This window comes from Gammaproteobacteria bacterium (assembly GCA_029880545.1).
Lineage (GTDB): Bacteria > Pseudomonadota > Gammaproteobacteria > Acidiferrobacterales > SZUA-150 > JAOUOD01.
Genome location: JAOUOD010000001.1, coordinates 230,686 through 288,356 on the forward strand (window position 1 = coordinate 230,686; position 57,671 = coordinate 288,356).

The following is a 57,671-nucleotide window of genomic DNA, read 5'->3' on the forward strand; positions in this document are numbered from 1 at the left end:
AGTGTATGCGAAGTTGTTTGATGAAAGCGCAACGGCACGACGCGAGTTTGATCGTGAGTGTGCCGGTGCCGCGTTGTTGAAACAGCATCTAATCGCGGCACCGGAACTGCTTTATACCGGCATGATCAGCGAGCGTTACCCGGTCATGATTTATGCCTCGCTGGATCCCTGCCAGACTGCGCGCGAAGCGCTTTCTGTTGATGCGCCGGAAACGCCGGAAGCGGGGGTGCAACGACTCAAACAACTGCTGACCCTGCTGGCACAACATCACGCGGCCGGCCTGTACCAGCAGGACATGCATTTGCGCAACTTCCTGTTCAAGGCAGGGATTGTCTATACCATGGATGCCGGCGACATTGTCTCAACTGATGCGCCGCTAGCCTTTTCGTTGGCGTTGACAAACCTGGTTGAGTTCCTGTCATTGATACCGGCTGTGTATGAGCCCGGGCTGGATGAGTTGATAACCTGTTATTTCGGTCAGCGCGCACTGCCGGTGCCCGACCTGGCAGCATTACGGCACCGTGTCAGGCAGGAGCAATACCGCCGTAACCGTCGTTACCTGGACAAGTTGTTTCGAACCAGCAGCGCCCATGTGGCCAGTCGCTCATTCAACCGTTTCGAGGTGGTCGCCCGGGACCTGCCCGAAGCTCAGCAACGTGCACTTGCCGGTATCCAGGAGATGTTTTCTGGCCCGGCGTCATTCCTGAAGCGGGGTAACAGCGCGACCGTGATTCGGGCATCACTTGCCGACAGGCAGGTGGTGATCAAACGCTACAACATGAAAAGTCTGTGGCACCGGTTGCGCCGGTGCCTGCGCCCAAGCCGGGCAGCGCAGTCCTGGCGCAATGCACACCAGTTACTGAGCGTTGGCATTGATACAGCGCAGCCCCTGGCTATGGTCGAATCGCGATTCGGACCGTTGCGTGGACGAGCCTGGCTGGTGATGGATTGGCTGGATGCGCCACACGCACTGGACTATTTTGCCGACGCTGACGTCAGCGAGGAGGACAAGCAGCAATTGGCGCAACGCCTGGTGGCCCTGCTGGAACGGCTGGCGCAGCAGGAAATCGTGCACGGCGACCTGAAAGCCACCAATTTCCTGGTGGTGCGGGGTCGGCCGGTGTTGATCGACCTTGATCCAATGCAGTGGTTGCCCGGCAGCCCGGAGTTCGGGCGGCGGTTTTCACGTGACCTGACCCGGTTTCGGCAAAATTGGCAAAACCGGCCGGAGTCATCGTTGTTTAACCGGCTGCTGGAGGCAAGCCCGGTACTGCATCCGTTCCTGTAAGCCCGGCCGCAGCCGCTTCCCGGGATTTCGGTTATCATAACCCCGTTTTTTCGTCGACGAGCTTCAAAAATGATCACTCTTGGTCTATCCGGTTTGCGCAATCATGATCCCTCTGCAGCGACAGTTGCTGACGGCGAACCTGTCGTAGCCGCTGAAGAAGCACGTTTCGTTCGCGACAAGCATGCCAAGGGGTGGTTCCCGGTGGCGCCAGCCCGGTTCAGCCTGGACGTAGCCCGGGTCAAGCCGGCCGCAGGTTATGTCGGCACCGTCCTGGGCGCCGTATCCTGTGTAGCAACGCAGGAAGGCGACACTGTCAGCAAGATGGAACACGTGTACCTGGGCCCGAGCTGTACTGCCGGACAGTGTCGTGCTGCCTGCGAAGCTCGCCAATCAGGGCCCAGGTGGCAGGGTAGTGAAAACGCTGCTGTCAAAAGCGCGGAGCTGCTGGCTGCAGCAACCCGCTGGCCTGGTTCCGGGGGCGTATGGAGCCTGGTTCGCACGCGCCGGGAAATCGCAGCATCCTGGCTAACCCGAACCATCGAGGTATGGCGGATCGCGTTAACGCGCAAATCAAGCACCGTGAACACTGGCATCGGTTTTGCCCGGGTGTGCCGAACCGTGTTGCTGCTGATATCATCCGGACGGATCACCCGGTGTCTTGCATGACCCTTGCTCTTGATGTGAGCCCGGCGTGGAAAGATCGTATTGTCGAGGTCGTGCACGAAGATGGCGCGGTGCGAGTGAAATTCGTCACCCGCGATACCAAAGCACGGTATTACGAGCTGATCGAAGAGCGGCTAAAACATACCGGAAATGGTGTCATGGTCAATACCTCGTTGAACCATCGTGGTACACCAATGGTGTGCAGCCCGACTGCTGGCCTGAGCATGTTTTTCGGATCAGGCCTGCAATACCTGATTATCGAAGACGTGCCGGTTACAAAGGAATTATGAACATCCTGGTGATTCACAGTCGCGATCTCGAGAAAGGCAGTACCCGGTTTCGGGTAGTGCAGTACCAGCCATGGTTGCAGTCGCAAGGCGTGCACGTTGACTACGTTAATCGGAAGTTGCTGGGCAAAATGCTCAACCGCATCAGCGATTACGATGTCATCATTAACCAGAAGTGCCTGTTGCGCATGGGGCTGCAAAAACAGCTTCGCGCACATGCGAGGCGCCTGGTGTTTGATTACGACGACGCCATTTATACGCGACCTGGCAAGCCCTATGGACTGATTACCGGTTTTCGTGTTCGTCGGCGCATGGCTTACTGGATGCGCCATGCCGATATTGTTACTACGTCCAGTGAATACCTTGCCAATTATGCGCGAAGGTACCAGGACGACAGTCGTGCCAGGGTGCAGGTATTGCCCATGGGTGTCGACCTGTCATTGTGGAGCCCCGATACATCGCGCCGGTCAGAAAAAATCGTACTGGGCTGGGCCGGGGCGCCGGTCAACCTGAAGCACATTGAGCGACTGGAACCGGTGTTGAAGGCGGTACTGGATCGACATAGCAATGTCGAAGTAGCGGTGTTTTCCGGTGACAAGCCGAAATTGTCGATACCGCATCGCTACGTTCCCTACCGCGATGGCGGTGAGCCGGAATTCATCCGTGGTCTTGATGTTGGTCTGTTGCCACTGGTAGATGATGAGCATGCACGCGGCAAGTCACCCATCAAGGCTATTCAGTACCTGGCCTGCGGCGTACCGGTCGCAGGTAATGTCTACGGCGCCACTGCCGAAATAGTGAACAGCGATAACGGCATTGCTGTAGAATCCGAATCTCAATGGCTGGATGCGCTGGAACGACTGATAACAGATGCCGGCCTGCGAAAAAGGCTGGGTGAATCCGGTCGACAACATATTGAACAACATAACGATCGCTCGGTCTTGCAGCAGCAACTGCTAAAAGCTGTCAGCGGTCGAGAGTACGGAGAGTAACCCGGTTGGCAAATATCATCACCCGTTTGTTGAACAGCGCGATGCTGGGTCGAGGCGGAAACCTGCAATCGTTTGAAGATCCGTATCAGGCGGTGGCCCGACTGCTGCGTCACGAAAACGTGACCGGCATACTCGATGCCGGCGCCAGTCATGGCAGGGTAACGGACCGATTCATGCGCCTGTTTCCCGAAGCCCAGGCCTACGCCTTTGAGCCCAATCCCATGTACCGGGATCGCCTGGAAGCGCGAGCAGCGCAGGACAAAAACTTCCATCCGCAGTATTACGCGTTGTCGGACAAGCCCGGATCGCTGGAGTTGCATGTAGCCGAGTCACCGGGTATTACCTCGCTGTTCAGGCCATCAGCCAAGTTGCATGACATGTATCCGGACAAGGCCAGGGAAAAACAGGCGATTATTGTTGATGTCACTACTATTGATGAATGGGCCAGGAACCTTGGCAACCCGGAAATCCAGTTCATGAAGTTCGATATCCAGGGCGGCGAAGTCAATGCGCTGAAGGGTGCGGCAGATACTATCGCACGCGGCACAAAGCTCATTTATACGGAAATCCTTTTTAACTCGCTTTATGATGAAGGTGGCCTGTACACGGATATCGACCGGGTGCTGCGCGACTACGGGTTCCAGATATACAATATCTACAAGCCACGGACTGACGACCAGGGCCGCATTATGTGGGCCAACGCGATCTTTACCAGGCAGATTGATTAACGACCGGTACACTATCAGGATGTAATCATGTTGAAAAAGCTGAAACAGTATTCCCACAGGTTGATGGCGCCACTGCATCGAAAGGAAGCCATTCGCCAGATTCGACAAATGGAAAAGAAGCTGATTTCGCCCAAGACCCGTTTTGCCATTCCATTTGTGTTTCGTGGCAAGGGGTTGTTTCGCCGTATCGAGCCAAGGCAAAACCCGTTTGAAATCGAATCATTGTATGACCGGGTCGCCGAACTGAAACCGCAACGGGTGCTGGAAATCGGTACCGCCCGCGGCGGCACCTTGTACCTGTGGATGCAGGCGGCCAGCGCTGATGCAGAACTGGCCAGTGTCGATCTTCCCGATGGCGATTTTGGCGGCGCTTACCCCCTGGCACGCGTGCCGTTTTACCAGGCGTTTCCTCGTCCTAACCAGAAACTGACCCTGCTGCGCACAGATTCGCACCTGCCGGAGACACTGGACAAGGTGAAGGCATGTTTCAGTGCGCCGGTTATTGACTTTGCGTTTATTGATGGCGATCACACGTATGAAGGCGTAAAGCAGGACTTTGAAACTTACGCGCCACTGGTAAGAAAGGGCGGCCTGGTAGCGTTTCATGATATCCTGCCGCGCCCGGCTGAATCCGGCATCAAGGTGGATCAGTTCTGGAATGAAATCAAGAATAACTATGAATACGAAGAGTTTATCGGTTCACCGGAAACCGGTCGTGCCATTGGCATAGGCCTGCTTCGTATCAAGTAATCTGTCCACGGTGTTACCGGCGCAAGGTCCTGTATAAAAGCACCTGGCCGGATTTGCCGGCAAACTCCCTGACCAGTTCGCCGGCGCTTTCCGCATTGATCTTGCCTGTATCCGTCTTGCGACCAGCCTTGCCGACAATGGCGAAGTAATCTGATTGCCGAATTTTTTTCCAGCTGTTGTAGCCGGGTCCAATGGCAATGTTCCGGCTGTCTTTTGCCATATGACTGTGCCCGGCATGGTACAGCAGGGTTGTGCTGTTGCTGGCAATAACGGCACTGTGATCAATGTTGCCGGCAATCCAGTCAGCAGCTTCACGAATATGCGGTTTGGACTCACCGTGGGACAGTTGTTGCAACGCCGATACAGTAATGAACAGTACGACAATAACTGAAATGGTTTTCATGCCTTTGCCGGCAAGCCGGAAGTTGTCGGCAAGGTAATTCAGCGAATACACCGCCGGGAATAACAGCATTACCACCACTGACAACGTATAGCGACCAACCACAAGATGCGTGGTTAACATGCTGCCAAACAGGATTAACAGGTTGAGGCCGACGATCATTACGAACAGGCGTCGTACATCGGGTTGATTGAACGGCGGCAACTTCAATAATCCGTGGATCGACAGTGCGCCGTAAATAATGGTTACCCGGTTGATAACAGTCTTGACCAGGATGGCAAGGAAGCCGGACAGGATAAACAGCCAGGCATCGTCCGCGTTGTACTTTACCAGTACACCGGTGCTGACCATGTCCGCCTTTTGGCGCAACGCGGAAAGAAAATAAGTGCTGCTTTGCATGAAAAATTTGAGGCCGCTGGTGTTTTCCGGGACAACGCGGGTATACCAGAAATACATGGCAACCAGGCCGCCGGCTGCAAACACCAGGCCCAGTGTCAGTAACAGCTTCCAGTGACGGGATAACGGTCCGGTGGCTGCCAGCAGCAGTATCGGCAGGGCTGCGACATAGACCATGCCCTCAAAACGAAACAGTCCGGAAACAAACAGTCCGGCAATGGCAAAATACAGCCACCGCCGTTCGCGGCGCAGTGCATACACCAGCAGGTTGCCCATGCCCAGCGTGAAAAACGCGACAAAACCGTGGTCACGAATAATCATGCTGCTGTATTTCAGCAATGCCGGGTGCAGCAACAACACCACGGCGGCGATAGTCATGATCTGCCGGTCTGCGCCCAGGCGGTAAATGGTGACCAGGAATGCCCAGGCAAAGACAGCAAACAACAGGCCGTTGACGATGTAGGCGGAGGCGACAATGCCCGGTGCCAGCAGCGCCTGCACTAGGGCGATAAGCATTGAATAAAGCATCATCGAATACAGGCTGAAGGCATATTGCCAGTCGCCGTTGATGATGGCGTCGGCCATTTCCAGGTAGCGAATGGCGTCATTGTTCACCACCGTGTCACGCACTGATTGCCAGGCCAGCAGCACAAGGCCGATGATCAGCGTCAGTATCAGGATGCGGCGGAAGTCGCCAGGGGTAACCGGGTTTGCCTGCATGGGGTTTTAGGTCGCGGCTTCAGATTAAGGTGGCGGCAGTATATCATTGGCCGCCGATTTCGCTCAAAATCCGCTTATGCAACGCTTACTGTACAGCATCGTGTTTTACCTGGTTTCGCCCCTGTTTATTGTGCACCTGCTTGTGCGTGGCCTGGGTAACCCGGCTTATTGGCGGCGATGGCCGGAGCGTTTTGGTCTTGGGTCTGCCGTGAACACACCCGGCTCCCTGATCTGGATTCACGCCGTATCCGTGGGCGAAACCCGTGCCACCCAGCCCCTGGTCGCGGCGTTGCGACAGCACTATCCCGACCACCGTATCCTGTTGACTACGACAACACCGACCGGGTCGGACCAGGTACGGCTGCTCTATGGTGACACGGTCGATCATTGTTACATGCCCTACGACCTGCCCGGCGCGATTCGTCGTTTCCTGCGACGTTGGCAGCCATCGCTGGCCATCATCATGGAAACGGAAATCTGGCCCAACCTGTTCCAGCAATGTCGTGCGCGTAATATCGCGCTGTGCATGATGAATGTGCGTATATCGGACAAATCATTCGGGGGCTATCAGCGTTTCGCGCCCCTGGTGAGGTTGGCACTTTCCGATGCGGCACTGATCATGGCGCAAACCGCAACAGACCGGAAACGCTTGCAGGCCCTGGGCGCCAGGAGTGACAGCCTGCATGTTACCGGCAGCATCAAGTACGATCTCAGTGTCAGTGACGAGGTGCGAATCAAGAGCCGTGATATCCATGAGCAATGGGGTACACGCCGTGCCATCCTGCTGGCCGCCAGTACCCATGATGGTGAAGAACAACAACTGTTGACGGTATACCGTCGGCTGAAACAGCAATATGGCAACTTGTTGCTGGTATTGGTGCCACGACATCCCGAGCGTTTTGACGCCGTAACCCGGCTGGCGCAGTCGGAGAAATACAAGGTCATGCGCAGAACCCGGCAGCAGGGACAACCGCTGTCCGCTGACGTCGATATACTTGTCGGCGATACCATGGGTGAACTGCAGGCGTTTTACGGTGCCTGCACGCTGGCATTTGTTGGCGGCAGCCTGGCGGAAATTGGCGGACACAATATTCTCGAAGCCGCTGCCCTGGGCGTGCCCACGTTGGTCGGTCCGCATGTAAGCAACTTTCGCGATATCACCCGCGACGCGGTTGCCGAAGGCGCCACCGTGCAGGTGGACAATGCCGACCAGCTATTTGATGTTATTGATGGACTGCTGGCTGATCCGGCAGCATGCAATGCCATGGCCAATGCCGCGCGTGATCTTGTTGAAAACAACCGTGGCGCACTGGCCAGCAGCCTGCGATTGATTGAATCGGTTTATCCCGGTGCAAAAACCGGGATCAGTGAATAACCACCGGTCGTGGTTCGCTCTGGCTGACGCGTCGATCTACTGCCGAGCCATGATGGCTGATCATGTGCCAGCTGCCGTTGGCATAATGATAGATGTTGGTAGCAATTACCGGCGGGTGTTCGCGATCATCTTCAGGTATGGTCAGGTACTCATGCACCACTGACACAACAATGTCACCATACTCAAGCCGGTTGCGGATCTCGATTTCAATTTCGATTTCCGGCGCATTGTCAAAAATCTCTTCCCAGCTGATCAGGATACTGTTGAGGTCACCGAGTTCAGGTGTCATCGGGTGCACGCAGTTGATTTCACCGTGACGAAACCAGACTTCTGACATGGCTTCCATATCGCCTTCCTGAAACGCCTGGTAAAACGCGTCTTCAACATCGTCAACAGTTTTGAATATTCGGCTCATCGGATGGCGTCCCCGATTTCGTACAGGTCGTTATCGTTCAGCGAGCCTGCCAGTTGCTTGAGCTTGAGCAGTGCCTGTATCACATCATAGCGTGCATTGGCGTAATCGCGGCGTGCGGCAAACAGGTCCCGTTGTGCATCAAGCACATGCTGGTTGGTATTGATACCGGCGCGAAAACCGGCAAGCTTGGCGTCGATGACACTGTTATGCGCCTTGACCGACTGCGCCAGTGCATCGAGCTTGCGTTTGCCACTGGCCACGCTTTGAAACGCTTCGCGGGTGTCGCGCACCAGTTCTCGCTTCAGCTGTTCCTGTTGTTGCTGCTCGGCTTCGTAGCGTAACCGGGCTTCGCGTGTCTGGATCAAGGTGCTGCCACCCTGGAACAGGGGCAGCTTCAGTTCCAGGTTGTACTCGGTGGCTTCGTAATCGGTTTCGGTATCCGGCAGCGCCAGGCTGCCATCAGCCTTGCGCCGGTAACGCTCACCACTGACACTGAGTCGCGGGTAGTGACCGGCACGCTGGCGACTGATTTCCTGCCGGGCGGCATCGGTCCCGGCTTCGCCTGCCAGTAGCGCGGCATTGTGCTGCATTGCCTGCTCAATCCAGTTGTTCATGTTGTCCGGCTCGGGATTCGGGATCACAAAATCATCGCGCAACGGAATTACGTCGTCGATGGTTTCGCCACTGAGAATATGCAGGTCATCACGGGCTCGATCCAGCGCTACCTGCCGTTCAATCACGCGCGCATCCACCAGCGCCAGCCGGGCCTCGGCTTCATAGGTTTCGGTCACCGCGGCCATACCTACCTCAAGCCGCGCCCGTGCCAGTGCTGCCTGTTCCTTCAGTGCCGCCTGCTCGGCCTGGGTCAGCGCCAGTTCCTCGCGCGAGCGCAGAAAGTCAAAGTAAATACGGGTAACCCGAAGAATAAGGCCCTGCCGGGCGGCGAGCAGTTGTGCATCGGCCCGGCGCCGAATAGCGCCGGCCTGCGACAAGCCGGCAAAGGCACGGGCATCAAACAGTGTTTGGTCAACGGTAAGCGAGTACGAATCCGCCTGCGATTCGTTGGTGGCGACAGTTTCGGTTGTGCCGCCCGGGTTGGTGGTCAGGCTTTCTTCCAGGTGTTGCCGGTTGGCGCTGGCATTGACTTGCGGCAACAGCGCACTGCGCGCCAGCGGCAATGCCTGGCCATCAGCCTCGGCTCGCTGACTGGCGGCGAGGTAGGCCGGGTCACGGGTGATGGCGGTGCGGTACAGTGTGCGCAGGTCCCAGGCGGTGCCGGGAACGGGTTCGGCGGCCACTGCGGCCAGGTTGAGCACCAGGCCGGCGGCCAGCATGGCGCCGGCCAGCATTGACCTAGTAGGTTTCCATGTACGGATCAAGTTGCCGTGCCCAGGCGTCAATGCCACCACGCAGGTTGTGCAGGTGTTCAAACCCGGCGCGTTGCAGCATGACCGCAATATGTTGGCTCCTGATTCCATGGTGACATATCACCACGGTTTCGCGTTGCGGGTCCAGCTCGGTGAGGCGGTTCATGACTGAACCCATAGGCATGTGTACCGAGTCGGGTAATCGACAGATGTCACATTCCCAGGGTTCACGGACATCCAGAATCAGAGGTTTATCGTCGCGGTCCAGGCGTTGTTTCAACTCCTGGACCGTCAGCTGGTTGATCATGCGCCGCTGTCGGGCCAGGTCCTAGAACTGAAACTGCCTGGAAGGGATGGCGTTTTTCAGTGGCGGCAGCGAGGTTTCAAACAATACCAGGCTGCCCCAATGTTCGTCATTAATGCGTGTTACCAGGCGCGCTTCCATCACCGGCGCATCACCGATTACGGCAAACAGGCGACCACCCTTGGTGAGCGTTTCCTTGAAGCTTTCCGGCAAAACCGGCAATGACCCGGTCAGCACAATCACGTCATAAGGCTGGTGTGAATCCCAGCCGCGGGCGCCGTCACCCTGTTCAATAGTGACGTTGGTAATGTCGTGCGCTTTCAGGCGGGCTTCGGCGGCTGCTGCCAGGTCAGCATCCAGTTCAACGCTGTATACGTGTTTGCCCAGTTGCGCCAGCAGTGAGGTCAAATGACCGGAACCGGTACCAATTTCGAGGATCGTGTCTGTCGCCTTGATATCCAGCGCCTGCAGCATCTTGCCTTCCATTTGCGGAGTAAGCACATACTCGCCATTGCCCATGGGGATGGCAGTATCGGAATAGGCGCAATTTTTGAAGGCTTCGGGCACGTAGTCTTCGCGCGGCGATCCGGCGAACACTTTGAGCACCTTGTGATCCAGCACGTTCCAGGTGCGAATTTGCTGTGAAACCATGTTATGGCGTGCGATGGCGGTATTGGACTGGGTCATGCTGCTCTCCTGGTTCATTATTATGGCAGGGGTCGCCATTAGACTGCTCGCAGGCTGGATAGACTACGATCTTTGGCCGGCATCGGCAAGAAACCGCGGCGGGATCATCCCAAAATCTGAATTCGCGTGGATAAGGCCTGTTTATGGTGTGGCGACTGGCGTTGCAGGGTCGGTCCGAACCGGAATGACCGGGTCAGGCATGGGCTTGTTGCAGCGCGTCGGCAGGCTGCTTGGGCAGTCGAACCCAAAAATTGGAACCGACATCCTTCTTGCTTTCAAAATCGATGGAACCACCAAGCAGTGATACCAGTTGCGCCGTCAGCGCCATGCCGATACCGGTACCTTCGACGCCATCGCGGTCGTTGAGTCGCTCGAACGGGCTGAAAACCTTTTCACGATCCTCGTCGGTGATCCCGGTTCCGGTGTCCTTGACCGAGAACACCACGTGTTCGCCGTCCGAGCGCACATCAATATCGACGTGGCCGTAGGCCTTGTTGTACTTGATGGCATTGGAAATCAGGTTGATCAGTACCTGCTTGATGCGCAAGCGATCGGAAACAAGTGCCGGCTTGTCATTAAGGTGCATATGCAGTTCGATAACAGCCTTGTTGGCCAGCGGTTGCATCAGCGTCAGGCATTCGGCCAGAATTTCTTCCGAGTGAATGGTGTTTAAATTGAGCTCAAGCCGGCCTGATTCGATGCGCGCCATATCCAGCACTTCGTTGATCAGGTTGAGCAGGTGCGTGCTGGCAACGTTGATTTCCTTGACGTAATCTTCGTGCACATCACTCAGTTGGTCGGCATCAACAGCCAGCAACTGGGCAAAACCCATAATCGCATTGAGTGGCGTACGCAGTTCATGGCTCATGCGCGACAAAAAGTCAGACTTGGCGTTGCTGGCCGTTTCAACTTCTTCCTTGGCTATCTTCAGCGCATCGAGCGTGGACTTGTGGTCCAGGATTTCCTGCTCAAGGTTGCGCATGTTGGTTTCATTGGCCCGGGTAAGCGCCAGGTTCTTGCTGAAATTGTCGAGAATGGGTGTCAGCAGTTCCCGGTAGGGCATTTTTGCAAACGTGTGGTCGCTGGTACTGAGCAAAAGAAACACACCATCGTTCTTGACCGGCAGGATTAACAGTGCCGTGGCCTTGACCCGGTCACCAATGATTGCGCGAATCTGGTCGGCATCCTCAAACAGTTGCGAGCCCCTGGCAATAACCGACTCTGTCAGCTCAATATCTTCGTAGTCGATGCGGGTTTCACGGGCGCCGCAAATGGCGTGTTCGATTTCGTGGAACCTGTCGCCAGGTATGTTGTAGAAATTCAGGCGTACGTAGTAACCGCAGGGAAAACCGGTGTGATACAGCAGTCTTTGGAGTGCCTTGGTAAGCAATGGCGAGGTGCGGGTTTCGCCGCTGGTTGCCAATGCCATGTCATAGAGGAGGGCATAGTACTGGTTCGGATCCATATGCCCTACCAGGGGGCGGCCACCAGCGCTGCGTTATGAAACAGCGGGTAGTTGCCTGATGCGGAACTTCCGATCTCACCCAGCGACAGCGCGCCGTATACGGCAGCGGGCCTGGATTTTTCGATCAGCGAGTGCAGTTCGTCCTTGGCGCCGTCACCCAGGTGCATACGGCGGCCGGCGCAATAAAAGTTGAGCAGTGTTTCCGGTTTCAGTTTTTGCGCATAGTCACCTACCTTGTCGGAGGTTTCCTGAGAACCCAGCTCTACCGCGTTGAGAATGGTCAGTAGCGTATTCGGTGGAACTTCGCCAACGCAGAACAATGAGCCGTCATCCTGCAACGCTACCGGTATACGTACCAGCGGGTCGCCGTCCAGCCGGCTGATGCCAAACGGGAAGTGCACACCGTACTGGTAAAAATTCTCCGGCGTAATATCGACGCCGTACTCTTCCTTGACCAGCTCCTGGTATACCTCGAACGCAGGTCGCCAGTTGATGCTGGTGATGCGGTTGCCTTCGGCCGCGGTGGCGGTCATCTGCATATCGGGAACATGATAGTCATGTGACAGCATGGCGCCCGGATGACCGGGTAACAGGCAAGCCATCAGGCCGTTACCAATATACTGGTCGTTATCGAACAGGCAGGGCATGGGCTGAAAGGTTTCGCTGCCGGCATTGACGCCGAAGTAATGCACCTGGTTGGCAACATTGAGGTACAGCTTGTCCAGCACGGTGGCGATGTTGGGCAACATGCCATCAAAAATCAGGAACAATGACGGGTCAGCTTCGTCCGATTGCTTGATGACACTTACGAGTTCAGTCAGGCGCTTGTCCAGTTCATCAGGATTCAGTGGCAGGTCGGGCAATACCCAGTGATGTGCGCATTCATAGAAGGGCATCAGGATGACGCCGTGATCATGAAAGCCTTCGGGCGTAATCAGTTCCGGGAACATGGCGCCAACCAGGCCGTAGCCCATATCATTAAAGGTGGCCTGCAAGGTGGGGATGCTGTCCCGGTCTTTTTCTGCCACCATCGCCAGAAAACCGCCACTGGATGACTTGGCTTTGCGCGCCGAAATGGCATCCCGTATACCCTGTGCGTCCAGGGCGTCAAAATATGCCGCATCATTCATCAGAGTGAGTCCAGTTTTTGGTTATAAATTTTCATCGCGTATTTTCATTGTAGCCTTCCAAACCACCAGAGTTAAACCGGAAATTTGGAAAAAATTGTCAATTTCATGACGTTTGTGTAACTCATATCACACAAGACAAATTCGCATACAGTCCGCGCTTGCGCCCCGGCGGGCGATCGGCTACCTTGGGTCGCTGAGCTGCTAGGGGTGCCCGCAATGAGTTATCGACGGGCTGAGAGAAACCCTTAGAACCTGATCCGAATCACGGCGTAGGGAAGTAGCTGGCACTCGATATGGCCTGCATTCCCCGCCCCAATTGCCTAATCCGAGAACTGCCATGAGCGCCATCCCACCTTTATACAAACAGAATTTCCTGACCAAGACCGCCAGGCTGTCCGAAGAAGTGACCCAGCCATTTTCCGGTTCAAAGAAGATCTATATCGAGGGGTCAAGACCTGACATCCGCGTGCCCATGCGTGAAATTCAGCAGGCCGATACCCACACCAGTGGTGAGCCTGAAAACAACCCACCCATTACCGTGTACGACACATCCGGCCCCTACACCGACCCGGAGGCCCGCATCGACCTGTTGCAGGGCCTGCCCGCCCTGCGTGAAGCCTGGATCGACGCGCGCGGCGATACCGTATTATTAGATGGGCCGTCATCCGAGTTTGGTCGCAAGCGTCAAAGTGATCCGGAACTGGCGCACCTGCGCTTCGAGCACATTCGCACGCCACGCAAGGCCAAGACCGGCGGGAATGCCACCGGTAATGTGACCCAGATGCACTACGCGAAAAAAGGCATCATCACGCCGGAGATGGAATACATCGCCATTCGTGAGAACAATCGCGTCCAGGAACTGCGTAATGACCCGCGTTACGAAAAGTTGTTAAGGCAACATCCCGGCAACCCGATGGGCGCCAACATCCCGGACCTGATCACGCCCGAATTCGTCAGGGATGAAGTGGCCTCGGGCCGCGCCATTATCCCGGCCAACATCAACCACCCGGAACTGGAGCCCATGATTATCGGCCGCAACTTCCGGGTGAAGATCAACACCAACATCGGTAACAGCGCCGTCACCTCCTCCATCGAAGAAGAAGTGGAGAAAATGGTCTGGAGCGCACGCTGGGGTGGCGACACGCTGATGGATTTGTCCACCGGCAAGAACATACACGAAACCCGCGAATGGATACTGCGCAACAGTCCCATGCCCATCGGCACCGTGCCCATTTACCAGGCGCTGGAAAAAGTCGACGGCGCGCCGGAAGAACTCACCTGGGAACTGTTCCGCGATACGCTCATCGAGCAGGCCGAGCAGGGCGTGGATTACTTCACCATTCACGCCGGTGTACTGCTGCGCTACGTGCCGCTCACCGCCGAGCGTGTCACCGGCATTGTCTCCCGCGGCGGTTCGATCATGGCCAAGTGGTGCCTGGCGCACCACCAGGAGAACTTCCTCTACACCCATTTCGACGATATCTGCGAAATCATGAAAGCCTACGACGTATCATTCTCGTTAGGCGATGGCCTGCGCCCCGGCAGCCTCATGGATGCCAACGACGCCGCCCAGTTCGGCGAGCTGGAAACCCTGGGCGAACTCACCAAGGTCGCCTGGCAGCATGACGTGCAAACCATGATCGAAGGCCCCGGCCACGTGCCGCTGCACATGATCAAGGAAAACGTCGATAAGGAACTGGAAGACTGTTACGAAGCGCCGTTTTATACACTCGGCCCGCTGATCACCGACATCTCCCCGGGCTATGACCATTTATCCTCGGCCATCGGCGCCGCCAACATCGGCTGGTACGGCACCGCCATGCTGTGTTACGTCACGCCCAAGGAACACCTGGGACTACCGAATAAAGAAGACGTACGCGAAGGCATCATCGCCTACAAGGTCGCCGCCCATGCCGCCGACCTCGCCAAGGGATTCCCAGGCGTCCAGGTGCGTGACAACGCACTGTCAAAAGCCCGCTTTGAATTCCGCTGGCAAGACCAGTTCAATCTCAGCCTCGACCCGGAAAAAGCCCGCTCCTTCCACGACGAAACCCTGCCCAAGGACGCCCACAAAGTGGCGCATTTCTGTTCCATGTGCGGGCCGAAGTTTTGCTCGATGCGGATAACGCAGGAAGTCCGAGAATTTGCGAAAAAGGGATTGGAAGAAAAATCCAAGGAATTTGCTGAATCCGGGGGCGAGATATATAAAAAGGCGTAAGAAGGGATGCGACCGGAGCGCGACCCGAACCAGCACAGCTGGTTCAGGAAGTACTTAATGAGTCTCGTAGAGATTCTAAAGTGCTAGCGTAGGAAGTGCCCAATAAACCGCTGAAAGCGGTTTTAGGGTGCCGAAAAGACTGAAGAATTTAAAGAAAAAGGCAAGGAAATCTATCAAAAGGCCTGATGGATGAGCTAGACTCTATAACAAGGAGTTAAACATGGCTCGACCCATCGAAGAAATCGAAAAAGAGCTATTCGAGCTGCCTCGAGAAGATCGGGCGCGCGTCGCGCGTGACCTGATCGTCAGCCTTGACCAGGAAGAGCAACACGTCAGCCCCGAAGAATGGGATCGCGCCTGGAAAGCCGAAATTGCACAGCGACTGGAAGACCTGGAAACCGGTAAAACCAGATTCATCCCCGGCGAAGAAGTTATGCGCCGTGCCCGGGAGCAGCTTAAACAGCAATAATTACAACTCTGCTCAAGGACGAGTATGAAATATCGACTGACTTCCGCCGCAGAGCGGGAGTTGAATAGAGTTATGAACTATTATGAGAGCCAGTTACCGGGGCTGGGAGGCGAGTTCCTGACCGAGGTAGAACGCACGGTCAGCCTTGTTACCCGCAACCCCCGCGTCGGCACCGTTTATATGGGCGATGTTCGCCGCTGCCTCACCCGGCGATTTCCTTTTTCATTGTTTTGTCGCATCGCCCCGGATTGCATCGATGTGATTGCGATTGCGGGTAATCGAAGAGAGCCGGGGTATTGGAACGGCTAGAGCAGGAGTTTTTGGCTCTGATCTTCCTCACCATTTCGGACACGGTTATTGGGCAACAGCCTGCATTCTTTCATACTCCAGCGGGGCCTGGTAGCCCAGGGCGGAATGCAGGCGTTGTCGGTTGTAATACAGTTGTATGTAACTAAATAACTTCTGTTTGGCTTCCCGTAATGAGGTAAAACGTTCATCTCTCACCAGTTCTTCCTTTAGTGTATGGAAGAAGCTCTCTGCTACCGCATTGTCGTGGCAATTGCCTTTACGGCTCATGGAGCACTGCATCTTGTGGTGTTTCAGTTTCTCTCGGTAGGCCTGTGCCGTGTACTGGCTGCCCTGGTCGGAGTGCACCAACACACCTCAAACAATCGGGGACGGACCACGGTTTTCTAAATAATAGGGGATAGGCCACGGTTTTGCTTGATCCCTGTCTCCGATCACTGCCCGATTACTGAGACTCATTTGATTCCGTGACTCCATTGGTTTATGAGGGAGGTTCAGTCTGGCCGAAGTTTTCTGCTTCTCCACGGAATCCCGTCGGGACGCGGCTCCTACAACAACAATAATTGCAGTTTTATTACCGGTCGTTGATATGAAATAGTCTGGGCATGACTACAGAATAGAGGATCACCCCCATGCTGGAGAAAAATCAGGTTGCGCCGGGATTTTCCGTGCCTAACCAGGCCAACAAGACTGTCAATCTTGCAGATTACAAGGGCAACAATACCGTGGTGTTGTATTTTTATCCCAAGGATGACACTCCAGGTTGCACGATCGAGGCTAACCAGTTCACCGAGCGGGCGATCCTGTTTGCCAATGCGGATGCCGTGGTGCTGGGGGTGAGTAAGGATAACTGCATCAGTCACCAGGCATTTATTGATAAATACGGTCTCAAGGTGGAGCTTCTGGCCGACACCACGGGCGAGTTATGCGAGGCTTATGGAGTATGGCAGGAGAAGGAAAAAAACGGCGTCAAGACCATGGGTATAGTGCGATCAACCTTTATTATTGATAAACACGGCCTGTTGGTACAAGCCCATTACGGCGTAACGCCCGATGGTCACGCAGAAGACGTGCTGAAGGTCGTGCAGGCACTTCAGGCCGCAGAGGCGGATTAAATAAAAAGTTAGAAGCGATGCCAAAGCCTCCGTTAAAGTGGGGTCGGTTCACTCCGACCCGGTTTTACTCCGTAAATAGTTTGCGATAATGAAGATAATAGATTGACTTGCCACCAGAACCCTATATAGTGGCAACAGCTGCAAAGAAAGCCTCTTGTTTATACTCTACACTTCGTTGCTTTACTCGTAAGTCATCGTCCTGCGGTTTCTAAGTATCAGTCCAAAATCTTTGCTACATACGCCTCTTGTAGGCAACCTTATATTATTTATTACAGGATATTATTATGTCTAATACAGTAAACGGCACCGTTAAGTGGTTCAATGACGCCAAAGGCTTCGGATTTATCGAGCAACAAGCGGGTCCCGATGTGTTTGCACACTTTAGTGCGATCGCCAGTACCGGGTTCAAAACCCTGGCGGAGGGCCAGCAAGTTCAGTTCACCGTCACTAACGGTGCCAAGGGTCCCCAGGCCGAGAATATTGTCTCCATCTGATTATTGTTTAGCGCTATGCTATTGTAGCGACTAACACGATTCGTAATTAAACAGGGCAAGCCATTACCGGCTTGCCCTTTTGTCTTAAAAGATATTCCCGGGCAATCAATACAGAACGCCGTTATAAAAACCGCCTATCAATATAACTGATTGGCTATTACCTGATAAAGGGAGTAGGGTATCAATCAGTTCATCGCCACATCCTCTTCATTTTCATTAAACACGACTTTCTAAAGGATGGAGTTCCGTTAAATGCGGCACACTTTGTGTCGCACAGCATACGGCAGGCGATTTGGCAGGAGAATCCCATGCTTATTCGAAACAATATCCCGGCACCATCCATTCCGACTCCGATTTATACCGAGTACAACTTCTTAAAAGCGGCATCCCAGGAATGCATGCCGCGCGACCAGGGCCAAAGTCGGCGCATACATGAACCGACATTTCGCAAGCCACTTTATGACCCCATGACTGGCGATGCCATTAACGTGGCCAGTGATCAACCGCAGATTGTCGACGGTAACCTGACGCTCTATTTCACATCAGACAACACGCGAAAGGCTTACATGGATATGCCGTTTAACCACCCCAATCCCAGATTGCCGTTCCCGGCCAGCCATGATGATGATCGTGGCGGATAAACGCGGCATGCATACAGTAACAGAGATGGCGATTGAGACAGTTGACCATCTGCGTCAACCCGGATCGGCTGCACGTATTAACAGGAATACACAATGAAACAATATTTAATCAATGCATATTCAATCGAGTCAACCAGCAAGTTATCCGATAATCGACAAGTCGAACTGAAAAAGCAAAAGTGGAACCGCGCGAAATCTCAGTTAATGGCAGATAGCGAAGACATCACGCTAAGTGATGAACACTGGAAAGTATTGAGCTGTCTGCGCAAACGATATCGGTATGACGGTTTGCCACGGCATGCCCGCTACCTTGCTAAATCGCTCATTCGGGAATTCGCCACCCAGGGCGGAAACAAATACCTGCGTAAATTGTTTCCGGGCGGTCCAGTTACACAAGGCAGTCGTTTTGCAAACGTTTCAGTGCCACCTGATGCCGCGGATGTATCACATGGATCTTGCTACTGAACGAATAGTGATCTTCTTCACCATTTCGGACACGGTTTTGCTTGATCCCCTTTGCCAGCATAGAAAATTATAAGGGCTCGAATTGATTAATGTAAAATCACTTCGAGCCCTTTTCTCTTTTTACTATCTTACTGGATTGTCACGCCGTCCCCTGGTTTTAACGCCTGTTGGTCTTACATATCTTTGTTGGTCCATTTGGCATAGTAATTCATATACTTGTTCATAATGCTTGGCATGTGGCCTTGTGCCCACCGATCCGTGGCGGGGGTGGTATCAACCCATTGTGAGGCACGAAGGTAGCTCCTGGTAATAAAAGAGTCGAGCTTGGCTGGCGGAATCGCTTCCATGGATAAGCGTTGGCGCAAAACGCCGGCCCGCATATAAACATAAACATAATAAGTTTTGTTCGCAACAACGTTGGCAGACATGAAATCTGCAGCCTCACCAACAATCATAAACAAGTGTTTACCTGGGTCTACCTCGTAGTCAAACTTTTTCTGTCCGGCCAGGATCGCAATAATTGACGGCTGATTGTCTTCGATCTTAAAAATGCTGCCCTGGATTGTTGTACCGTGAGGGCGCACGAATATAATCTTTGCCTTGCCCGGCGATGGTTTGGATAATGCCGGACTGTCCGGAACCAGGCGCATGTGTTTGACTTTTGCAGGGCCTATGCAGCCAGAAACAGCCAGGGTTATAACTATAGCTAAAGTGGTCAGGTAATGTATTTTAAATAATTTCGTAGTCCATCATTATAGTTATATAATAATTATAGTCCTGAAGTAACAGGTCTTGAAATTATAGATAAGGATTGCGTTTTGTTAAATAAAATGGGTCAGCACCCTTTTCCGAAGGTGCGATGCACTAAAAGCCTCCTCCTAAATGAAGGAGGCTCATTCCAGCGTCTCGCGCCAGAAAAAGGCTTGTGGTTCAATCAGACAGAGTTTTGTCATCGCTGCGAAGACGTTCTCGGTATTTCTTTTTGGCCAGCTGTTGCATGTCTTCGATCGTATCACTTTCATCAAGAATTTCCCGGCCGAGCAGGGTTTCGATGGCGTCTTCCAGTGTAACGATGCCAGCGGTCTGGCCGAACTCATCCTCGACCAGGAACAAGTGACCGCGGTGCTTGATGAACAAGTCTAGTAACTGCTGCACGGGAAGTTTTTCCGATACCCGGTATATCGGGATTGTATATGCACTGATTTGCGCTGACCCTTCGCCGTTGCGCTCGGCCTTGAACAGATCATGCTTGATAACCTTGCCGACGATGTTGTCGGGAGTATCCTGATACACGGGTATACGGGTAAATTCGGATGTCCTTGGATCGTTCAGGGCGGCAGTCACGCTTGTGGACTGGTCAAACATGTGAACCACGGTGCGCGGCGTCAGAATCTGCTCTGTTCGAATTTCCCGCAACCGCAGGACGTTTGACAAGTAAGTGTTCTCCTGCTCATAGAGACTGCCCACCTTATGGCCTAGTGACGCGAGCGCAATGATTTCCTCCCGTGTGATTTCGTTATCCTTGTGTTTTCTGAACAGCCTGGTCAGGCGGGTGGAGAGCCAGACCAGGGGATACACAAGCTTCACCAGCCAACTTATTATATATGCCACCGGAACAGCCAGTCTTTGCCAGTACACGGCACCCAGCGTTTTGGGAATAATCTCGGAAAAATACAAAATGGCCAAGGTAAGAAGTATGGCAATCAAGGTTTCCCACTTCTCACCGTATATCACCACTGCCTGCGAGCCGACGCCAACGGCGCCCATCGTATGGGCAAAGGTATTCAGGATTAAAATTGCAGATAGCGATTTATCCAGATGATCTTTTGCGGATGTGAGCAGCTTGCCGGCCCGCTGACCGTTTGTAAGCATTTTTTCCACGTAGCCGGGCGTGATCGACAATAGCACTGCTTCAAGAATTGAGCAGAGAAACGAAACCCCGATGGCGATAGCGAGGTAAATCAATAGGAGTGTCACGATAAAAATCAGCCTGGATCAAAACGAGATTTGAATTTAGCAAGGATGAGGAAAAAAGGGTACTGATACCGCACCGCACTGGAGTCATAACAGGCCCGGAAATTGCCATGCCTTGTATGTGAAAACGGGTCAGCCTGAAGACAGCCAATTCTGTGGATGTTCATGGTCGAGACAGAATTCACCCCGGGCATGACCACGACCCGACAAGGCAAGTGCACAGCGGAAATCGTCCGTCGGCTGATTTGGTTCTCGGGAAACCGGGAACAGATCGCATTCGTGGCCTTTGCGAGGTTCAATCAAGGACGTCCTGGGCCGCGCCCGTTTCGTGATTCTACCTAATGTTAAGTAAATACAATGGTTTGATGCTTGTCTTGTTGCGTAACTGCAGCCTCTGGTGAATGACTTGGCGCGTGGAGGCAAGGCATAACCTGGGTTTGTTTTTTCAGAATAGTCCGGCAGGAAACCCAGGATCGCCTGCGGCCCGGCTCAAATTTATGACTATCTTCGAGTCAAGTGGATTCGCCATAGTAGTCAGCACCCGTTACTGGATTCTCGCGCCAGGATTTTGTGCGGCGGTTATTGCGAAAGATAGTCGCGTATACCGGAGTCCTGTAATGCATGAATCAATGCTTTGGTGATCGCACTTTCCGCCGTTGCTTCAACAGCCTTTGGTGATATCGCATAGCCTGAGTTGGACTTGCCGGAAAATATGCGTGTCTTGCCATCACCAGTCTGGACCGAGATATCGACAACCTGGCTCGTGCCGAATTTGGGAATAATCATCTCCGCTCTTATGACCTTAAGCGTAAGGACTTTTTTGTTGCTGTTTGTCGAAACGCGAAAACCCATTCGACTTAGTTCGCTGGAAAGAACAGACTGCGCGATTTCGGTCCACTTGCGAAAATCACCGTAGTATTGCCAGTCGGTATTGAAACGGGGCTTTTGATCATAAACCAGTGTTTTTGTGCCGGCCGTGTAACCGTTTACCAGCTTGACTGTGCTGCTGGCCCCGGTATCAACTGGATGAACATGACCGGGTTTGATCGGGTACTCCCGGGGAACTATATCGAACGTCCTGTGGCCCGCACACCCGGCGGACACGATGAGAATCAAGGCTGCAATAATAATCATTCTGACTTCGTGTTTCATGATTGTACCCATGACTGTTTTTGTTTGCGCGATCATATACGGCGTTTAAGAAAAATCCAATAACGAACTGTTGAATCAATCCTGGTATGCGTAAAACCATGACTATCCACGAATTGAAGGGTGCAGCACCCTTTAATGGATGCTTATCCTCATTTATGGATGCTATAGTTGTCCAAGGAGCCTGGTCCGACAACAAGCCTGTTTGGACCCGTTATACAATGAACATAAACCGGCTAAAATATTTCGCATTCCAGATCCTGCCGCCCTTGCTGCTTTTGTTGATCGTGAACTCCTATGGGCCTACGTTTTCATTTTTGATGGGCATTGCCCTGCTGGCTTCAGCCATCAGTATTTTGAGTCTCATTATCATGCTGTTCAGGCTGAAAGAAAAAAAGCCATACATGCTACGCCCGGCATTGACGATTTTGATTACCGCAGTTCTTCTTCCGATTCTGACCGGTGCCATGAATGAGGCCAGGGAGCAGGCATTGTTGCTCGCCGGGAAAATACAGGATGAATGCAAGATAAATCAAAAGTGCCCTGCCAACCTGTCGAAATGGGAACGGGACAGTGCGGATCGCCCGTATCGGCACATGGTGGGAAACAGGATTGTGTTTCCGGTCTACTATACGACCGACGAAAATCGCAAGACATTCACGCTGGTTATGATAAAAGTGTCCGGTATCGGAATCGCGCTCAAAGGCGGCGTTGAAGTGCAACTGAAAGAAGAGTATTTCGTCGATTGAACGACCTGCAGCAACATGGGCTTGGTGAAGAGCTTCCTCTTGTATTCGAACCTGTTGCTTTTTTAACGGGTTTCATGACAATGGGCGTTAAACAAAATTTCGTGGGAGATACAGACTGAAATGGCCAGGCTTTTTTCTATTTTACTGACCCTGACGATTGTTGCAGGTTACCTGCCCGGAAGTTTCGGCCAGGCCCATGCCGGCGAACTGGGTAGCGGGACCTTGGTGGTGTTGAACAAATCGGGCCATACTGCCGAACTGATCGATCTTGGGACCGGAAAGAAGAGGGCCGTGCTGCCGACAGGCAACTACCCGCACGAAGTTGCCGTGTCGCCGGACGGAAAGCTTGCCGTCATTACCTGTTATGGTGACCGCGACAATCCCGGTAGCAGTCTTACGCTAATCAACATTCCCCAAAAGACGGTAATCAAGACCATTGAGTTGACGGATTACTCGCGACCCCATGGCATTCAGTGGCTTGCGGACGGGCGCAGTGTCGTGGTGACCGCCGAGTCCCGGAAGGCGCTGTTGCGGGTCAGTATTCCGGAAGGCCGTATCCTCGCGGCGATGGATACTGGCCAGGAGATATCCCATATGGTCGCGGTTTCGCCGGACGGTAGCCATGCTTATGTCAGCAGCATTGGCTCCGGTTCCGTGACCGTGTTTGCTTTATCGTCGGGAAAGCGGGTCAAGGTGCTTGCCACTGGCAAGGGCGCGGAAGGTATCGCGGTCACGCCCGATGGCCGCGAGTTGTGGGTAAGCAATCGTGGCGAGGATTCCATCTCTGTTATTGACACCGGTACGCTGGATATCAAGCACACCATAGCCAGTCCGACCTTTCCAATACGCCTGGCGATATCCGCAAATGGCCACTACGCGCTTGCCAGCAATGCGCGTTCGGGTGATGTGGCGGTATTTAATGCCAGGACGCACACGGAACTGGCGCGTATCGACCTGGGGCTGGAAGCCTCGACCACCGAAGGCAGGTTGTTTGGTAACCGCTTTGGCAAGAGCCCGGTGCCGATTGGTGTGCTGGTTCACCCCGATGGAGGCCGGGCTTTTGTCGCCAACGCCAACGCGGACCTGGTCTCGGTTATCGATATGAAGAAACTGAAGGTGATCCGGCATATTGCTGTTGGCAAGGAGCCGGATGGGCTGGGCTATTCCCCGCGGGTTATCGATCAGAATGGCTGAGGTCGTCTTGCCCGGTTAGTGCTGCGCTGAGCCAGCTGTAACCCCCGGTGTTCAGACCCGTTTGTCTTGTTAGGAAAGAAATGGTGAACTGCCGAACATGTCCCGGACAACAGAACAGCAGGGGCGGAATTGACCGGGCTGTTGGCAAACGCCAGCTCGGCCTGACCGGAAGACCCAATCAGGCAACCCGACGTATGCCATCGGCGCGCGTGGATCGATTTCGCCCGTTGAGCTTACTGTTCATTAGCGCCATCTCGGCACCCTGCTGGATAACTTCAAAGGTGTTGCCGTTTTCCGGGTAGCTGGCAACGCCAATGCTAACGTGAATACGCAAGGTCATACCGTGAAGCTTAAGTGCATTCCTCGCGGTATTCAGCCTGACGCGTTCGGCGGTGACCATTGCCTTGGTACTGTCGGTTTCCGGAAGAATAACAGCGAATCGATTCCCGCCGATTCGGGCGATGGTGTCGGTTTGCCGGAAAACATGAATAATATGTTTTGCGCAGTACTTTATTGCCAGGTTGCCAATATCGTGCCCAAGCTTGTCGTTAATGTCAGCCATGTTATCAATATCGATCATGAGCATCGAGAACGGGTGCTTGTACCGGATACAGCGCAGTGATTCGATTTCGGCGCTGCGTGCAAAAGAATCGTGAGTCCGCAACCCGGTTAGCGGGTCCCTGTCGGACACGTGCTGGATCTCGGCAATTGCTTGCCGAAGAGATTTGCGCATGCCCTTGAGTACGTAGGCAGTCAGCCATAATGGCGTGAGCTGTATGACTACCGTGTTCAGTATGCCGACAGCCAGCTGTTCATTCATGTTGACCCAGTACGACATCATCAGAAACAGCATTGAAATGGCGCCAACCATCAGCGTCATGTAGCGTGTTCCGAGGGCAAACCCGGAAACCACGACCGGTAGCAGGTACAGGATCACGAGTGGGCTCTCGAACTTGCCGGTGGACCAGACTACCCAGGTAATGAACGCGATCATGGCGACAGTCTGCGCCGCAAAGCGATCCTCGGACTCGAGTTTTTGAAGCGACAGCTGATGAAACACAACGCTATAGGAAAAATAGACCAGGCAGCCAGTGGTGAGATCGACGACTTGTTGAGCTTCCTGTGCAGGAATAACCATGTACAGAATAGTCAAAACCAGCAGCAGAATCTCGAAATTGAACTGCGTTCCGCGAATATTGCTGGTACTGGAAATACGGATCGGCCCGTAATAGCTGGATTCGTTGATCGATGATTTCATAAATTCGGTATAAAAAAGTCGCCTGACGACATTTAAGGGTAACAACGTATGGCCACTAATTATTGTAGGCAATATATACCCGGAATCATAATGGCGTTGACAAAACATTACATTTGTATCGGCAGCGGAATCCTGGCTGGCGCCAGCGACTTATCCAAAGCCATTGGTCGAATCTTTACCGGATCTCATGGCAACAACTTTGTAATGCGATTCATAAAATCCTGAATGTTGATCGGCTTGGTTATATAGTCGTCAAACCCGGCGTCACGGCCTTTTTGTATATCGGAATTCATGGCATTGGCGCTTATGGCAACGATTTTTACATGCGCCATGTCCGGGTTGTTATCCAGCCGTTTCTTTACCTCGAAGCCATCCATTTCCGGCAAGGAGATGTCAAGCAATACCAGGTCCGGGCGGACCTCGTTGATCAGATCCAGTCCCCGCGAGGGCAGTTCCGCTGTAAATAGTTCGATGTTGCTTATTTTGCCGAGCGCTCCGGAGACGAGCCGCATGTTGGCCGGGTTGTCCTCGATGTACACTATTTTTGCGCGATTCGAGTCTACCGTAATATCGGTTGCGGCCGGTTTGCTGGTCGCGGCCGGTATTCCGGTTGCGCCTGTTTCATGTTCTGAAAGCGGAAGCTCGACAAAGAACGTGCTGCCCTTGCCGTACTCGCTGTCAAAATAAATGGACCCGCTCATGGCTTCTACAAGGTGCTTGGTCAGGGCCAGGCCAATACCGGTGCCTTCTACATGTTTTGTCGTATCCAGCCGGGAGAATGTCTTGAATACCTTGTCGAAATCCTCGCATTTAATGCCAACGCCGGTATCGCGGATGGCAATCACTGCATGCGTATCACTGGACGTGCAGGAGATGGTAATACTGCCGTTTTCACGATTATATTTGACAGCATTGCTTAGCAGGTTGAGAAAGACCTGCTTCATTCTCCGGTAGTCACCATACAGGACACTGGCACAGTCCAGCTTGTCCATGCGAAGTTCGATAGATTTTTCCATCGTGGCTGGCGTAATTATTTTGAGGCATTCTTCAATCAGCTTGTCCGCTTCTACGTGTTCGTAGTCGAATTCCAGCCGGCCACTCTCGATTTTGCTCAAGTCGAGAATTTCGTTGATCAGTTCCAGCAGATGTTGCCCTGCGTTAATGATCTCCTGTGAATGTTCCAGCAAGCCGGGCTCCTTGCTGAAATCTATTTCAATCAGTTGCGCGAACCCGAGTATCGCGTTAAGCGGGGTGCGAAGTTCGTGGCTCATGTGTGACAGGAAATCCGATTTCGCCCGGTTGGCGTTCTCGGCGACGCTTTTTGATTTGGCAAGCTCGGCCGTGCGTTGTTCAACCCTGATCTCAAGCTCGTCACGCATTTGCATCAGCTGTTCGGTTTTCTCCTTGAGCTCTGTAATATCATGAGCGACCGCATAGATTTTCTGGTTATCCAGAACCGTGACCGCGTTCCAGTCGAGCCAGCGGTAGCTGCCATTTTTGCAAAGGTAGCGGTTGGTAAAGCCATGGGTAGTGGTGGGTTCGTTCGCCAGCCTGGAAGCTTCCTTTATTGTCGTTTCGCGGTCATCCGGATGAACAAATTCGATAAACGGCTTGGCTTTCAGTTCATCAGCGGAAAACCCAAGCGTGTCGGACCAGGCATCACTGATATCGATAAAATAGCCGTTGAAATCGGCAATGCACAGCATGTCTGCGGAGAGATTGAAAAAGGTGTCGTGTTCCTTTCTCAGGCTGTTTAGTTCAGTGTAGTCCAGAAAAATGCCGTTCCATTGAACGATGTTGTCGTTGGACATTGTCGGCAATGCAGTCGCCCGTATCCAGCAGGTAGAATCGGTATTTTTGACAGTGGGAAATTCAAAGTACCACGGCGCCATGGTTAGGGCGGATTCTTCCAGAGAATCCACCATGTCGTCCAGGTAGTCTTCTGAAACGCAGGAAAACAGCGCAGAGATATCATTTTCTATATCTGTCGAGCTGATCCCGGTAACTCGCTCTATGCCCGAGCTGATAAACGCAATTCGATACTTCCCCTCTCCTTCTCTTGCCATCTGGTAGATCGCGCCCGGTATGTTACGACCGATTTCCTTGAAACGAATTTCGCTGAGCGCAATCCTGTCCTTGGCGAGCCGGAGCTCAGAGACGGTATTTTCCAGTTTTATCCTGGCGTGGGACGTGCGTTTGTTTAGAAGAACAAGAAATATTGTAACAGCCAGAAGAATGGATACTACAACGACAGAAATGATTATATAAAGCACTTCTGCCTCGGAATACCCGGACAGGACCCGGACACCAAACCATCGGTTATAGATTTCATCGTATACGCCGTTTTCGCGTATATTGGTCAACCCGGCATTGATCAGCTGCAGTACGTCCTTGTTTCCCTCCCGGACTGTCATCGACCAGCTCAGGGTGCGTATAGGTGTACCGACAATCTTGATTTTATTGCTCAATCTCTGTGACTGGGAGAAGTAAAGCACTATCTCCCTGGGATAGACGAACGCTTCAGCATCTCCGGACAGCAGTGCTGTGAGACCATCTACGGGTCTCTTGACGATGTGACAGCGTATCTCGGGAAACTGTTTCAGATACTGGTGAGTTATGTGATTGTTTACGCAAGCTACTGTCTTGCCTTTCAGGCTGTCAAAGTTGTTTATGTCGATACGGTCTTCACGTACGAATATCACCTCCGGCATCTGGATAATGGGAAGTGAAAAATCCATGGTCGCATCACGTTCCTTGGTATACCCGGTGTCATGAATAAAATCGATATCACCCTTGTCGAGCCAGGCGAGCACGTCAAGCCAGATTGAGGAGTGTTTCCGGTCTAGCGATACCTTCAGTGATGCCAGCGCCGCGTCCGAGATATCGCGTCCGAAACCGGTAAGTTCGGAATCCGCTTCAAGAAAGTTAATCGGGGGAAAATTGTTACTGGAACCGGCGGTAAGCGATATATGTGAACAGTCATTTTGCTCAATACAGGAAGACAGCCCGTTCGCTTGCACAGTCGCCGAACAGACCGATAACCATAACAGAAATAAAAACAGGGTTTTGTTCCGACGACTCATCGATTCATTTAAGCATGCACGATTTTTACTGAAAACCGGAGTTGACATTATTTTTCAATCGATCCTGCAGATGACGCTTGTTGATGACGACCAATAGATCGGTAACTTTCCATAATTGAGGGACTGATAATGACCATTTTTACCCGCACGATAACCGCGTATAGCCTAATACTTATCGGCTTGGCATTTCATGGTTTAAGTGAGGCCGAGGAAATTAACAAGAATTTGCATGTTTATGGCAGGGCACATGTGAGTTTTGACCAGGCGAAAAATGACCTTTCGACGGAAAATTCGGTGTCAAGCAATGCATCGCGTTTCGGATTCAAGGGGACACGGGAGGCAAATGAGTCGCTGCTCTGGGAATGGCAAATTGAACAGACGGTAAGACTGGACCAGACCGGTGGCAGCCTTGCAACGCGAAACTCATTTGTGGGTTTGCGTTCATCTAATCATCGGCTGTTAATGGGCCATCATGATACCCCTTACAAACTCGTCGCAGGCTACTGGGGGTTATTCAGTGATACCGTGGCTGACCGGCTCGCCTTGCTTGGCGCCAGCCCGATCGACAGTTTTCGCATGAATGATCGCGGTGAAAATGCAGTAATGTACCAGGGCAACTATGGGCCGCTGGAGGCGCAGGTAATGTATTCAGCCAGCAACCCGAACCGGAGCGTCAACGGAAGCGTTGATGATAATGATACGAAACTTGTCAGTGGCGCGTTGTACTTCAGGCGCGGCGGCTGGTACGCCGGTATTTCGCGCGAGAACTGGGATGCGATGGCGATCACAAACATCAATACGCTGACTGTTGAGCGTACAGAAGTCACGGGATGGAGAGCCGCCCTGACCTACACTGCTGACAAGCATCACATCGGGGCGGTTTACGAAGACATTGACCCGGACGACAGGGTAAACTTCCCGCACTGGGACAGGGATGTATATGGAATCAGTTACAAGTACTCGATAAGCCCGAGCTATAACCTGGCAACCCATGTACTCAAGGCAGAAGAGTATTATGGCAGCATAGATACGGACGCCACGCTGTTTGGTATCGGATTGTTTTATTTGCCTGGCGCGCAATCGGAAATCTACCTGGCCTATGCGATTACCAGGAACAATGTTAATGCCAGCTATAACGTCGCCGATGGCGGGCATGGCGATATTCTTGAGCCGGCAACGCCTGGAGATGATCCCAGGGTTGTGTCTGTCGGGCTGGTCTACAATTTCTGACATGCGCGATTGCCCGGGGGCCGGAGCCGGCGATACCGGCTTCGGAGCCTGGCGCCATTCATCAGATTCCGCGAAGCGTCCGGTTTTACCGGGCTGTTTCCCGTGCGATCCTGTACCGGCTCGGAGCCGGGCAGTGTCGCGTATAAAGTTAAAAATCAAGCTTCTGTTCCTGGTACCGAACCGGTCACGGCCGGCTCCTTGAAAGTCCGTGTAGCCCCAATGCACTGTACGTGAACCAGAAATGCCTTCGCACCGGGTACGGTGCGGACGGCAAGGTTTTCTTTCGGCGCTGCCATGCCGAACCGGAATTTATCCCCCTTTGTCCTTACCGGTTACTTGTTGTTATGGAATAATGCCGGCTATCGTCTTACTACAGCACTCCGGAAAAAGAGAGCGTACTATCGTGACGTACTGTTGTGCCCTAAAATGATAATTATTACCAACAAGAGATTTAAAATAGATCAGGCTGCAATGAAATATTGGAGGGACGGGGAAATGTGGAAAAAATATTCTCAACTGGTACTGCTATGTATCGCCTTTAGTCAGGCAGAAGCGAATCCGAAAAATGCCATGTTCAGGACTGACGGAGCGGACAAGTCGGAATGTGCGAAACATATCGTCTCCGAAAAGTATGAGGATGCATTATCAAGTTGTACCAGTGAAGCAAAAAAGGGTGACGCGCAGGCGCAATACAATCTTGCCTATATGTACCTGCAAGGCGTGGCGGTTTCGCAAGACAAGAATGCCTCGTTTACCTGGATAAAGAAGTCAGCGGAATCCGGTTTTGTACCGGCCTACGCCGCTTTGGCGGAATGTTACCGGCGTGGTACAGGCACGAGCGTTAGTAATGAGTTATCGGTCCAGTGGGATGAAAAGGCGGCCAGGGCCGGGGATTCCCAGGGGCAATTCAATCTTGGGTATTATTACGAACACGGACATTTAAAAGAACTGGATTACAAACAGGCTTTGCACTGGTATCGGAAAGCGGCGGACCAGGGAAATGCAGATGCATACACTAATATCGGAAGCATGTATATGTATGGCAGGGGATTGGAAAAAAGCAGTGCCAGGGCATTTGAGTATTTTGAAAAAGGAGCAAACCTCGGATCAGCACGAGGTCAGCGCAACCTGGCCAATATGTATTTCAATGGTGTTGGCGTCACACAAAATGTCAGTACTGCGGCAGAGTGGTACGGGCGGTCAGCTGACGCTGGCGATCCCGTTGCCCGGTTCACGCTGGGTTATTTGTATGAAATGGGCCAGGGTGTAAAAAAGGATATTCACAAGGCGGTGGCATTGTATGAAGCTGCCGCCCGGCAAGACCATACCGACGCACAATGGACAGTTGGCCAGATCTATGTTTATGGAAGAGGTGTCGACAAGGACGTCCAGAAAGGGATGCAGTGGCTGTTGCGATCGGTCGAGTCTGGATCGCCAGTCGGAGCATATTTTCTTGCCGTGGCATACGCGGATGGAGTGGAAATCGCGCGCGATTTTTCCAGGGCGCACGTGCTTGCCAATTTTGCAATCCTGCGCGGTAACAACAGGGGGGAAGAAGTCCTGTCTTATATAAAGAACAACGTCACCGGTAAAGAATGGGAAAACCTGCAGGTCAATACCCGGGAGGAGTTCAAGAAGCAAGGGATCCTGAGATAGCGGGTCTGCCAAATCACGGGGCAGGAGTGACCATGCCCGGGTCACCCCGGTCCCGTGACCATTCAGTAATACTGGCTACTTCTTTTTCGGCTGGATAATATCGGCGGCGACAAACACAGCCGGTTCATTTTCGTTGTTCCTGTGATAGTGGACGGTATCAACTGTGGCGTAGCCCGTCGTGCCGGCAGGAAACCGCCTGGTCGTACCGTCCTCGTAGGTAACGGTGGTTGCTCCGGAGATGACATAAAAGGCGGCGGGCCTGTTTTTGTGTGAATGGGACTTAATATGACCGCCGGGATCAATGGTCAGTAACCGGACACGCAGTTTTCGTCCTTCCATGCCGGGAATCTGGCCGTCCAGATCTACTTCCTGTTTTTTTACCGTGTTGAATCCCTGGTGTTTCGTGGGACCGCCTTCGATCAGGATTTTGTCCCCGGCGTAAACCCCGAAACTTGTTATGCCCATCGTGGTGACCAGGATCGCGCTGCAGAGAGATGGTTTAAGTATCAACATATTTCAGTCCTCGTTGTTAGTTGACGCGATAGCAGGTTATCGAACAACGAGACAGGATGTGTTAGGAACCCGTTAACAAACAATTATTTTTGGTGTAACTGCAGATTAATATGCAGGTTATGCCCGTTACCGGGCGGCCCTGTTGCCGAGGATTGCGGTCAGGCCATGCAGACATGGATAGGCGTGGGCGATGACCGGGCCGGAGAAGTTATATTTCTTGAGAAAAAATAAACCCCCCTGACCCGGGCAGTCTGCGGCTGATCAGTAACCTGTCGATACAACGCCAGCGCCGGTCTCGGCAGTCCGGCCGGTACCGTCAGCGCGACGAAGCATTTCGGCGGTGACTTGTTGCGAAGTTATGTTGCCGTCATTTTCACCGATAATGATTGCTGCCACGGCGGAAGCGTGGGGCGCTGCCATGCTCGTACCGACAGCCCAGTAATAGGCCTGCGATCCCGTGCTGAATACATAATCGAATACATAGCATGGCCGGGTCCGGGCGGCTGCGGTACACAATGAGCCGGGGTCGCTGAATCCGTAGGAGTAATCGCCACCAGGTGCACCAAATTGCGTGGCCGAGAACCCGAAATTGGAATAGCTGGCCAGGCCGTTATAGTCACCGTTCCAGCCGGCTGTGAGCCAGCCATAAGGCGCAGTAGCGGAAATGGATGTTACGCCAGTTGCATCAGCCGGCAACGTGATAACACTGGCGGTGTGATCCTTATCAATGGCGCTGTTGCCTTCGGATGCAATGACCACCGCACCTTTGCCGATGGCGTACATGGCCGCACGATTGAATGCTACGGACAAACCGGCTACATCCTGAGCGTTGTACACGTCAGGTACTCCCCGGCGTACAAGCGTGGCGCCAAGGCTCATATTGATGACTCTTGCGCCAATGTCGGCAGCATACAAAACGCCACCGATTACGCCGCTAAATGCGCCATTGCCGGTGTGCTCGGACAATACTTTTATGGCCACCAGTTCCACGCCCGGCGAAACGCCAATGATGCCAGTGCCGTTGTCGGCAGCGCCGATAGTGCCGGCGACGTGGCTGCCATGATTGAAATAGACGCCGGGACCAATGCGCCAGTCCTCGCCGTCAACAAAGGATTTGCTCAGGGTGGCGTTAAGATTCGGCGCAAGATCCGGGTGATCGTGATCAATACCGGAGTCGAGCACCGCTACACGTACTCCTTGCCCGGTTTGACCGGCCGCCCAGGCTGCCTGTGCCCTTACAGCATTGTGACCCCACTGCATATCGAGAAACGCATCATCGTCACCGCTATTGGGCGCGAGACCCGCTTCCTCGAAAAATACGGCGTCTTCGTTTCCAGGCAACCAGTTCACACTCAGATTTCTTGCTACGAATTGCGCGCCGGGAATCTTGTTACCAAAGTCAGGATCGCCAGATTCCACAACTGCGACGCCAATAGCAGAAAACCTGTCAATGACACGGCCGCCGGCAGCCGCAATTTGCCGTTCAAGAGACGCCGGAACATTATGACTGGCACTGATAACGAGCCAGGATTGCGGTTCTGCGGCAAGCGTAGGCGGTGCCGTGATAATGCCCCACGTAAGTAGTGCGCATAACAAACCTCTGTTCATTGTAAGCTCCTTTTCAATGATGAAAATCCGGAAAAAATAATAACAAGATAAATGTCCATGAACGGGGATGAAGACGATACCAACCAGGACTGGTTTTGAACAGTTTTTCGTCAAACTGCGATTGACGACCAGGAGAATGGTTTAATAATAGCTGGTTATGGCGGTGGACTGGATATATTAATAATAGTAGCGAACTCTATCGATCAACGTGTAATGATGAATGAATGTCGTGTATTGGTAAAAACGAGTAAACATATTTAAATGTATGATAGCCGCTTAGCAAGTCCAGTTTCAGGTCCGGCCGTTGGCCATTGCTTAAACAAGCCGAGCACTATGGAGACGAGTATTAAATCTTAAATCAGCTCATACCATCGTGGCGAACGGTAGTTCGCCCTGTTTGTAGTCGGCTATCATCAACGTGGAAGCTGGTATGCATGACCGGGCAGGTACCCGGCAAGCCGGGTATCCCAGTACGGGGGATCGGTTACATGCGCTGTCAAGTAATCAATAAAAAGCCTGATCTTGGCCGGCAAGTGTCGGCGAGAGGCGTAGGCTGCATAAATCTGTACTTCAAGTGACTGGTACCCCGGTAGCACAGGTATGAGCTTGCCGTTCAGTATTGGCTCCGTGGCCATGAACGTAGGCAACATGGTGATACCCAGGCCGGCTATCGCTGCCATGGTCAGGGCATCAGGATTGTCACTGATAAACGTACCGTTCACCTTGACGGAACAATCTTGCCCATCCTTAAAGAACGGCCATTTGCTGTCAGCAGTTAGCGTGTAGAGCAGGCAGGCGTGATGTCTGAGCTGGTCAGGTGTTTCCGGGACGGAGTGATTTGCAAGATAGTCCGGCGAGGCAACGATGATATGCCTGCATGGAGCCAGTCGACGATAGACCAGGTCTCCACCGGGTTTATAGGTAATACGGATTGCCATATCAAATCCCTCGTCCACCAGGTTCACCAGGCGATCACTGCAAATCATCTCGACTTTGAGTTCCGGGTTCGCCTGCATAAAGCGGGAAATCAGCGGCACCAGGTGTAGTGAAGCAAAGTTGGTGGGCGTACTGATTCGAAGTGTGCCACGAGGTTCCTGGCTTAAGCCGGATACTGCTGCTTCCGCCTCTTCGAGGTTCTGCATTATGTCGTGACATTGCTCGTAGAATAGCCGGCCGGACTCAGTAAGACTGACATGACGTGTACTGCGATGCAGCAGCCGACCAGCCAAATGAGTTTCGAGTTGGGACACGTACTTGCTTACCGCGGCACGCGACAGACCCATGCGGACGCTGGCCGCGGTAAAGCTTCCGGTATCTACAACCTGTAAAAACACCTGTATGGCGGCAAGTCGATCCATGGCGAAATTGTATACAAATGGTTACCAATGTATCAACCAAACTGATATTTATTCGTCAATTGGTTAACAATAAACTGGCCTCCCACCTGATTGATACGTGATGAGGAGCGACCAATGGAAGCAGAAAAAATACAGGAAAACACGGGAAATAGAGCAGCGGCCACAATGAATCAACAACCCAGCCCGGAAATGATTATGCAAACGGCAACCGGATTTTGGGCATCCAAGGTATTGTTGACTGCCGTTGAGTTTGACCTGTTCAGTGTCCTGGGTAACAGCAGCATGACTGCAGAAGAGCTGGGAGAGCAGCTGGGTATCTGTGAGCGCGGCAGGTACGATTTCTTTGATTCCCTGGTCGCGGCCGGATTCCTGTTGAGAGAAGGCGACGGAACACCGGGCAAGTACAGCAATACTCTGGATACGGCAACTTTTCTGGACAGATCAAGCCCCGCTTATATTGGCGGCATGCCGGAAATGCTGAATGCCCGCCTGTTCGGCTTTTGGAATAACCTGGGGGATGCGCTCAGAACCGGCCAGCCTCAAAACGAAAGTAAACATACGGGCAAGCAGATATTTGAAGAAATCTATTCGGACCAGGCAAGGCTCGGACAGTTTCTTGAGGCCATGACCGGTTTCCAGGCCGGAAACTTCATGCTGTTGGCCGAGAGGTTCGATTTTGGGCATTACAGAACTGTCAGTGATATCGGTGGCGCGCTGGGACTGTTGTCACGCATAGTTGCCGGTCGCCATCCGCACTTGCAGTTGACAACATTCGACTTGCCGCCGGTTGCTCCGCAGGCACAAAAGCATGTTGATGCGGCAGGCATGAGTGATCGTATACAGGTATTGTCCGGAGATTTTTTTGTTGATGACCTGCCTGCCGCGGAGGTGATTACAATGGGCAACATCTTGCATGACTGGAATCTCGAGCAAAAAAAGATGCTGATAAGGAAAGTCTACGATGCCTTGCCCGCTGGCGGTGCCTTTATTGCTATTGAAAACCTGATTGATGACGGAAGAAGGGAAAACCTGTTCGGCTTGCTGATGTCTTTGAACATGCTTATCGAGGCGGGCGATGCATTTGATTACACGGGAGAGAATTTCCGCGAGTGGTGCACGGAAGCCGGCTTTAGCCGATTCGATATCATCAGCCTGGCCGGGCCGACAAGCGCTGCGGTTGCATATAAATGATAGACGGCGAATCATGCTGTTGACGGCGATCACGGCAAATTCGTAATCTGTCGGTACCGGCGCGTATGGCGACAGGCGTTGGGCTGAAAAAAGCCGGGCCGACCTGGTCGGCCCGGTTGACAGTGACGCGACGTTACTTGTCTGCGTACTTGCCACTACCGACGATGTAGCCCTTTCCATCATTACCCTTGGCGAGCTCAAAGTAGGTTACTTTGTGTTCCACCTTCCGGGTTTTCGGGTTTTCAAAATAGTAGTCCACCCAGCCTTTACCATCTTTTTTCGCTACCGTGAGCATTTCGTCACGGTACATTTTTCCCTTGCTGTCAGGTTTACCCTTGACGTTCTTCCCGACCACTTTGGCCTTGATGGCATGAGCCGCAACATTGAGGTCAGTATCAAAAACGAAAATATACAGGGCGGGATTGTTCTTGTCCTTGTACGGGTGTTCGGCCCGGGTAATGCGCTCGAGAGTGCGCAGCGTATCTTTTTCAATATCCTGTTTTGTCTGTTGAACCAGCGCAATGACCTGTTCGGAGGTCTGTGCGCTGAAGGCGGCGAACGGTGCCATTACCAGTGCCAGTGTGGTCAGTAGTTTCGATATTGTTTTCATGCTGCCTCTCCTAATTTCGAATAAATAGATATGGCATTCGGGGCCTGCGTCCGGCTGCGCTTTTCCTGTTTTGCACAACAGCGGAAAATGCCGTTGGCGAGTCATGAACGGGGTGATGCCGACAAAGCCCTGAACCGGAATCAGCATAAGAGATTCTCCCGGCAAAGTTATTGGTACCGCATAAAGAAGTTGTTAGGAATGTGTTAAGAAACTGAAATTCTTGTCCAGGCGATTGAAATTGCGCACGAACCGGGTCTCTGAAGCCAATACAACGGTTCAGATTCCGGGGCCGGAAGCTCGCCGGCGCAGGCTGCGGAACGGTTGCCGGTTTCAGCAGCCTGCGCCGGGCCAGGTCGGCGAGAGACGGTGTTGAAGAAGTCGGTTGGCCTGGTCAGGCGTCCCGAACTACTTTTTTGTGTAGTCCATACCGCCAAAAGTTACTTTGCCGCAGTCTGCGGAAAAGCTGCCCGGTTGGGCCATCCCGTTACAGTCCAGGGATACGGCAGAACCGCCTTTTGGTATGCCTTTGCAGTCAGACGTGTTGTTTCCGAACGCCATGACGGCTGAGCCATCGGCGCTGAAAGTAATGGTGGCGCCATGGTCATTGGCATAGGTACCGGTACATGCCAGCGTGGCATCTTCGGCAAGAGCTGAGAATGACAGAAAACCAAGCAAAACCGGGACAGCGATTGTTATTTTCATGATAACCCCTTAATTACTGAATTGGCGACGTGCCAAAAATCAGTCTAGGACAGTCGCAAGACTTCGCAACCATGGGAACAAGAATTCCTGGCAGCCACAATCAGCCAAACAACTGATTATGAATACAGGACGACGGCTGCGCCGGGAAATCAGGATCCCGGGTTCCCGTCCCGGGAGCCCGGTCTCCAAAGGTGATGTTGTCGACCCGCAGCCGGCGTGACGCGCGCGGATCGAAACGAACAGCCGGGCCAGGGGAGCCAGATAGACCAGTCAGCCCAAAAAAGCCCCGACCCGGCGTCGGGTGTGAGAATTGCTGATACCGGCTTCAGGCAAAAAACCTGGGTATCAGCATAGGGGTTGAACTGCTGTATCCGGGGTATTCCGGCAATGCCTTTTTCAGATCATTTTCTTCAAACTGGACGCCCATAAAGATGTATAGCGTGCAGCCCAATGCAAAGACAAGGTGGCCGACGGTCATGACCGGTGTTGCCCAGAAGCCAATGATTAATCCAGTCATCATCGGATGGCGCACGCACCGGTACAAAAAAGGCTTCCTGAATGGCAGGCTGGTGTAGGGCTTGCCCTGGAAGTACAGCCAGACCTGCCTCAACCCGAACAGATCAAAGTGATTAATCTGGAAAGACGCCAGGAACACAATGGCCCAGCCCAGTGCGAACAGGGCATAGATGCCGGCCACCGCAGTTGAATTTTCCACATGCCAGATGACACCACCCATGGGCTGCCAGTAATAGACAATGGCGGCGAGTATCAGGCTGGTGGCCAGCACGAAAGTGCTGCGCTCCACGGCTGGCGGGATAATTGTTGTCCACCAGCGCTTGAAAGCCGGCCTGGCCATGATCGTATGCTGTATGGCAAACAGGGCCATCAGTCCCAGGTTGATAGCCAGCGCCTTGGGCAAGTTGACCGGACCCAGCGTATCCAGAGAAGGGCTGACCAGGATATTGCCAATAAACAGGATGCTGTAGTTGAAGACGGCAAAAAACAGGGCGTAGGAAACCAGGCCATAGCCGAGTGTGAGAATTCGTCCAATCATGTTTAACCTCCGATATTCGTAAAAGTGAAAACGGCCAATGCCGTGCCGGCGAAACTACCCGGGTACACAATCTTTTTTGCGGCTGAGATTTGGAGATTTGTGGAAGAAAGTTCGCAGGTTTTACTAACTTGTTAGAATTCAATTAGTTATAATCATACTTATTTCAGCGCGCACACTGTGAAAACAGCGGGTAATAATGAACCAGACAAACAGCATTAGCCCGGATACCCCATTTTTTATCTCGGATTGGCTGGTGGAGCCGAGCCTCGGCAGGATCAGCCGTGGCGAAGACATGGTGAAACTGGAGCCCAAGGTTGTGGAGGTGTTGCTGCGGCTGGCCCAGGAGCCGGGAGAAGTTGTCAGCCGGGAACAACTGGAAAATGATGTCTGGCACGGACGCATTGTTGGTTATGATTCCCTGGCCACCACAATTATCAAGTTGCGCAAGGCATTTGATGATGATTCGAGAAATCCGGCCATTATTGAAACTGTACCCAAGCGTGGGTACCGGCTGATTGCGCACGTATCTATTGCTGATCCCGGTGCCACAGTCGCCACTGCCGGTATCCCTCGAGCCAGGAGCCAGCGATACCAGCTGATGGCGGTGCTTTTTGTTGTTATTGCTGTGTTAGCCATGGTGCCGTGGCGTTTTGATGAGTCAGCAAGCCCGCCTGATGTGGCTAATGTCCATGCTAACAACAAGACTTCGGTTGCGGTTCTGCCATTCAAGAACCTGAGTGATGACGAAAAACAGGACTACTTCAGCGACGGCATGACTGCTGACCTGATTACAGACCTGTCCCAACTGTCGCAGTTGTCGGTAATCGCGCGTAACAGTGTGTTTGTCTACAGGAACCAGGACGTGGACGTGAGAACAGTCGGCAAGGAACTGGGTGTCCAGTATGTAGTGGAAGGCAGCGTACGCAAGATCGGAAGAACTGTACGTATTTCGGCCCGGCTGACTGATACCGCTAACGGCTATAATTTGTGGGCTGAACGTTTCGATGGACGGCTGGATGATGTGTTCGCGTTGCAAGACCGCGTCGCAGCAGAAATAGTGAAATCTCTTGAGCTCAAGCTGACCGAGTTTGAACAAGCGCAACTGTTGCACAAGTACACAAAAAGTGTCGAGGCCTACGACCAGTTCCTGAAGGGGTGGCAATATTTCTGGCGGCTGTCCAAGGAGGGAAACCAGGCGGCACGTGACGCGTATTTAAAGGCTGTCGCGCTAGATAAACATTTTGCCCGCGCGTATGCCAATCTTGCACTCACTTATTCATACGAACATTTGAATGGCTGGAGCACTGATACCGAAGAAACGCTGCGAATTGCCAATGAATATGCCAACAAGGCCGTAGCGCTTGATAGCACGATATCTCAGGTGTACTGGGCGCTGGGCGTCACCCAGGTATACAGCCGGGATTATGCAGAAGCACTGAAAACTGCGCACAAGGCGCTGGAGCTGAACCCGAATTACGCAGACAGTTATGGGTTGCTGGCCACTGTTCTGAACTACTCCGGAAAACCGGAGCAGGCGCTGGATGCAATGGCGCACGCAATGCGCCTGAACCCGCGTTATCCCTCTATATACCAGCTGATGAGAGGTGAAATGTTTTTCAACGCGCACAGGTATGACAAGGCAATTGATGATTTCAGGCGGGCGCTCGAAATCAACCCGGAAGCACAGGAAGGCAGGCTTTGGCTGGCGGCTGCACTCGCCTACGCGAATGAAACGGATGACGCCGAATGGCAGATTGACCAGGTGCGGGTACATGATCCGGAGCTGACGCTGTCGCGATTTGAGGCGGCGATACCATTAAAGGATCCGATTCAAAGAAAACACCTGGTTGACGGGATCAGTCGTGCTGGAATGAAGTAATCTCTGGGCTCGCCGTAGCGAGTGCAGCCACTTTGGGCGTGACTGACTGGCAATGCTCAGGAAATCAGCTGGTCCCGCACCAGTTCCAGCGCTTCATCCGTGCGTTCCGCTGATATGGCCACGACGGTATCGTCGGCGTCCCGCTTGATAATGCGAATACTGCGCAGATTGATGCCGGCATCGCTGAATTTTCGTGCCACCTTGGCCAGGGCGCCGGGCCTGTCCTCCAGCCGTATCAGGATGGCTTCCTCGGTGATGGCCTGCAACCCGGGTTTGCTGCTGAGTATATCCAGCGCTTCGTCATATCGATCCACGGTCAGGATTGTAACCGCTGTGTCCTTGAAGCTTTCAGCGTCAAGGGTTTCAATGTTTATCCCTTGCTGTCCAAGCTCTTCGGTAATCTCGGCCAGCAGCCCGGGATGATTGTCGTAGATCAGTGTAATCTGTTTCATGATGACTCCCCGGATGAACTGGATGCCTGGGATACGTCGTTCAGGTAATCAACTATAAAAGCCTCGATCATGCCGCGGTTGACGTGTGGCATGGTGATGATATGGGCGATTTCGGCGTGTACCGCCAGTTGCCACTTGCGAATGATATCCAGGCTCGGCCGCGGGAATACAACCGTGTTGGAGTTGTGATGTCGCCAGGCATCAACGCCGGACTGCCTGAGCTGGTTCACCGCGTATTCCGCCTGGTCTATGCATTGGCGGACGATGGTCCTTAATCCGTCAAGCCCGTGCAGGTGGAAGGCATACCACAGGAACAGCGGCGTAATGGCATTGCGGGAGCCGGACAAGGTTGTATCCAGTGTTCCGATATATTCAATGGAGCGGGCAATGCGACGAACAATATCCTTGTTGGCCAGCACGACGCCGCAGGGCAATGGTGAGCCAATCATTTTGTGACCACTGATGGAAATGGAGTTGACCCTGGCGGCGAAGTCGAATGGTTGCGGTTCATCAACAAACGGCAGGATCATGCCACTCAGTGCAGCATCAACGTGAATATAGTATGAAGGCAGGGCCAGGCCCTTCATGATGCCGTGTATGGTATCGATATTGTCAACGGCACCTTTCATGGTGGTGCCGATGTTGGCAAATATTATCGGCGGAACATCGCGATGTATGCGGATGGTTTCGCGCAGGTCATCGTAATCAATTTCACCGTTTGGCTGGCTCTTGATCATGATGCTGCGAGCATGCAAGACACGAAGGATCTTGCTGACACTGTAGTGGGTGTCTTCCGAGTAGTAGACCATGCCATCGGGATAAAGCTCGCGCCCGAGGTAGATGCCATACATGTTGCCCTCGGTGCCACCGTTGGTGATATATCCCCAGGTGGAGTCAACCTCACCGTGCGTTAGCCGGGTGAACTCGTCGATGACTTCGCGCTCGATATCATGAGTATTGAGTCGGTAAATGGAGGGCGAAAACGGGTCGCCGACATTATTCAGCGAGAACTCCATAAACCTGAACAACGGTGAATAATCGTACTGAAGTGAACAAGGGTAGCCGACAAAACTGCTGGCAACGCCCTTCACTTCCTTATAAAGCTCATCGAGCCGTTCCTGGTCATGTGTCGAGAGCTGCCCGGGAGCTGGCGGCGAATCTGCTGGTATCGGGTCCTGCATGTCCTCACCTTCGATATCCGGTATGAAACACGTTCAAACGGTTGTCAGTATAGCAAACTCCAGCAGTTGTACAGGGCATTATGCGAATTTGTTTTATTGCCTGTCAGGAAGTCTTTATCGGCCTGTTGCGCCATAAATAATAAGTAGCGATGCTGCGATAGGGTCGCCAGCGCGCGGCGATGTCCAGGTAGTCTTTCCGTAATGCGTCGGCAGCAAGAGAGTAGTGTCGCTGCATGGATTGTCGCAATACCAGGTCATCAACCGGAAAAACATCAGGGCGACGCAGTGCGTTCATCAGGAACATGTCAATGGTCCATGGCCCTATTCCCGGCAACTGGATAAGCATCTTGCGAATGCTGTCGTCATCCAGATGCACCAGTTTGCGAAAGTTGATGTCGCCCTCGTTTACTGCGAGCGACAGTTGCCTGACATAGCGAACCTTGTTGCTTGACAGTCCGCAGGCACGAAGCTCTGTACTGTCCAGGCTGGCCAGTTTGGGCGCCTGGAACCTGGTGCCACCCTGCCTGGTGAGCAGGCGTTTTTCAATGGTCTGCCCGGCCTTGACCGACAATTGCTGATTGATAATGGCGCTTACGAGGCTGTGAAAGTGCGGTGTCCCGGGCCGGCCAAGATCCAGGGGACCGGAGTGCCTGATTAATAATGCCATCACCGAATCGGTTTTTGACAAGTGTCTTGTTGCCTGTTCAATCTCTGTGTCATTCATGGGCGAATCTTTCAGTTGTGCCGGACAGGTGTTTGCCGGGTCGGCGTTGAACTTTTTGGATATGACTGTGTCGAAGCTGCGTATGGATTCATCGATAACCGCCGGCTCCGACGAGACACAGTCTAAAGAAAGGGTTCGACCATGAAAACAAAACTGACCTACTGGCTCCAGATCAAGGTGTTTATCGGCCTTGGAGCAACGGTGCTCGGTGCGGCGCTTTTTGTTTTTTACCTGGAATACATATCCCGCGAAAATCATGCCAGCCTGCAGTTGCTGAGCCAGGTCAAGCAGCTGGAAACCCAGGGCAAGGCCATACAGCGACGCGGCATTACCTATGCAGCACATGCGCCCCGGGATTATGCACCCTATGAGCGCGATGTGATTATTTTTTATCCGGACTTCAAGCGTGATCTCGATGCATTTGAGCGCCAGATCCAGCTGATTGAGGAAGAGGTTCGTACCCGTCAACCGGTAATGTTCAGTTCCTCCAGCAAGGCCACCCTGGTCAGTATTGAAAACTTGCAGCAGCGTTGGGCAGTATTTCGCAAGGGATTCCAGGACAAGCTCGGGTACAGTGCCACTGAGCCGCGACTGGAATGGGGTGCCGAGTACGTTCAGGAAAACCAGGCTTCGATCAACGCCATAACCGGGGATCTGATCATGACTATTGAAACTGCGATCCAGGCGCAGCTGGAAGAGAATCAGCGGTTGACCCGTTTTGCCATGATTGGCGCGGCCTTGCTGCTGCTCCTTGGTGTTTTGTGGTTTTATCTCAGCGTGATACGCCGGATACGGGTTACGGTAAAGGCTTGCCAGCGCGTGGCCCAGGGTGATTTTGGCTACCAGTTGCCGGCCGAACACAAGGACGAACTGGGTGTGCTCGCAACAGCATTCAATACCTTGTCGGCACGTACCAGGCTGGTCGTTACCATGCTGACCAGCATGCATCTCAAGGGCAGCACCGAAAGCAAGATAGATGCACTGTGGAACCAGGCCTCCGGTTACCTGCCAATGCAATGGTTGGGCCTGTTTGAAATGAATGCGGCTGATAACAGGTTGAGCCTGGACGCCATGCGCACCCGAAGAAAACTGAGTGACAGCATCAGGAATTCTCTTGCCCGGGTGACCGGCGAGGACCAGCATCTGGCAGCGTTGACCAAAACCCGTGCGCCACTTAAATATGATCACCTGGCCAACGTTGCCACCAGTATTCCCAATGCCAAGGTAACGCGGGAAATTTTGAAACTGGGGCTGGTGAATTCAGCATTGATTGTACCGCTTGCGGCTGATAACGGCTGGAAAGGATTGCTTGTCTTTGTGGCCCAGGATGAAGCCGCCTATACCACAGAGCAGGTCGAGTTGATGGCAAACCTCGCGCCGTTTATTGCCAATGGATTTGCCCAGGCGCAGCCTGATGTACTGCCTGCTACCAGGCAGGCGGCCCTGGTCTGATGGGGCCGGGCGGCGGCGTTCTGCCGGTTGCCCCGGCACTTGCGCTTATTACACCGAAAGTCGTCGCCCTCAATGTTTGAGTCCAGCGGGTGCGAGCCTCAACACAGTCGCCCGGTTCGGGTGTCGCCGTAACACCATTTGATGCAAGTTTGATCCGGCTGCCGTCAGCACCAGCCCGTGGCGTATAAATCGGCCTGCCGGGTATTGCCCCAATTCGGTTGTTTGTCTGCCGTTCAGGCAACAAAAAGAGAACCGGGCGGGTAGTTTTTCGCCAAAATCCGGGTTTATACTCAACTATAATAACTTCAGTCAGTATTCGGCCTCAAAATGGCTGATCATGCGCGCGTGCATGGCATTATTGTCGGGGCAATATAAAAATAAATTGGTAACGCGGACCATCCCGGTCAAGAACAAACAATGATGAACCCTTTGGTTCGTTTTACGGGTTGGGTAACAGGAGTCAGCGGGGGAAATGTCATCCTTACATACAATGGTGCTGGGACCGGCCGAGGGTTTCCTGGATGATTAAGGCCAGCCAGAAACTGGCCGCCCTGATGTTTACCGATATTGTCGGATATTCCCGGCTCATGGGTGAAAACGAGGCCAGTACCGTGGATCTTGTGCAGATCTACCGCAACAACCTGACCCGTGCCATTGTTGGTAACCACGGAGAAGTCCGGGAATTTATTGGCGACGGCCTGTTTGCCAGTTTTACCAACGGACTGGACGCTGCGCGCGCCGGTATCCAGATCCAGCTGTTCTTGCATGAATTCAACCAAACCGAAGAGCGCCGGGGCAAGCCGACGCTGCGTGCCCGCGTCGGAATCCACATGGGCGAAGTCTACGAGGTTGATGGCCAGTTCTTTGGCGACGATGTCAATATTGCAGCGCGTCTTGAGCCCCTGGCCGAGCCTGGTGCCATTTGCGTATCCCAGGTCGTTTTCGACCAGCTGGCCGGAGACGAGAAAGTTGAAATTGTGCCCCTGGGTCCGCAGCGCCTGAAGAATATCAAGCGTGTCTGCGAGTGCTACCAGTTATTGCCCCAGGCGGTAACATGGCGCCAGCGCCTGCGCCTGGCCAAGCGATATGTTGTCTCTCAGCTGATGGCCCGGCCGCGTCGAACGCTGTCGGCCGCGGCCGTATTGTTATTATTGACAGCTTACTGGGGCGTGACTGAATGGCAGTCCCGGCAGATACCCGAGGGTTATTACCTGGAGGTTGTCGATTTTATTGATACAGATAACGAAAAAGGCGGCACCAGTTATCTCAGCGAAGGTATCACCGACGCGGTCCGCGCACAGCTCGCCGGTATCGACAAGCTCTATCTTGTTCGCACGGATGAGCGTATCGGTGCGCCACTGAGACTGGAAGGCAATGTCCTGAAGAAAGAAGGCCATATCCGGGTCAATTACCGCATAACCCGAAAAAAGGATGGCATTCTTGTCGGCGGAAAAACACACGATGGCGTGCCCGAGAATATCTTTGGTTTGCAGGACAAGCTGGCGTCATCCATTGCGCGGAACCTGGCGGCGTATTTCCGTTTTTCCGATGTCCAGTTGAGCCAGGCAAACTTCACCAGCGATATTACTGCCTACGACTATTATCTCCAGGGTCGTGGCTGGCTAAGGCAGGGCATTACTGCAAGTTTCCTTGAGAAGGCCGCAGGGTTTTTCAAGACAGCATTGAAACATGACCCGGGATTTGCCCGTGCGCAGGCAGGGTTGTGTGGTGTACATGTGCAATTATTCGAAATTAGCCGAAACAAGGACTGGATTAACAGTGCCGAGGAGAATTGTCGTGACGCGTTGAGCCTGGAACGAGCCAGGGCCGAGACTCATGTGGTGCTCGGTGATCTATATCGTCGAACCGGGCGTCTGGATGAATCCATTCAAAGCTACAAAAAGGCGATCAGCCTGGATCCTAAACAGTCCGATGCCTACAGTGGCCTGGCGCGAGCCTATGAGCAGCATGGTGATTATCCCTCCGCTGAAGCCAGTTACAGGAAAGCGATAGAGATTCAGCCAGGGTACTGGGGTCACTACGACCGCTATGCCGGTTATTATGTCGTGCGCGGGAAGTTTAAATCGGCGTTACAGTTATACCGGCGAGCCCTGGGGTTGACGCCCGAAAATGCCCACCTGTTGAGCAATGTTGGCGGCGTCTACCTGTACCGCGGTGAATTTGCCCGTGCCTCTGAAATGCTGAAAAAATCCGTCGCCCTGCTGCCAACGGCGAGGGGTTATTCAAACACCGGAACAGCATTCTATTTTTCCGGGCAGTACGGCAAGGCAGCGGAGTACTTTGAAAAGGCGATAGCGCTGGCGCCCGGTGACTATCGCCTGCATAATAATCTGGCTGATGCGTTGTATTATTCCGGCAACCTTGAGGCGGCAACGGAGAAATACGGCATCGCCCGAAAGCTTGTTCAGGGTTACCTGAAAACAAATCCAAAAGATGTCGAGGCGCGATCGATACTGGCCAAAATCAGTGCAAGCCTTGGGGACTATACGCGTGCAAACCGGGAAATCGGTATCGCGTTGAAGTCGGCCCCCAGGGACATAGACGTGTTGTTGCGTAACGCAATTGTACGTTTGGCCATGGGTGATCTGGAATCGGTATATCAGTCTTTACGCAGAATCATCAACGCAGGATATACACCGGCTTTGCTGGCCGCTGATCCCGTGTTTGAGGAGTTGAGACAGACTGCCGAATTCAGACAGTTACTGGAGTAGCAGGAAGTCAATCAATCTTGATTTGAAAAAAGGGAGATTCATCAATGAAGTTTAAGTCACTTTTAACAGTATTGATCACCGCGTGTTTCATCGTCCCTCTTGGAAGTTCTGCCGAGCCGCCGGCAGCAGGCAACAGCGCTGCGACAGTGGTGCAGCTCAAGGAGAAACCGGACTGCCAGTTCACTGTTACTCCCGAGCGGGCAACTGTCAAACAGGGCGGCAAGATTGTATTTGCCGGCATCAAGGACTTCTCTATTGAATTCAAAAAAGGCTCACCATTTTCAAAAAACAGTTTTTCCACCAGTAGTGACAAGTTGACCATCTCTGTTCCTGCCACTGCAAAGACCGGTACCTACAAGTATGACCTGGTAACCAAGCGTGGAGGCAAGGAGTGCCGTCTGGATCCGGACATAATTATTGTTCGTGCCTAGGCTGAATCGTTTAATCAGCAACAAAAGGCCGGCAAAATGCCGGCCTTTTTATTTCCCGCAATGACGTGCCTGCCCTGTGCATCACCCTGTTCTGCCTTGCTTCAAACCCTGTGATGACCTCCGGGCGAGTACCCGGAGAACTGGCCGGTTACCTGCTGAATGGCAAAACAAGCCCCGGTTTGGACACAATTCTTCATAGAAGTTTTGCATAACTGGTGTCGTTAAACAGTCTACAGCGATGTGAAACGTCCGAAAGACAAGATTTGTCCAGTTGCGGGGTGACCAAAACCGGGCCTGGATCGCTGTAATTGCAGGCGTTTTGTTAACGATGATCGGGATTTATCAGAAAGTACACCAGGTGCCAGGATCGAGACTGGTGTTGGCGGTTGCGGTGATCATTTCGCTGCAGGCGTTTTCGTGCCTGGCGAGCCCGGCAGCACCATCAACTGTTCGAACAATCAAGGCCGTGGTGCCGGCGTCATTCCCTCCGTATTACCAGGTAAACAGTCTTGGCAAGCCTTCAGGATTCGCCATCGATATTATGGATTCCATTGCTGCCGACAATAACCTCGTTATCGAATATCGCATGGTGCCATCGTGGCAGGATGTATTTGAGCTGGCCAGGTCAGGTCAAGCGGATTTGATCCCGAATGTCGGGGAATCCGCGGAGCGGGAAAAATTCCTCGAATTCACCAATCCCGTCCAGACATTCAATATCGTTGTCTTTACCGCGAGCGACAGCCGGCTACGTGTGCAGAAGCCATCCGACCTGGCCGGCACCCAGGTCGGCGTCGTGAAGACCAATATTGGCGCCAAAATTGTCGGCGGCATAGACGGTGTTGACGGTGTTGAGTTCGACAGCTTTGAGCAGGCGTTATTCGCCTTGTTGAGCGGCGATATTGAAGCGCTGGTCTACCCGGAAAATGTTGGCTGGAGGCTGGTGATTCGATCGAAACAGGAGAATGCTGTCAAGGTGGTTGGTGCACCGCTCGCGAAAATCCAGCGAGCCATGGGCATTCGCAAGGGAGACGCAGAGCTGCTGGCCATGATGAATGCCGGGATCAATCGGCTAAAGGAAACGGGCAGGTACGATGAAATAGCCGGGCGATGGTTTGCTGAAAAACCGCCGTTTTTCAGCCTGAAGAAACTCCTTTGGCTGTTTGTCGCCGCGGTCATATCCATAGTCATGCTATTCAATCTCTGGCGGTACCGGTATGTCGTCAACCAGAAGAAGCGTCTTGATGTACTGGTCGAAGAGCGCACGCGCCGCCTGAGTGAAAGTGAAGCGCGACTGCATGAATCACGGAACATGTTGCAGAACGTTATCAATACCATACCGGTCAGGGTGTTCTGGAAAGACAGGGGCCTGAACTATCTTGGCTGCAACAAATTGTTTGCCAGGGACGCGGGGCTGGGTAACGAAAGGGAAATTATCGGCAAGGATGATTTTGATTTGGCCTGGTCCAGCCAGGCAGAACTCTACCAGCGAGATGACCGGGCAGTTATGGATTCAGGCGAGGTGAAGCTGAATTTTGAAGAACCGCAAACAACGCCCGCCGGTGACACGATCTGGCTTGAAACCAGCAAAATTCCACTGCGTGATGTCAATAACGACATTATCGGAATACTCGGGACGTACCAGGACATTACATCAAGAAAGAATGCCGAATCAGAACTGATATCGGCCAGGAACGAGGCGGTAAATGCCAACAAGGCCAAATCACAATTCCTGTCGGTTATAAGTCATGAGTTGCGTACGCCGTTGACTTCCATCAAGGGTGCGCTGGCGCTGCTTTCCAACGACCTGGTCAAGGATGTGGATGATATAAGCAGCATGCTCCGGATAGCCTATGAAAACAGCGAGAGGCTGAATATCCTGGTTAACGATATTCTTGATTTTGAAAAAATGGCTTCAGGAAACATGAAGTTCAAAAAGGAAACACTTTCGGTCAAAAATCTTGTCGAGGAATCTGTCCAGCTTAACCAGGGTTACGCAAGGCATTTCAATGTGAACGTTGATTTTGCTGATGAGGGTGTGGACGGAACAATCGCGGGTGACAGGGAGAGGTTGCTGCAGGTGCTGTCAAACCTGATATCCAATGCCGTGAAGCATTCGCCTGAAAATGAAACTGTCAGTGTTTCAATCCAGCATGTTGGCGGGAATATTCGTGTTTCGGTAGCGGATAGCGGCGACGGAATTCCGCATGATTTCCATGCCCGTGTATTTGACGAGTTTTCCCAGGCGGATGCATCAGACACCCGCAGCAAGAGTGGTACCGGTCTTGGCCTGGCCATTGCCAGGAACGTCGTTGAGCAGCATGGCGGTGTCATCGGTTTTGACAGCATTCCCGGGCAGGGTGCGACATTCTATTTTGAGCTGGCGAGGGTGGATAATGTTTCAGGCGCGCATGCATGATCGCAACGCTCATCCATACGGGCTACCGCAACCGGTGACTGAATCCGGGCGATACTGATCGCACTATCCTGTACTGGCGCGGCGTGGATGGCTGTTCGCGCAGATCAGGAAGATTTGATCGGCAATGGTTTGAAACCCAAAACCCCCGGGGTCCCGGCAGCATTGTCGTTCGGGCAACGCTGCGCAGACCCCTTTCAATGGCTCATGGAGCCAGCGACATTTGCAGGAAACCTGTTCCGGTTCGATGTTGGCAATACCAGCCCTGTCGGTACTCGTTCTGTTGGTGCCATGTTTATCAAGGGTTGTACCTGACAATTCTGAATTGGTCGAGATGCTTCCTGGTTTCCGGGTTGAACAGGACATGCAACATGGCGTGAATCACGTATGCCTTGTCATCACGAATGGTCCCGGTAGTAGCGAAGACATCACCTGTAGCGGCCTTGCCTACTGCCGTAGCGCTGGCCCAGTTGTCTTTTGTTCTGAACTTGATTACAGCATTGACTGAAGCCGAAGCAGGAACACCGACGTGTGCGTTATTGTTGGCGATAACCAGCAATGAACCGTCCGGTCCCCATAACAATCCGTCAGCACCTTCAATATTTTCGTTTATCCTGATCTCGTTGAAAGCGGACGGGTTATCCAGCGGGATTTTGAACAGCTGGCCGGAGTTCATCTTGGCGACCAGCAGGAAGTTATCTCCGGCGACAATGCCATTAAGGTTAAAGCTCTTTCCGGTAAAGGTCTTGTCATTAATGAATACGGAGGCCTTGTAGCTGGTGTCCACCTTGTAGACGATTGGCGAGAAACTGTCGGTAACGTAGGCAACACCGTCCCTGGCAATGGCGATATCATTGCAGAAGTGACCACCATCAAGACCTTCAGCCAGGTCAATGTAGTGCATGAGTTTCCCGGTCGACAGGCGGAATACCGCCAGTGCCGCCAGTTTTCCGGTAGTGGCCGGGCTGGATTTTTCGCCGGCACCGGGGTCGGCATTGCACACAAGTACCCGGTCACGACTCTCGTCTACCTTGATACCTACCGCAGACACCATACGGGGATCGGTAGCAAACACCCAGTAGGTGCCATCATCCTTTACCGAGCCAACCTGGCCCTTGCGAATGGAAGTCACCAGGAAGCGGCGGTTCGTGTTGTCCCAGGCAATGCCTTCCGGGTACAGCGCGGCGTTGTTGAAGCTGACTGAGCCGGGCGCCTTGGGCGTGACGCCGGATGTGCATGCTGCCAGGCCAAGTCCCAGTGCAAGCAGAAATACCAGTTTGTTCGGTTTCACGGTCAGGTCTCCTTGTTCCGCGTGAATGCGGTGTTGGCAGACTAGGTGACCTCGTGAAAAAAGTTATTAGAAACGAATAAAGAAATCCTTAGTAAATCGTTAAGGATGAAAGGAGACAGGCAAGATACTGTTTTATCCGGGTGGAACGCGTGAGGCCTGGTTCGACAGCCCGGCCTTGCGTAGATCGTTGATCATGGCTTCGAGGCGTTTCCTGTCCCGGTAGGGCTGTGTTCCGGCCCAGTAGTCAAGGGAAAATTCGGGATCGAGAACCAATATCTTGTCTACTTCCCAGGCGGCATCTTCGATTCGATCCAGGCTGGCGTAGGTAGCAGCCAGGTAAATATGTGCGTTTAGGTAGTTCTCGTTACGAAGAATGGCTTCACCGAGACTGTCGATTGCTTTTTCCGGCTGATTGAGAAAATAGTAATCACGCCCGAGATTGGCATAATAAATATAACTGGAATTAGGATTCAGTCGAATGGCATGAAGGTTGACGCGAATTGCATCTGCGGACCGTCCGATAAACGAGTACGCTGACCCGGTTATTGCGTAGGCATCGGCGTAATTGGGAAACAGCTTGATAGCCTGTCGAGCCGCGAGAATGGCCTTGTCTGGTTGTTTGCGCCCATAGAGATAGGCGTAGGCCATGACCACGTAGGCCACCGCGGCGTTCCGGTCGATGGCCAGTGCGCGGTTGGCGTACTCAAAGGCGCGGTCAACGGCGCCTTCCGGGTCGGCGCCCCATTTGCGTCGGTAGTCATCAACATAGGTCAGGGCAATGGCGCCGTAAGCACTGGCAAAAACAGGATCGATTTCAACAGCCTTGAGAAACATTTCGCGGGCCAGTGAATTACCTTCCTTGGATATGGAGGTATACAGCGCATTTCCACGAATAAAGTAATCGTGTGCTTCATGGTTTGGCGTGTAGTTTCGGCTGAGCAAAACCTGTTCGCTTTTGCCGACCTTGGCCACCAGCGCGGCGACGATCTTGCTGATGATTTCGTCCTGAACCTTGAACAGGTCATCGATAGTTCGATCATAGCGGTCGGCCCATACCTGCAGACCGCTGTTGGCATCGTTCAGCTGTGTGGCAATACGCATCTGCCTGCCTTCGCGATATACGCTTCCGGTCAATACATATCGGACATTGAGTGTTTTGCCAATGTTTCTGATGTTGGCTGACCGGCTGTTGTAGCCCAGCACCGAGTTGCGTGACGTGACCAGGAGGCTGGACAGTCGTGACAAATCAGTAATCAGGTATTCAGTGATTCCGCCGGCGAAGTAGTCCTGCTCCGGATCATTGTTGAGATTGGCAAACGGAATGACGGCGATAGAGGGTAAATTGTTCTCGGGCAACGTGAGTGCCACGGGATCATCGGCGTCGCGATTGTAAAAATACAGTCCGGCTATCACCGCCATCAGGATCAGGGTAGCCATGACCGCAAGTCTCGTCATCATGGTGTTGTCTCGCGATCCCTGCCCGTTCCGGCCGCCATTGACACCTTGTATATTTTCCTTGATCGGGGCAATCAGCCGGTAGCCACGTTTCGGCAGGGTCTCTATATGGTCGGGGTTCTTCGGATCATCCTCGAGGGCGGAGCGGATCTTGTTAATTGTGACCGTCAATGCCTCGTAGGTAACTATCGTGCCCTGCCAGACCTCCTGTTCAAGCTGTTCGCGGCTGATGATTTCCCCGGCGTGTTCGACCAGGTACACCAGTACCGCCATCGCCTTGGGCTCAAGACGATGTTCCTTGCTGCCTCTTGATACTTGTCCTGTTGCGGGCGTAACCAGCCAGTTGCCCACATGAATCGAACTATTCATGAGTTGAGGGATCTGGGAGTGAATTGATTTACATAATAGCAACTCGGCTGTATTTGCGAAACGCCGGATAATTTCTTGCCCGGCGCCGGATCGTACTATGATAATCAATATCGTTGCCGGGTACGGGAGTCGGGTATGGATAAAATCGGGTTTATCGGGTTGGGCATTATGGGGTTGCCGATGGCGCTCAATTTGAAACGAGCGGGATACGATATCTATGCCTGCGCGCGCAAACCTGAACGCCTGCAGTTGTTGCTGGCCCAGGGCGCAACCGCCTGTGCGACGCCCGCCCGGGTGGCGGAATCGTCAGATGTAATCATTATTATGGTATCTGACACGCCTGACGTAGAACAGGTTGTGCTGGGTGACGATGGCGTTGTTGCCGGCGCCAGGGCCGGTTCAGTGGTGGTGGATATGAGTACTATTTCACCATCAGTCAGTCGCCAGATTGCTTCCCGGCTCGAACAGGCTGGAGTGGACATGCTTGATGCGCCCGTATCAGGGGGTGAAAAGGGCGCCATCGAAGGAACCTTGTCCATCATGGTTGGTGGTAATGCTGCCGTACTGGAAAGGACAAGGCCGGTATTCGAAGTGCTGGGCAGCAAGATAGTTCATATCGGCGATCATGGCGCCGGCCAGGTGGCCAAGGCATGCAACCAGCTGATAATTGCCCAGACTGTCGCCGCCATTGGTGAAGCGTTTATGCTGGCCAAAGCCAACGAGGTTGATCCGTTCCGGGTGCGCGAAGCACTGCTTGGCGGTTTCGCGGCCAGCCGGGTCCTGGAGAATCACGGCCAGCGCATGCTCACGGACAACTTTGGCGCCGGGTTCAAGGCCAGGCTACATCAGAAAGATCTGCGCATCGCCCTGGAAAGTGCCGCCGAGCTGGGAATTGCTATCCCCGGGGCAGCGGCTGCCGCGAAGTTACTGGACGAAGTAGCCCGCCGGGGCATGGGCGAGGAAGATTCCATCGCCATTTATCGTCTACAACAAGAGCTAAATGTAAAGAATTCCGGTCCCGAAAAATCGTGAACGGGAGTCGTTGTCTTGAGCCGGGCGGGTGAATCGCGCCCGGCAACCAGCAATTAAAGGGGGTTATTGATGAAACCAGTACCACGCACGTTGATTACAGTTTTGGCCGTCCTGTTGTTTCCCCTGGCAGCAGCTGCCGGATTCCGTGCGGAACTGGAGCAGCTTTTGGGCGGTGACCGACCAGACGGTGTTGTCTTCGAAATTGCTACGGGTGATGCCGGTGCACTGGAATGGGCGTTGCCAAGAACTGACGAGGCCATACGAAAGCTGAGGGCAAAGTGGCCAGACCTGGAAATTGTTATTGTCAGCCACGGAAAGGAACAGTTTGCGCTGACACGTGACAGCGTCGGAAAAAAGGAAGTAAAAAAACAGGTGCTGGACCTGGTTTCAAAAGACAAGGTAAGTGTGCACGTATGCGGCGCGTTTGCCAGCATGAACAATGTTTCCGAGGACGCGTTTCCTGATCATATTAATGTCAGCGCCCATGGCCCTGAACAGATCAAGGATTACCAGTCTCTCGGTTACAGGTTAATCAGGTTAAGCAAGGATGACTGATACACCATGACCCGGCATATCGGCGTGGATACTCCGTTGTCTGTTGCTGGCTTTGTTCGTCTGCCCCGGTCTGGTTTCGATCTGGAATAACTTCTGCGGTTAATCGTCTTTCAGGAGGTGCGACCGGCTCCCGGTTGTGGCAGGTCGTCGAAAATCCCATTGACAAGCCCGGGATTTGGGATTTCACTTCGCTCCGGTCGTCATTTTCCGCGGTCCCGCGTGGAGGTTTTTCATGGCCATGTTTCGCTCCCTTTTGTTACTGAACCTTGTCGCGTTACCCGCCATCGCCACGGGTAACTGGGCGTTCGTGCTGAACTCCACTGATGATGATTACAGTGTCATCGACATGAGTCGTTACGAGGAGTTGCGCCGTGTTCCGGTGGGCAAGGGGCCACATCATCTCGTACTGACCCCGGATGGAAAATACATTGTCGTTGGTAATGCCGGCAGCAACAACCTGGTACTGGTGGACCCGGTAAGCGGGGAACTGGTCAAGCGCATCCCCGGTATTGCCGATCCCTATCACCTGGCATTCAGTCCCGATAACAAGTGGTTTGTTGCCAACGGCAATCGCCTTGACCGGGTAGATATCTATCGTTATGACAACGCCGACTTCAGGCTGGTAAAAAGAGTGCGATTGCCCAAGACGCCAAGTCACATGGCCTATTCGCCAGACAGCTCCAGGGTATATATCACGCTGCAGGAGAGTGACCAGGTGGCGCGCATTGATCTTGACAGCCAGACTGTTGACTGGGTTGTATCGGTAGGTCGACAACCGGCAGGTATATGGATGACACCTGACAACAAGCACCTGCTGGTGGCGCATACTGGTGCTGATGATCTCAGCGTACTCGAGGCTGGTCAGGGCGGTATTGTCAAGACCATCAAGACTGACAAGGGCGCGCATAACTTTACCGCCGTCGGCGACGGCCGCCACCTGTTATTGTCCAACCGTGTTGCCGGAAACATTTCGGTAATTGACTACCATGATCTCAAAGAAGTGGAGCGCTTCCCGGTGCCCGGCGGCCCGGACGATATGGAGCTGACCAATGATGGCCAGGAGCTGTGGGTCACGACACGCTGGATCAACCGGGTAACAGTCGTTGACTGGCCAAGCCGTAAAGTCAAAAAGCTGATCAAGGTCGGGCGTTCACCGCATGGCCTGTATTTCCGGAACCATGCGCCTCGTCAGTAAGCTGGTTGCCGCCACGCTGGGCGGGATTGTATCGGCATCCGTGTTTGCCGGTGAATGCCGGCAGACCGCCTACCTGACTTTTGATACCGGCAACATGGCGCACGCCCAATTCATTGCTGACACACTCAGGCAACGGAATATTCGGGCGACGTTTTTTCTTTCCAATACGCCGACCTATCGCGGCGATCATGCGCTTGACGAAAGCTGGCGCGACTACTGGCAACAGCGTGTCAGCGAAGGCCATGTCATGGGCAATCACACCTGGTCACACTATTTTGCGCGGCAGGATGATAATGATGGTCGCCTGCGTGTTGTTGATCGTTCCGGAAAGACACATCATCTGTCCAGATCGCAATGGTGCGCAGAGCTCAGCCGGGTGGAGCAACAGTTCAACAAGCTGACCGGCAAGCGATTACGCGCCATGTGGCGTGCACCCGGCGGTCGTACCACCCAGCAAAGTCTTCGATGGGCGGCTCAATGCGGTTACCCGGTACACATAGGCTGGGATGATGCCGGTTATGTTGGTGATGATGCGTCTTCCGAGCGAGTCTCCAACGAGACCTTGTTGGCCAATGCGCTGAAGAATATCAGCAATGGCGATATCGTATTGATGCACCTTGGTATCTGGAGTCGCAAAACTCCGGCTGCACCGATACTGCCGCAACTTCTAGATGGTCTTGCGCGGCGCGGCTTTTGTTTTGACCAGATGACTGCCGGCAAACGCTGATGCACTACCTGCTGGATCTTCTGGAACCGCTGCAAATCTGGTTGTTCCAGGCGCTGGTATTGCCCTTTATGTATGAAGCAGGGCTCATGACCTGGGCGGACAGCGCCTTTGATGCAACCGGCATTTTCCTGCTCGCGCTGCTGCAAATTGCTGTTGTTTACGCACTGTTGCGACCGCTGGAGTTATGGTACCCGGCAGAGGCGGGTACTCGGGACGGGCACGAGGTTCGTACCGACGTTTATTACACGCTGTTTTACCGGACCGGCGCCCTGCCGTTGCTGTTTTTTGTCACGCTTGGTCCGGCTATTGATGCGATCCAGATCAACTTGCGCGCACGCGATATCATTCCGCCCAACCTGGAAGACCTGTTGCCTGGCCTGAACAACAGCCCGCTACTGGCTTTTGCCTGTTACGTTATTGCCATAGATTTTTTTGAATACTGGCGTCATCGCTTCCAGCATCAACTTAACTGGTGGTGGGCCCTGCATGCGGTGCATCACAGCCAGCAGCAGTTGTCGTTGTGGACCGATGAACGCAATCATCTTGTTGATGGCTTGATACAGTCTGTGTGGATGGCGACCGTGGCCCAGATCATCGGCGTACCGGGCACCCATTTTATCGGGATTGTTTTCCTGGTGCAGCTGGTGGAAAGCCTGTCGCATACAAATGTCCGGTTACATTTCGGCCGCTGGTTTGGTCTTGTCCTGGTCAGCCCCTGTTATCATCGATTGCATCACGGCATTGGTATCGGTCATGAGGGCCACAAGCGCGGCTGCAATTTCGCCACCCTGTTCCCGCTGTGGGACCGGCTGTTTGGTACCGCCAACTTCAGCGAGAGTTACCCGCGTACCGGTATTCGTGACCAGCTTGACGGCGTCAACTACGGGCGGGGCCTGCTTGAACAGCAGTTGCTGGGGATATCGCGGTTGCTGGCGATTTGGCATGCGCGCAAGCAGGCAACCGGTAACAACTAGTTTGCCGGCAGACTGCCTCGTAATACACGAAGGCTGTTGTCACCCATGAGCATGCTGATTTCCTTGTGTTTAAAGCCAGCTTGCTGCAGGGCTTCAGTGAGCAATACCAGTCCGCTCACATCAATAACAGTTTCTGTGGCGCCGTCAAAATCCGAGCCCAGTGCAACGTGTTCGATACCGACCAGGTCGGCGACATGGCGCATGGCCTTGACCGTATCTTCAAGTGTGCGTCCGCAACTGGCAAGAGCGAACAGGCCGATACCGATCACACCGCCGGTAGCTGCAATTTTCCTGGCCTGGCTATCGTCAAGGTTGCGAGGCGTATCGCATGTAGCACGAACGCCGCCATGTGAGGCAATCACGGGCTTGTCGGTAATTGTCAGTACATCATCAATGGTTCGCGCAGAGGCGTGAGATATATCAATGATCATGCCAAGTGTAGTCGCTTGTCGTACCAATGCCTTGCCTTTTTCAGTGAGGCCGTATCGGTCTGTTCCATGCGCAGATCCAGCCATCTCGTTATCGAAGAAATGCGCCAGTCCCAGTACCCGAAAGCCGGCCTGGTGCAGGGCTGCGAGATTCTCGACATTTCCTTCAAGTGCATGAGCGCCTTCAAGTGCCAGTATGGCGCCGGTGATATTGCGGTTATTACGACGCGCGGCCAATAACTGGTCCAGGTCTTTGCCGGTACGAACAAGTCTCAGCATCCCGTCTGAGTGCCTCGATGCGTTACGCAGTTTTTCCGCCTGGTACAGTGCCCGTTGCAGGCGACTGTTATGGGTAATATCCGGCCAGCGCTGAATCC

Annotated in this window: 54 protein-coding genes and 1 riboswitch (2 of these 55 only partly in view); of the genes, 29 read left to right on the top strand and 25 right to left on the bottom strand. The window is 53.2% G+C overall.

All coding sequences use genetic code 11. The features are described 5' to 3' along the window. The 5 genes from OEZ10_00965 to OEZ10_00985 all read left to right on the top strand — a co-directional run. On the top strand, positions 1-1,288 hold the 3' portion of the coding sequence (locus tag OEZ10_00965; protein MDH5631543.1) for a hypothetical protein. 143 nt of this gene lie to the left of the window's left edge; 1,288 of the gene's 1,431 nt are visible here — the last part of the coding sequence; the start codon falls outside the window, past its left edge; it ends in the stop codon at positions 1,286-1,288. Between the two features lie 482 nt (positions 1,289-1,770). Beyond that, a complete protein-coding gene (locus OEZ10_00970; protein ID MDH5631544.1) occupies positions 1,771-2,241 on the top strand; it encodes a hypothetical protein in 471 nt (156 codons plus the stop codon). Next, positions 2,238-3,230, top strand: coding sequence for a glycosyltransferase family 4 protein (locus OEZ10_00975; GenBank protein MDH5631545.1), 993 nt, complete (start codon positions 2,238-2,240; stop codon positions 3,228-3,230). Before OEZ10_00970 ends, OEZ10_00975 begins: the two co-directional genes overlap by 4 nt. Before the next feature lie 5 nt (positions 3,231-3,235). Then, complete coding sequence (locus OEZ10_00980; GenBank protein ID MDH5631546.1) at positions 3,236-3,958, top strand: FkbM family methyltransferase; 723 nt, start codon at positions 3,236-3,238, stop codon at positions 3,956-3,958. A 27-nt stretch (positions 3,959-3,985) separates the two neighbouring features. Further along, entirely contained in the window at positions 3,986-4,708 is a 723-nt protein-coding gene (locus OEZ10_00985) for a class I SAM-dependent methyltransferase (GenBank protein ID MDH5631547.1), read from the top strand. Between the two features lie 13 nt (positions 4,709-4,721). Here the strand turns inward: OEZ10_00985 and OEZ10_00990 are convergent, their stop codons facing one another. Then, complete coding sequence (locus tag OEZ10_00990; protein MDH5631548.1) at positions 4,722-6,224, bottom strand: hypothetical protein; 1,503 nt, start codon at positions 6,222-6,224, stop codon at positions 4,722-4,724. Positions 6,225-6,300: 76 nt separating this feature from the next. On the opposite strand from OEZ10_00990, the gene waaA reads away from it, so the two are divergent. Beyond that, on the top strand, positions 6,301-7,599 hold the full coding sequence (waaA, locus tag OEZ10_00995; GenBank protein ID MDH5631549.1) for a lipid IV(A) 3-deoxy-D-manno-octulosonic acid transferase: 1,299 nt from the start codon (positions 6,301-6,303) through the stop codon (positions 7,597-7,599). Here the strand turns inward: waaA and OEZ10_01000 are convergent. The 6 genes from OEZ10_01000 to OEZ10_01025 all read right to left on the bottom strand — a co-directional run bounded on the left by OEZ10_01000 (position 7,589) and on the right by OEZ10_01025 (position 12,967). Beyond that, complete coding sequence (locus OEZ10_01000; GenBank protein MDH5631550.1) at positions 7,589-8,014, bottom strand: nuclear transport factor 2 family protein; 426 nt, start codon at positions 8,012-8,014, stop codon at positions 7,589-7,591. The genes waaA and OEZ10_01000 overlap by 11 nt on opposite strands. Beyond that, positions 8,011-9,363, bottom strand: a complete 1,353-nt coding sequence (locus OEZ10_01005) for a TolC family outer membrane protein (protein MDH5631551.1) — start codon at positions 9,361-9,363, stop codon at positions 8,011-8,013. Before OEZ10_01005 ends, OEZ10_01000 begins: the two co-directional genes overlap by 4 nt. Before the next feature lie 4 nt (positions 9,364-9,367). Continuing rightward, entirely contained in the window at positions 9,368-9,685 is a 318-nt protein-coding gene (locus OEZ10_01010) for a rhodanese-like domain-containing protein (protein MDH5631552.1), read from the bottom strand. Between the two features lie 24 nt (positions 9,686-9,709). Then, positions 9,710-10,372 (bottom strand): protein-L-isoaspartate O-methyltransferase, encoded by a 663-nt coding sequence (locus OEZ10_01015; protein ID MDH5631553.1) that lies wholly within the window; start codon positions 10,370-10,372, stop codon positions 9,710-9,712. A gap of 193 nt (positions 10,373-10,565) precedes the next feature. Next, positions 10,566-11,837 (bottom strand): HAMP domain-containing histidine kinase, encoded by a 1,272-nt coding sequence (locus tag OEZ10_01020; GenBank protein MDH5631554.1) that lies wholly within the window; start codon positions 11,835-11,837, stop codon positions 10,566-10,568. Between the two features lie 5 nt (positions 11,838-11,842). Then, complete coding sequence (locus OEZ10_01025) at positions 11,843-12,967, bottom strand: FIST C-terminal domain-containing protein (GenBank protein MDH5631555.1); 1,125 nt, start codon at positions 12,965-12,967, stop codon at positions 11,843-11,845. A gap of 193 nt (positions 12,968-13,160) precedes the next feature. Further along, a riboswitch (TPP riboswitch) is annotated at positions 13,161-13,260 on the top strand. 44 nt (positions 13,261-13,304) lie between these two features. Between OEZ10_01025 and thiC the strand changes: the two genes are divergently transcribed. The 3 genes from thiC to OEZ10_01040 all read left to right on the top strand — a co-directional run bounded on the left by thiC (position 13,305) and on the right by OEZ10_01040 (position 15,963). Further along, on the top strand, positions 13,305-15,185 hold the full coding sequence (gene thiC / locus OEZ10_01030; protein MDH5631556.1) for a phosphomethylpyrimidine synthase ThiC: 1,881 nt from the start codon (positions 13,305-13,307) through the stop codon (positions 15,183-15,185). Between the two features lie 220 nt (positions 15,186-15,405). Then, the gene (locus OEZ10_01035) at positions 15,406-15,654 is read left to right on the top strand and encodes an addiction module protein (protein MDH5631557.1); all 249 of its coding nucleotides are present in this window, start codon (positions 15,406-15,408) and stop codon (positions 15,652-15,654) included. Between the two features lie 24 nt (positions 15,655-15,678). Further along, positions 15,679-15,963 carry a type II toxin-antitoxin system RelE/ParE family toxin gene (locus OEZ10_01040; GenBank protein MDH5631558.1) on the top strand — a complete coding sequence of 95 codons (285 nt, stop codon included), beginning with the start codon at positions 15,679-15,681 and terminating at the stop codon, positions 15,961-15,963. Between the two features lie 45 nt (positions 15,964-16,008). Here the strand turns inward: OEZ10_01040 and OEZ10_01045 are convergent, their stop codons facing one another. Further along, a complete protein-coding gene (locus OEZ10_01045) occupies positions 16,009-16,308 on the bottom strand; it encodes an integrase core domain-containing protein (GenBank protein MDH5631559.1) in 300 nt (99 codons plus the stop codon). Positions 16,309-16,592: 284 nt separating this feature from the next. Between OEZ10_01045 and OEZ10_01050 the strand changes: the two genes are divergently transcribed. The 4 genes from OEZ10_01050 (at position 16,593) to OEZ10_01065 (ending at position 18,675) form a co-directional block, all read left to right on the top strand. Continuing rightward, the gene (locus OEZ10_01050; protein MDH5631560.1) at positions 16,593-17,075 is read left to right on the top strand and encodes a peroxiredoxin; all 483 of its coding nucleotides are present in this window, start codon (positions 16,593-16,595) and stop codon (positions 17,073-17,075) included. A gap of 284 nt (positions 17,076-17,359) precedes the next feature. Further along, complete coding sequence (locus tag OEZ10_01055) at positions 17,360-17,569, top strand: cold-shock protein (GenBank protein ID MDH5631561.1); 210 nt, start codon at positions 17,360-17,362, stop codon at positions 17,567-17,569. Positions 17,570-17,877: 308 nt separating this feature from the next. Beyond that, positions 17,878-18,210, top strand: coding sequence for a hypothetical protein (locus OEZ10_01060; GenBank protein ID MDH5631562.1), 333 nt, complete (start codon positions 17,878-17,880; stop codon positions 18,208-18,210). Between the two features lie 93 nt (positions 18,211-18,303). Further along, entirely contained in the window at positions 18,304-18,675 is a 372-nt protein-coding gene (locus OEZ10_01065; GenBank protein MDH5631563.1) for a TusE/DsrC/DsvC family sulfur relay protein, read from the top strand. A 173-nt stretch (positions 18,676-18,848) separates the two neighbouring features. Here OEZ10_01065 and OEZ10_01070 read toward each other — a convergent pair whose 3' ends face one another. The 3 genes from OEZ10_01070 to OEZ10_01080 form a co-directional block, all read right to left on the bottom strand. Continuing rightward, positions 18,849-19,325: a hypothetical protein gene (locus OEZ10_01070; GenBank protein ID MDH5631564.1), complete on the bottom strand. Its 477-nt coding sequence runs from the start codon at positions 19,323-19,325 to the stop codon at positions 18,849-18,851. Between the two features lie 280 nt (positions 19,326-19,605). Further along, complete coding sequence (locus tag OEZ10_01075) at positions 19,606-20,652, bottom strand: hemolysin family protein (protein MDH5631565.1); 1,047 nt, start codon at positions 20,650-20,652, stop codon at positions 19,606-19,608. A 576-nt stretch (positions 20,653-21,228) separates the two neighbouring features. Beyond that, positions 21,229-21,801 (bottom strand): hypothetical protein, encoded by a 573-nt coding sequence (locus OEZ10_01080; GenBank protein ID MDH5631566.1) that lies wholly within the window; start codon positions 21,799-21,801, stop codon positions 21,229-21,231. 218 nt (positions 21,802-22,019) lie between these two features. Here OEZ10_01080 and OEZ10_01085 point away from each other — a divergent pair, with 218 nt between their 5' ends. Both OEZ10_01085 and OEZ10_01090 read left to right on the top strand, forming a co-directional pair. Then, a complete protein-coding gene (locus OEZ10_01085; GenBank protein ID MDH5631567.1) occupies positions 22,020-22,547 on the top strand; it encodes a hypothetical protein in 528 nt (175 codons plus the stop codon). A gap of 120 nt (positions 22,548-22,667) precedes the next feature. Then, entirely contained in the window at positions 22,668-23,741 is a 1,074-nt protein-coding gene (locus tag OEZ10_01090) for a beta-propeller fold lactonase family protein (GenBank protein MDH5631568.1), read from the top strand. 178 nt (positions 23,742-23,919) lie between these two features. Here OEZ10_01090 and OEZ10_01095 read toward each other — a convergent pair whose 3' ends face one another. Next, positions 23,920-24,999: a GGDEF domain-containing protein gene (locus tag OEZ10_01095; GenBank protein ID MDH5631569.1), complete on the bottom strand. Its 1,080-nt coding sequence runs from the start codon at positions 24,997-24,999 to the stop codon at positions 23,920-23,922. A 185-nt stretch (positions 25,000-25,184) separates the two neighbouring features. Beyond that, on the bottom strand, positions 25,185-28,019 hold the full coding sequence (locus OEZ10_01100) for a transporter substrate-binding domain-containing protein (protein ID MDH5631570.1): 2,835 nt from the start codon (positions 28,017-28,019) through the stop codon (positions 25,185-25,187). 192 nt (positions 28,020-28,211) lie between these two features. On the opposite strand from OEZ10_01100, the gene OEZ10_01105 reads away from it, so the two are divergent. Next, positions 28,212-29,312, top strand: a complete 1,101-nt coding sequence (locus tag OEZ10_01105) for a porin (GenBank protein ID MDH5631571.1) — start codon at positions 28,212-28,214, stop codon at positions 29,310-29,312. Positions 29,313-29,807: 495 nt separating this feature from the next. Continuing rightward, complete coding sequence (locus OEZ10_01110; GenBank protein MDH5631572.1) at positions 29,808-30,968, top strand: sel1 repeat family protein; 1,161 nt, start codon at positions 29,808-29,810, stop codon at positions 30,966-30,968. 75 nt (positions 30,969-31,043) lie between these two features. Here the strand turns inward: OEZ10_01110 and OEZ10_01115 are convergent, their stop codons facing one another. The 3 genes from OEZ10_01115 to OEZ10_01125 all read right to left on the bottom strand — a co-directional run bounded on the left by OEZ10_01115 (position 31,044) and on the right by OEZ10_01125 (position 34,447). Further along, entirely contained in the window at positions 31,044-31,481 is a 438-nt protein-coding gene (locus OEZ10_01115; protein ID MDH5631573.1) for a cupin domain-containing protein, read from the bottom strand. A 261-nt stretch (positions 31,482-31,742) separates the two neighbouring features. Continuing rightward, positions 31,743-33,089 carry a S8 family serine peptidase gene (locus OEZ10_01120; protein MDH5631574.1) on the bottom strand — a complete coding sequence of 449 codons (1,347 nt, stop codon included), beginning with the start codon at positions 33,087-33,089 and terminating at the stop codon, positions 31,743-31,745. 413 nt (positions 33,090-33,502) lie between these two features. Further along, a complete protein-coding gene (locus OEZ10_01125; protein MDH5631575.1) occupies positions 33,503-34,447 on the bottom strand; it encodes a LysR family transcriptional regulator in 945 nt (314 codons plus the stop codon). Between the two features lie 165 nt (positions 34,448-34,612). On the opposite strand from OEZ10_01125, the gene OEZ10_01130 reads away from it, so the two are divergent. Continuing rightward, complete coding sequence (locus tag OEZ10_01130; protein MDH5631576.1) at positions 34,613-35,638, top strand: acetylserotonin O-methyltransferase; 1,026 nt, start codon at positions 34,613-34,615, stop codon at positions 35,636-35,638. Between the two features lie 133 nt (positions 35,639-35,771). Here OEZ10_01130 and OEZ10_01135 read toward each other — a convergent pair whose 3' ends face one another. From OEZ10_01135 to OEZ10_01145, 3 genes are all read right to left on the bottom strand, one after another. Next, positions 35,772-36,248 (bottom strand): cache domain-containing protein, encoded by a 477-nt coding sequence (locus OEZ10_01135; protein MDH5631577.1) that lies wholly within the window; start codon positions 36,246-36,248, stop codon positions 35,772-35,774. Positions 36,249-36,653: 405 nt separating this feature from the next. After that, entirely contained in the window at positions 36,654-36,950 is a 297-nt protein-coding gene (locus tag OEZ10_01140) for a hypothetical protein (protein ID MDH5631578.1), read from the bottom strand. A gap of 325 nt (positions 36,951-37,275) precedes the next feature. Beyond that, positions 37,276-38,004, bottom strand: a complete 729-nt coding sequence (locus tag OEZ10_01145; protein ID MDH5631579.1) for an isoprenylcysteine carboxylmethyltransferase family protein — start codon at positions 38,002-38,004, stop codon at positions 37,276-37,278. 196 nt (positions 38,005-38,200) lie between these two features. On the opposite strand from OEZ10_01145, the gene OEZ10_01150 reads away from it, so the two are divergent. Further along, positions 38,201-39,883, top strand: coding sequence for a winged helix-turn-helix domain-containing tetratricopeptide repeat protein (locus tag OEZ10_01150; GenBank protein MDH5631580.1), 1,683 nt, complete (start codon positions 38,201-38,203; stop codon positions 39,881-39,883). A gap of 56 nt (positions 39,884-39,939) precedes the next feature. Here OEZ10_01150 and OEZ10_01155 read toward each other — a convergent pair whose 3' ends face one another. From OEZ10_01155 to OEZ10_01165, 3 genes are all read right to left on the bottom strand, one after another. Further along, positions 39,940-40,335 (bottom strand): ACT domain-containing protein, encoded by a 396-nt coding sequence (locus OEZ10_01155; protein MDH5631581.1) that lies wholly within the window; start codon positions 40,333-40,335, stop codon positions 39,940-39,942. Then, a complete protein-coding gene (locus OEZ10_01160) occupies positions 40,332-41,516 on the bottom strand; it encodes a histidine decarboxylase (protein MDH5631582.1) in 1,185 nt (394 codons plus the stop codon). Before OEZ10_01160 ends, OEZ10_01155 begins: the two co-directional genes overlap by 4 nt. 103 nt (positions 41,517-41,619) lie before the next feature. Continuing rightward, the gene (locus OEZ10_01165) at positions 41,620-42,240 is read right to left on the bottom strand and encodes a DNA-3-methyladenine glycosylase (protein MDH5631583.1); all 621 of its coding nucleotides are present in this window, start codon (positions 42,238-42,240) and stop codon (positions 41,620-41,622) included. 141 nt (positions 42,241-42,381) lie between these two features. Between OEZ10_01165 and OEZ10_01170 the strand changes: the two genes are divergently transcribed. The 5 genes from OEZ10_01170 (at position 42,382) to OEZ10_01190 (ending at position 49,583) form a co-directional block, all read left to right on the top strand. Further along, positions 42,382-43,692: a HAMP domain-containing protein gene (locus OEZ10_01170; GenBank protein MDH5631584.1), complete on the top strand. Its 1,311-nt coding sequence runs from the start codon at positions 42,382-42,384 to the stop codon at positions 43,690-43,692. Between the two features lie 521 nt (positions 43,693-44,213). Beyond that, entirely contained in the window at positions 44,214-46,424 is a 2,211-nt protein-coding gene (locus tag OEZ10_01175) for a tetratricopeptide repeat protein (protein ID MDH5631585.1), read from the top strand. Between the two features lie 44 nt (positions 46,425-46,468). Further along, positions 46,469-46,855, top strand: coding sequence for a hypothetical protein (locus tag OEZ10_01180; protein MDH5631586.1), 387 nt, complete (start codon positions 46,469-46,471; stop codon positions 46,853-46,855). 328 nt (positions 46,856-47,183) lie between these two features. Then, on the top strand, positions 47,184-49,271 hold the full coding sequence (locus tag OEZ10_01185) for a transporter substrate-binding domain-containing protein (GenBank protein ID MDH5631587.1): 2,088 nt from the start codon (positions 47,184-47,186) through the stop codon (positions 49,269-49,271). 87 nt (positions 49,272-49,358) lie between these two features. Continuing rightward, on the top strand, positions 49,359-49,583 hold the full coding sequence (locus tag OEZ10_01190; GenBank protein ID MDH5631588.1) for a hypothetical protein: 225 nt from the start codon (positions 49,359-49,361) through the stop codon (positions 49,581-49,583). Here OEZ10_01190 and OEZ10_01195 read toward each other — a convergent pair. Together OEZ10_01195 and OEZ10_01200 are read right to left on the bottom strand one after the other, a co-directional pair. Continuing rightward, positions 49,567-50,559, bottom strand: a complete 993-nt coding sequence (locus OEZ10_01195) for a hypothetical protein (protein ID MDH5631589.1) — start codon at positions 50,557-50,559, stop codon at positions 49,567-49,569. The two genes, OEZ10_01190 and OEZ10_01195, sit on opposite strands and share 17 nt — an antisense overlap. A 132-nt stretch (positions 50,560-50,691) precedes the next feature. Beyond that, positions 50,692-52,383, bottom strand: a complete 1,692-nt coding sequence (locus OEZ10_01200) for a winged helix-turn-helix domain-containing protein (GenBank protein MDH5631590.1) — start codon at positions 52,381-52,383, stop codon at positions 50,692-50,694. Positions 52,384-52,518: 135 nt separating this feature from the next. Between OEZ10_01200 and OEZ10_01205 the strand changes: the two genes are divergently transcribed. The 5 genes from OEZ10_01205 (at position 52,519) to OEZ10_01225 (ending at position 56,866) form a co-directional block, all read left to right on the top strand. Beyond that, positions 52,519-53,415: an NAD(P)-dependent oxidoreductase gene (locus OEZ10_01205; GenBank protein MDH5631591.1), complete on the top strand. Its 897-nt coding sequence runs from the start codon at positions 52,519-52,521 to the stop codon at positions 53,413-53,415. Positions 53,416-53,484: 69 nt separating this feature from the next. Next, a complete protein-coding gene (locus OEZ10_01210; protein MDH5631592.1) occupies positions 53,485-53,970 on the top strand; it encodes a DsrE family protein in 486 nt (161 codons plus the stop codon). 232 nt (positions 53,971-54,202) lie between these two features. Beyond that, a complete protein-coding gene (locus OEZ10_01215) occupies positions 54,203-55,165 on the top strand; it encodes a YncE family protein (GenBank protein MDH5631593.1) in 963 nt (320 codons plus the stop codon). Continuing rightward, positions 55,149-55,892, top strand: coding sequence for a polysaccharide deacetylase family protein (locus OEZ10_01220; protein ID MDH5631594.1), 744 nt, complete (start codon positions 55,149-55,151; stop codon positions 55,890-55,892). Before OEZ10_01215 ends, OEZ10_01220 begins: the two co-directional genes overlap by 17 nt. Further along, positions 55,892-56,866 (top strand): sterol desaturase family protein, encoded by a 975-nt coding sequence (locus OEZ10_01225; protein ID MDH5631595.1) that lies wholly within the window; start codon positions 55,892-55,894, stop codon positions 56,864-56,866. Before OEZ10_01220 ends, OEZ10_01225 begins: the two co-directional genes overlap by 1 nt. On the opposite strand, the gene OEZ10_01230 is transcribed toward OEZ10_01225, so the two are convergent. Next, positions 56,863-57,671: the 3' portion of a dipeptidase gene (locus tag OEZ10_01230; GenBank protein MDH5631596.1), read on the bottom strand. It continues 355 nt past the right edge of the window; only the last 809 of its 1,164 coding nucleotides appear in the window; the start codon falls outside the window, past its right edge — the gene reads right to left on this strand; it ends in the stop codon at positions 56,863-56,865. The genes OEZ10_01225 and OEZ10_01230 overlap by 4 nt on opposite strands.

Bases quoted from the DNA above. Each gene is read 5' to 3' on its own strand.
- OEZ10_01105 (MDH5631571.1), top strand. From the start codon at position 28,212: ATGACCATTTTTACCCGCACGATAACCGCGTATAGCCTAATACTTATC.
- OEZ10_01080 (MDH5631566.1), bottom strand. From the start codon at position 21,801: ATGAAACACGAAGTCAGAATGATTATTATTGCAGCCTTGATTCTCATC.
- OEZ10_01040 (MDH5631558.1), top strand. From the start codon at position 15,679: ATGAAATATCGACTGACTTCCGCCGCAGAGCGGGAGTTGAATAGAGTT.
- OEZ10_01180 (MDH5631586.1), top strand. From the start codon at position 46,469: ATGAAGTTTAAGTCACTTTTAACAGTATTGATCACCGCGTGTTTCATC.
- OEZ10_01070 (MDH5631564.1), bottom strand. From the start codon at position 19,325: ATGCGCCTGGTTCCGGACAGTCCGGCATTATCCAAACCATCGCCGGGC.
- OEZ10_00985 (MDH5631547.1), top strand. From the start codon at position 3,986: ATGTTGAAAAAGCTGAAACAGTATTCCCACAGGTTGATGGCGCCACTG.
- OEZ10_01085 (MDH5631567.1), top strand. From the start codon at position 22,020: ATGAACATAAACCGGCTAAAATATTTCGCATTCCAGATCCTGCCGCCC.
- OEZ10_00970 (MDH5631544.1), top strand. From the start codon at position 1,771: ATGGAGCCTGGTTCGCACGCGCCGGGAAATCGCAGCATCCTGGCTAAC.
- OEZ10_01185 (MDH5631587.1), top strand. From the start codon at position 47,184: ATGATCGGGATTTATCAGAAAGTACACCAGGTGCCAGGATCGAGACTG.
- OEZ10_01055 (MDH5631561.1), top strand. From the start codon at position 17,360: ATGTCTAATACAGTAAACGGCACCGTTAAGTGGTTCAATGACGCCAAA.
- OEZ10_01175 (MDH5631585.1), top strand. From the start codon at position 44,214: ATGATTAAGGCCAGCCAGAAACTGGCCGCCCTGATGTTTACCGATATT.
- OEZ10_01120 (MDH5631574.1), bottom strand. From the start codon at position 33,089: ATGAACAGAGGTTTGTTATGCGCACTACTTACGTGGGGCATTATCACG.
- thiC (MDH5631556.1), top strand. From the start codon at position 13,305: ATGAGCGCCATCCCACCTTTATACAAACAGAATTTCCTGACCAAGACC.
- OEZ10_01050 (MDH5631560.1), top strand. From the start codon at position 16,593: ATGCTGGAGAAAAATCAGGTTGCGCCGGGATTTTCCGTGCCTAACCAG.
- OEZ10_01220 (MDH5631594.1), top strand. From the start codon at position 55,149: ATGCGCCTCGTCAGTAAGCTGGTTGCCGCCACGCTGGGCGGGATTGTA.
- OEZ10_01020 (MDH5631554.1), bottom strand. From the start codon at position 11,837: ATGGATCCGAACCAGTACTATGCCCTCCTCTATGACATGGCATTGGCA.
- OEZ10_01145 (MDH5631579.1), bottom strand. From the start codon at position 38,004: ATGATTGGACGAATTCTCACACTCGGCTATGGCCTGGTTTCCTACGCC.
- OEZ10_01095 (MDH5631569.1), bottom strand. From the start codon at position 24,999: ATGAAATCATCGATCAACGAATCCAGCTATTACGGGCCGATCCGTATT.
- OEZ10_01035 (MDH5631557.1), top strand. From the start codon at position 15,406: ATGGCTCGACCCATCGAAGAAATCGAAAAAGAGCTATTCGAGCTGCCT.
- OEZ10_01205 (MDH5631591.1), top strand. From the start codon at position 52,519: ATGGATAAAATCGGGTTTATCGGGTTGGGCATTATGGGGTTGCCGATG.
- OEZ10_01210 (MDH5631592.1), top strand. From the start codon at position 53,485: ATGAAACCAGTACCACGCACGTTGATTACAGTTTTGGCCGTCCTGTTG.
- OEZ10_01000 (MDH5631550.1), bottom strand. From the start codon at position 8,014: ATGAGCCGAATATTCAAAACTGTTGACGATGTTGAAGACGCGTTTTAC.
- OEZ10_01165 (MDH5631583.1), bottom strand. From the start codon at position 42,240: ATGAATGACACAGAGATTGAACAGGCAACAAGACACTTGTCAAAAACC.
- OEZ10_01025 (MDH5631555.1), bottom strand. From the start codon at position 12,967: ATGAATGATGCGGCATATTTTGACGCCCTGGACGCACAGGGTATACGG.
- OEZ10_01115 (MDH5631573.1), bottom strand. From the start codon at position 31,481: ATGTTGATACTTAAACCATCTCTCTGCAGCGCGATCCTGGTCACCACG.
- OEZ10_01150 (MDH5631580.1), top strand. From the start codon at position 38,201: ATGAACCAGACAAACAGCATTAGCCCGGATACCCCATTTTTTATCTCG.
- OEZ10_01060 (MDH5631562.1), top strand. From the start codon at position 17,878: ATGCTTATTCGAAACAATATCCCGGCACCATCCATTCCGACTCCGATT.
- OEZ10_01190 (MDH5631588.1), top strand. From the start codon at position 49,359: ATGGCTGTTCGCGCAGATCAGGAAGATTTGATCGGCAATGGTTTGAAA.
- OEZ10_01200 (MDH5631590.1), bottom strand. From the start codon at position 52,383: ATGAATAGTTCGATTCATGTGGGCAACTGGCTGGTTACGCCCGCAACA.
- OEZ10_01160 (MDH5631582.1), bottom strand. From the start codon at position 41,516: ATGCAGGACCCGATACCAGCAGATTCGCCGCCAGCTCCCGGGCAGCTC.
- OEZ10_01130 (MDH5631576.1), top strand. From the start codon at position 34,613: ATGAATCAACAACCCAGCCCGGAAATGATTATGCAAACGGCAACCGGA.
- OEZ10_01215 (MDH5631593.1), top strand. From the start codon at position 54,203: ATGGCCATGTTTCGCTCCCTTTTGTTACTGAACCTTGTCGCGTTACCC.
- OEZ10_01090 (MDH5631568.1), top strand. From the start codon at position 22,668: ATGGCCAGGCTTTTTTCTATTTTACTGACCCTGACGATTGTTGCAGGT.
- OEZ10_01155 (MDH5631581.1), bottom strand. From the start codon at position 40,335: ATGAAACAGATTACACTGATCTACGACAATCATCCCGGGCTGCTGGCC.
- OEZ10_01140 (MDH5631578.1), bottom strand. From the start codon at position 36,950: ATGAAAATAACAATCGCTGTCCCGGTTTTGCTTGGTTTTCTGTCATTC.
- OEZ10_01065 (MDH5631563.1), top strand. From the start codon at position 18,304: ATGAAACAATATTTAATCAATGCATATTCAATCGAGTCAACCAGCAAG.
- waaA (MDH5631549.1), top strand. From the start codon at position 6,301: ATGCAACGCTTACTGTACAGCATCGTGTTTTACCTGGTTTCGCCCCTG.
- OEZ10_00975 (MDH5631545.1), top strand. From the start codon at position 2,238: ATGAACATCCTGGTGATTCACAGTCGCGATCTCGAGAAAGGCAGTACC.
- OEZ10_01135 (MDH5631577.1), bottom strand. From the start codon at position 36,248: ATGAAAACAATATCGAAACTACTGACCACACTGGCACTGGTAATGGCA.
- OEZ10_01110 (MDH5631572.1), top strand. From the start codon at position 29,808: ATGTGGAAAAAATATTCTCAACTGGTACTGCTATGTATCGCCTTTAGT.
- OEZ10_01225 (MDH5631595.1), top strand. From the start codon at position 55,892: ATGCACTACCTGCTGGATCTTCTGGAACCGCTGCAAATCTGGTTGTTC.
- OEZ10_00990 (MDH5631548.1), bottom strand. From the start codon at position 6,224: ATGCAGGCAAACCCGGTTACCCCTGGCGACTTCCGCCGCATCCTGATA.
- OEZ10_01015 (MDH5631553.1), bottom strand. From the start codon at position 10,372: ATGACCCAGTCCAATACCGCCATCGCACGCCATAACATGGTTTCACAG.
- OEZ10_01170 (MDH5631584.1), top strand. From the start codon at position 42,382: ATGAAAACAAAACTGACCTACTGGCTCCAGATCAAGGTGTTTATCGGC.
- OEZ10_01005 (MDH5631551.1), bottom strand. From the start codon at position 9,363: ATGCTGGCCGGCGCCATGCTGGCCGCCGGCCTGGTGCTCAACCTGGCC.
- OEZ10_01125 (MDH5631575.1), bottom strand. From the start codon at position 34,447: ATGGATCGACTTGCCGCCATACAGGTGTTTTTACAGGTTGTAGATACC.